Annotated in this window: 41 protein-coding genes (1 of these 41 running past the window's edge); 15 read left to right on the top strand and 26 right to left on the bottom strand. The window is 45.7% G+C overall.

Translation table 11 applies throughout. The annotated features are described in order from the left end of the window. The 7 genes from NO989_RS00205 to glmU all read right to left on the bottom strand — a co-directional run. Window positions 1–693, bottom strand: partial view of an ATP-binding protein gene (locus tag NO989_RS00205; RefSeq protein WP_371341836.1) — the beginning only. The gene continues 954 nt to the left of window position 1, outside the view; only the first 693 of its 1,647 coding nucleotides appear in the window; its start codon is at window positions 691–693; the stop codon falls past the left edge of the window. Beyond that, the gene (locus NO989_RS00200) at window positions 686–2,794 is read right to left on the bottom strand and encodes a Mu transposase C-terminal domain-containing protein (protein ID WP_371341835.1); all 2,109 of its coding nucleotides are present in this window, start codon (window positions 2,792–2,794) and stop codon (window positions 686–688) included. The genes NO989_RS00205 and NO989_RS00200 overlap by 8 nt, the downstream gene beginning before the upstream one ends. After that, a complete protein-coding gene (locus tag NO989_RS00195) occupies window positions 2,781–3,638 on the bottom strand; it encodes a TnsA endonuclease N-terminal domain-containing protein (RefSeq protein WP_371341834.1) in 858 nt (285 codons plus the stop codon). Before NO989_RS00195 ends, NO989_RS00200 begins: the two co-directional genes overlap by 14 nt. Window positions 3,639–3,778: 140 nt before the next feature. Beyond that, window positions 3,779–5,611, bottom strand: coding sequence for a glutamine--fructose-6-phosphate transaminase (isomerizing) (gene glmS / locus NO989_RS00190; RefSeq protein ID WP_371341833.1), 1,833 nt, complete (start codon window positions 5,609–5,611; stop codon window positions 3,779–3,781). 2 nt (window positions 5,612–5,613) lie between these two features. Then, window positions 5,614–6,426 carry a DeoR/GlpR family DNA-binding transcription regulator gene (locus NO989_RS00185; RefSeq protein WP_371341832.1) on the bottom strand — a complete coding sequence of 271 codons (813 nt, stop codon included), beginning with the start codon at window positions 6,424–6,426 and terminating at the stop codon, window positions 5,614–5,616. A 197-nt stretch (window positions 6,427–6,623) separates the two neighbouring features. After that, complete coding sequence (locus NO989_RS00180; protein ID WP_371341831.1) at window positions 6,624–7,664, bottom strand: Gfo/Idh/MocA family oxidoreductase; 1,041 nt, start codon at window positions 7,662–7,664, stop codon at window positions 6,624–6,626. A gap of 289 nt (window positions 7,665–7,953) precedes the next feature. Further along, a complete protein-coding gene (gene glmU, locus NO989_RS00175) occupies window positions 7,954–9,312 on the bottom strand; it encodes a bifunctional UDP-N-acetylglucosamine diphosphorylase/glucosamine-1-phosphate N-acetyltransferase GlmU (RefSeq protein ID WP_371341830.1) in 1,359 nt (452 codons plus the stop codon). Window positions 9,313–9,549: 237 nt separating this feature from the next. Between glmU and NO989_RS00170 the strand changes: the two genes are divergently transcribed. Beyond that, the gene (locus tag NO989_RS00170) at window positions 9,550–10,971 is read left to right on the top strand and encodes a diguanylate cyclase domain-containing protein (RefSeq protein ID WP_014977725.1); all 1,422 of its coding nucleotides are present in this window, start codon (window positions 9,550–9,552) and stop codon (window positions 10,969–10,971) included. Window positions 10,972–10,988: 17 nt separating this feature from the next. Here NO989_RS00170 and NO989_RS00165 read toward each other — a convergent pair whose 3' ends face one another. From NO989_RS00165 to NO989_RS00155, 3 genes are read right to left on the bottom strand one after another with little or no spacing between them, the layout of a single operon-like run. Then, window positions 10,989–11,873: a DMT family transporter gene (locus NO989_RS00165; RefSeq protein WP_014951239.1), complete on the bottom strand. Its 885-nt coding sequence runs from the start codon at window positions 11,871–11,873 to the stop codon at window positions 10,989–10,991. Between the two features lie 33 nt (window positions 11,874–11,906). Beyond that, window positions 11,907–12,455, bottom strand: coding sequence for a methylated-DNA--[protein]-cysteine S-methyltransferase (locus tag NO989_RS00160; protein WP_371341829.1), 549 nt, complete (start codon window positions 12,453–12,455; stop codon window positions 11,907–11,909). 14 nt (window positions 12,456–12,469) lie between these two features. Further along, window positions 12,470–13,912: a DNA-3-methyladenine glycosylase 2 family protein gene (locus tag NO989_RS00155; RefSeq protein ID WP_371341828.1), complete on the bottom strand. Its 1,443-nt coding sequence runs from the start codon at window positions 13,910–13,912 to the stop codon at window positions 12,470–12,472. Between the two features lie 299 nt (window positions 13,913–14,211). Between NO989_RS00155 and NO989_RS00150 the strand changes: the two genes are divergently transcribed. Then, complete coding sequence (locus NO989_RS00150; RefSeq protein WP_371341827.1) at window positions 14,212–15,360, top strand: serine hydrolase domain-containing protein; 1,149 nt, start codon at window positions 14,212–14,214, stop codon at window positions 15,358–15,360. Between the two features lie 43 nt (window positions 15,361–15,403). Here the strand turns inward: NO989_RS00150 and speA are convergent, their stop codons facing one another. The 5 genes from speA to NO989_RS00125 form a co-directional block, all read right to left on the bottom strand. Then, window positions 15,404–17,314, bottom strand: a complete 1,911-nt coding sequence (gene speA, locus NO989_RS00145) for a biosynthetic arginine decarboxylase (RefSeq protein ID WP_014951242.1) — start codon at window positions 17,312–17,314, stop codon at window positions 15,404–15,406. A gap of 158 nt (window positions 17,315–17,472) precedes the next feature. Then, window positions 17,473–17,895, bottom strand: coding sequence for an arginine decarboxylase (locus NO989_RS00140; RefSeq protein WP_371341826.1), 423 nt, complete (start codon window positions 17,893–17,895; stop codon window positions 17,473–17,475). Between the two features lie 185 nt (window positions 17,896–18,080). Continuing rightward, on the bottom strand, window positions 18,081–19,469 hold the full coding sequence (locus NO989_RS00135; protein ID WP_014951244.1) for an NAD(P)(+) transhydrogenase (Re/Si-specific) subunit beta: 1,389 nt from the start codon (window positions 19,467–19,469) through the stop codon (window positions 18,081–18,083). Window positions 19,470–19,480: 11 nt separating this feature from the next. Then, window positions 19,481–19,762 carry an NAD(P) transhydrogenase subunit alpha gene (locus NO989_RS00130; RefSeq protein WP_014951245.1) on the bottom strand — a complete coding sequence of 94 codons (282 nt, stop codon included), beginning with the start codon at window positions 19,760–19,762 and terminating at the stop codon, window positions 19,481–19,483. 2 nt (window positions 19,763–19,764) lie between these two features. Beyond that, window positions 19,765–20,922, bottom strand: a complete 1,158-nt coding sequence (locus tag NO989_RS00125; protein WP_371341825.1) for an NAD(P) transhydrogenase subunit alpha — start codon at window positions 20,920–20,922, stop codon at window positions 19,765–19,767. Window positions 20,923–21,463: 541 nt separating this feature from the next. Here NO989_RS00125 and NO989_RS00120 point away from each other — a divergent pair. From NO989_RS00120 to NO989_RS00105, 4 genes are all read left to right on the top strand, one after another. Continuing rightward, complete coding sequence (locus tag NO989_RS00120) at window positions 21,464–24,370, top strand: TonB-dependent receptor (protein WP_278347235.1); 2,907 nt, start codon at window positions 21,464–21,466, stop codon at window positions 24,368–24,370. Between the two features lie 84 nt (window positions 24,371–24,454). Beyond that, window positions 24,455–26,023, top strand: coding sequence for a tryptophan halogenase family protein (locus NO989_RS00115; protein WP_278347234.1), 1,569 nt, complete (start codon window positions 24,455–24,457; stop codon window positions 26,021–26,023). A 26-nt stretch (window positions 26,024–26,049) separates the two neighbouring features. Further along, complete coding sequence (locus tag NO989_RS00110) at window positions 26,050–26,793, top strand: SapC family protein (protein ID WP_278347233.1); 744 nt, start codon at window positions 26,050–26,052, stop codon at window positions 26,791–26,793. Beyond that, window positions 26,772–27,479, top strand: a complete 708-nt coding sequence (locus tag NO989_RS00105) for a DUF6445 family protein (protein ID WP_371341824.1) — start codon at window positions 26,772–26,774, stop codon at window positions 27,477–27,479. The genes NO989_RS00110 and NO989_RS00105 overlap by 22 nt, the downstream gene beginning before the upstream one ends. Before the next feature lie 104 nt (window positions 27,480–27,583). On the opposite strand, the gene NO989_RS00100 is transcribed toward NO989_RS00105, so the two are convergent. The 3 genes from NO989_RS00100 to NO989_RS00090 are packed head-to-tail and all read right to left on the bottom strand — an operon-like array spanning window position 27,584 to window position 30,754. Continuing rightward, on the bottom strand, window positions 27,584–29,035 hold the full coding sequence (locus tag NO989_RS00100; protein ID WP_371341823.1) for a DUF2271 domain-containing protein: 1,452 nt from the start codon (window positions 29,033–29,035) through the stop codon (window positions 27,584–27,586). Beyond that, window positions 29,035–29,934, bottom strand: a complete 900-nt coding sequence (locus NO989_RS00095) for a calcium-binding protein (RefSeq protein ID WP_371341822.1) — start codon at window positions 29,932–29,934, stop codon at window positions 29,035–29,037. Before NO989_RS00095 ends, NO989_RS00100 begins: the two co-directional genes overlap by 1 nt. A 25-nt stretch (window positions 29,935–29,959) precedes the next feature. Then, on the bottom strand, window positions 29,960–30,754 hold the full coding sequence (locus NO989_RS00090) for a DUF4198 domain-containing protein (protein WP_156087206.1): 795 nt from the start codon (window positions 30,752–30,754) through the stop codon (window positions 29,960–29,962). Window positions 30,755–30,979: 225 nt separating this feature from the next. Between NO989_RS00090 and NO989_RS00085 the strand changes: the two genes are divergently transcribed. After that, window positions 30,980–33,307: a TonB-dependent hemoglobin/transferrin/lactoferrin family receptor gene (locus NO989_RS00085; RefSeq protein ID WP_156087208.1), complete on the top strand. Its 2,328-nt coding sequence runs from the start codon at window positions 30,980–30,982 to the stop codon at window positions 33,305–33,307. A gap of 164 nt (window positions 33,308–33,471) precedes the next feature. Further along, entirely contained in the window at window positions 33,472–33,654 is a 183-nt protein-coding gene (locus NO989_RS00080; protein WP_039229326.1) for a DUF6435 family protein, read from the top strand. Window positions 33,655–33,689: 35 nt separating this feature from the next. Here the strand turns inward: NO989_RS00080 and NO989_RS00075 are convergent, their stop codons facing one another. Beyond that, window positions 33,690–36,854 carry a TonB-dependent receptor gene (locus tag NO989_RS00075; RefSeq protein ID WP_371341821.1) on the bottom strand — a complete coding sequence of 1,055 codons (3,165 nt, stop codon included), beginning with the start codon at window positions 36,852–36,854 and terminating at the stop codon, window positions 33,690–33,692. A 210-nt stretch (window positions 36,855–37,064) separates the two neighbouring features. Here NO989_RS00075 and NO989_RS00070 point away from each other — a divergent pair, with 210 nt between their 5' ends. From NO989_RS00070 to NO989_RS00060, 3 genes are all read left to right on the top strand, one after another. Then, on the top strand, window positions 37,065–37,655 hold the full coding sequence (locus NO989_RS00070; protein WP_014951257.1) for a sigma-70 family RNA polymerase sigma factor: 591 nt from the start codon (window positions 37,065–37,067) through the stop codon (window positions 37,653–37,655). Continuing rightward, window positions 37,648–38,754, top strand: coding sequence for a FecR family protein (locus NO989_RS00065; RefSeq protein ID WP_371341820.1), 1,107 nt, complete (start codon window positions 37,648–37,650; stop codon window positions 38,752–38,754). The genes NO989_RS00070 and NO989_RS00065 overlap by 8 nt, the downstream gene beginning before the upstream one ends. Before the next feature lie 175 nt (window positions 38,755–38,929). Continuing rightward, the gene (locus tag NO989_RS00060; RefSeq protein WP_371341819.1) at window positions 38,930–39,676 is read left to right on the top strand and encodes a hypothetical protein; all 747 of its coding nucleotides are present in this window, start codon (window positions 38,930–38,932) and stop codon (window positions 39,674–39,676) included. 92 nt (window positions 39,677–39,768) lie between these two features. Here NO989_RS00060 and ppiC read toward each other — a convergent pair whose 3' ends face one another. The 7 genes from ppiC to NO989_RS00025 form a co-directional block, all read right to left on the bottom strand. Further along, window positions 39,769–40,050, bottom strand: a complete 282-nt coding sequence (gene ppiC / locus NO989_RS00055; RefSeq protein WP_371341818.1) for a peptidylprolyl isomerase PpiC — start codon at window positions 40,048–40,050, stop codon at window positions 39,769–39,771. 67 nt (window positions 40,051–40,117) lie between these two features. Beyond that, a complete protein-coding gene (cyoE, locus tag NO989_RS00050; protein WP_278343801.1) occupies window positions 40,118–41,014 on the bottom strand; it encodes a heme o synthase in 897 nt (298 codons plus the stop codon). Between the two features lie 184 nt (window positions 41,015–41,198). Continuing rightward, window positions 41,199–41,570 carry a cytochrome o ubiquinol oxidase subunit IV gene (gene cyoD / locus NO989_RS00045; RefSeq protein WP_278343800.1) on the bottom strand — a complete coding sequence of 124 codons (372 nt, stop codon included), beginning with the start codon at window positions 41,568–41,570 and terminating at the stop codon, window positions 41,199–41,201. Continuing rightward, entirely contained in the window at window positions 41,570–42,187 is a 618-nt protein-coding gene (gene cyoC, locus NO989_RS00040; RefSeq protein WP_014977735.1) for a cytochrome o ubiquinol oxidase subunit III, read from the bottom strand. The genes cyoD and cyoC overlap by 1 nt, the downstream gene beginning before the upstream one ends. Continuing rightward, window positions 42,184–44,172, bottom strand: a complete 1,989-nt coding sequence (gene cyoB, locus NO989_RS00035; RefSeq protein WP_371341817.1) for a cytochrome o ubiquinol oxidase subunit I — start codon at window positions 44,170–44,172, stop codon at window positions 42,184–42,186. The genes cyoC and cyoB overlap by 4 nt, the downstream gene beginning before the upstream one ends. Window positions 44,173–44,174: 2 nt before the next feature. Continuing rightward, window positions 44,175–45,116, bottom strand: a complete 942-nt coding sequence (gene cyoA / locus NO989_RS00030) for a ubiquinol oxidase subunit II (RefSeq protein ID WP_014951264.1) — start codon at window positions 45,114–45,116, stop codon at window positions 44,175–44,177. A 150-nt stretch (window positions 45,117–45,266) separates the two neighbouring features. Continuing rightward, on the bottom strand, window positions 45,267–45,674 hold the full coding sequence (locus tag NO989_RS00025; RefSeq protein WP_371341816.1) for a hypothetical protein: 408 nt from the start codon (window positions 45,672–45,674) through the stop codon (window positions 45,267–45,269). Window positions 45,675–46,190: 516 nt separating this feature from the next. Between NO989_RS00025 and NO989_RS00020 the strand changes: the two genes are divergently transcribed. The 4 genes from NO989_RS00020 (at window position 46,191) to NO989_RS00005 (ending at window position 57,573) form a co-directional block, all read left to right on the top strand. Next, a complete protein-coding gene (locus NO989_RS00020) occupies window positions 46,191–46,934 on the top strand; it encodes an IclR family transcriptional regulator (protein WP_283626459.1) in 744 nt (247 codons plus the stop codon). Next, complete coding sequence (locus tag NO989_RS00015) at window positions 46,934–48,256, top strand: polysaccharide lyase family 1 protein (RefSeq protein ID WP_371341815.1); 1,323 nt, start codon at window positions 46,934–46,936, stop codon at window positions 48,254–48,256. The genes NO989_RS00020 and NO989_RS00015 overlap by 1 nt, the downstream gene beginning before the upstream one ends. A 147-nt stretch (window positions 48,257–48,403) precedes the next feature. Next, a complete protein-coding gene (locus NO989_RS00010) occupies window positions 48,404–51,337 on the top strand; it encodes a TonB-dependent receptor (protein WP_239239101.1) in 2,934 nt (977 codons plus the stop codon). Between the two features lie 98 nt (window positions 51,338–51,435). Then, window positions 51,436–57,573: a pectinesterase family protein gene (locus NO989_RS00005; protein WP_371341814.1), complete on the top strand. Its 6,138-nt coding sequence runs from the start codon at window positions 51,436–51,438 to the stop codon at window positions 57,571–57,573. The last annotated feature ends 98 nt before the right edge of the window (window positions 57,574–57,671 follow it).

The following is a 57,671-nucleotide window of genomic DNA, read 5'->3' as shown; positions in this document are numbered from 1 at the left end:
ACCGATGGCATGAATCAAACATAGATTAGCGACATTGGCTATCATTTGACCAATTCTGGGTTTGCCAGATGTATATTTTTTGCGATAGTTAGTATTTAAGCGTTTATCTAGTGCAATGAAAAAGCTTTCGCAAAACTCAGCCAATGAACCATCGTATGGGCAGTCAACCTTTATCCACGGCACTTGTAAAATATGGTATTCATGGTGATACAGTACTCTGTCATAAGTGTTAAGTAGATTGTTTGTAGCTGTTGATTTACCTGCACCTGAAATACCAGATATCGCCATTGATGACGCTGTTGAATCAACAACATCATGTACATATGTCGTTAAGTCTTGATTGGTAATTATATTTTTAACTTCATTAAGCTTTTGTTTAAATGCTGCGTGTTTTGGATTTCTGCCGAGGTAACTTTTTCTTATTAGCTGAGACAGTTTTTGTTCAAGTAGTAGATGAACTGTTTGGGGCACAAAAAAGCTACGAGTCAAACGACTAATGGCGTGAACTCGTATGTGACCGCCCAACTCTATTTCTTCTTTTTTGAAAGTCGGTCTCCGGCTGAGTTGCTGAACAACTTCAATTGGACTCATAATCGGTGGTAATGCCGAGATTAAAGGGTTATCAGCGTATTCTTCTAGCTCAGACTCAATATATACAGCTTCTTTAAATTTCGGACCGTCAAAACTACTCATCTGCATCTTCTCCCTTTAATAAATCTGTTAACTTAGTAGGCAGCTTAAAGCTCTTAGGCTTTGACTCACTAGCTCCTATCTGCGTAACGTTATCTTCCTTACGTTTAAGTTGCTCATTAAACAAAGTTTCTGATTTAGACCTTCTCTCAGCCTGTCGTTCTTTGCGCTTATTATCGTTAATGCCTTTGACTTTTTCGGTTTTAGTCATGGTAGGGTTTTCTGGTTGGTTTGACTTAGAGCGCTTTGATATAACTTCTAGATCAGTAACTAAATTAACAGCGCCTGCACGTGCTTTGAGTTTTGAGGTTGCTGCAACATCTGCCTTGACGTTATTTTTTTCCCACACTTCCCAAACTGTTAAGTCTCGATATGAGCGACTTCTTTCAGTAAGACTCGCTCGGATAAATGAAGAATAAGTGTCATTTGGTCTAAGATAAATTGTATTGGCTGAGTATAAATCATAAGCCACGGTGACTTTCTTCGGTCCTTGATAGTTACCCTCAAACCAGCCCCAATCTAACGCTTCCAGACAAGTATAATAACAGCCAAATAACTTTAATCCATGCTCCGTTACGCTGGCCTGTGTGTGCGGCAATAAGTTTACTTTTACTATATCCACTGGTGGCCTACGTAATCGACCAGTTCTATATTGAATACCCCAATCCCACAGCATTAAAGGGTTATGAGGTAAAGAATCAGGAATATCTTGGTCTGGATCATATGTTGTTAAGGTATGGTCGTTATTATAGAAAAGAACTATCTTAATGATCATTTGAGTAAACTCATACAGTGTATGGACACCGTCTTGTCTATAATCCTTGCCATGCTTTTTTTTGCCTATTGTATTTCCAGTAACATACCCTTCAACAAACGGCTTCATTTTCACTTGGATTGTTCTAAAGTAACGCTCGACAATACCTTTCCAGTCAGCTCGATAAGGAGGTGTATTTTCTATTCCGACATTAAAGCTCTTGCTCAATACTTCAACATGCCTACCTAGCATCTCCCCTCTATCACCAATAATAGATTCTGGTAAACCACTTGTAGGCCACATATCCTCCGTGATCTCGATGCCAAACTCTTTGCAATAAGCTACTTTGTCTAGCATTGAATTTGAAAGAGCCTCCATTGCACTAACCCAAGAAGCATTCTCTAGTCCGATGTACATACCAACTATGGCTCTACTAAACACATCGACAACAAAATACAGAGTAGGTCTGCCAATAATTTTTTCTCTGTCCTGAGCTGAAACCAAATATACATCAGCAATAGTTGCATCAATTTGATATCGGCTTCCCGGCCCTTCAACTTCTGAAGTTGATGTGCCTAATACTGGTCTGTGATCTTTGGCATAATTTATTTCACCTTCTCGTCTTCGAGTAACTTCAATAGATGTAAATTCTTTTTCGTAAAAATACTTAAATTGTCTTTCTGTTGGTACATCAAGCAAATGTTCAGGCTTGCAAGGAATAGGTACACCAAACGCAATCAATACTTGGTTATACGCATAGTCAAATTCGTATTTATTTTTATTTAGTAGGCACTTCTCAATAGCTACCCTAAAAATAGCCTTGATTGAATCATCTGTATTAACACCAACACCATCTGTTCTGGTTCTGGGTGCACCAATTTTCTTGTCACCAAGTTTTTTGGTTTTACCCGGCCCTCCACATAAATTGAACCGACCACTTAATGCGTTTTTACATTTTCCGCCCTGCCAATATCTGCGCAACCATCTGTAGACTGTTTGTTTGGTAGCACCTGAATCACTGAGTACATTGGTAAGTAATTGACCTCGTGTTTTACGTTGATATATTTCTGGCTCTCGCGTGACAATATCCTCAATTGCTTCCCAAGCTCTATTTTGTACTTCCTCGGCTTTAGAACCAGCTACTGGAAAAGTCATCGCAATTTCAATAAACGGATCATCAATCAAAAATAAATCCCCATTTGCCATTTGGTGTTCAAACTCAAGTCGGGAAGAAACAGAAGGCAATGCTTTATCGCTCTCCAACTCAATCCATATGACCGCTTCTCTATTTGACCAAAGGACTCTAATTTTTTTAGATATTAGCTGAAACACATCATTAGGCATGAACATATTCAAACTCCTTGTTTATCCAATGCTCAGACGGGGTCAGATCACTTGTTTTTAATGTTCGATAGCTAACCTCGGCCATGTTCCATGTAAAAGCAGTTTGAGCACAAAGGTGCCTGAAATACGCTAGATAAGTACCTTTTTTACATTGATGCTGTTCATCCAACATCTTCATAACAATAGAAATTTTGTCTTCAGGGTGTATTTGAATCGCGCTGTTGATAATTTCAAAAGTGTTTAGTTGGTCATTGCTATCTAAATCAAAACTGTGGATATGTGGGACAAGCCACTTTATGTTTCGAAGCAAGGTGACAGGAACTTCGTTTTCGGTAAACAAATACCAGTCAACACCTTCTCCCTCCCAAAATCGCTTTTCCAGTTCTTGTTTTTCAATAACACGCTCATCCTCTAATTCTTCTCGGTACTTAACGGAAATAGCTATTGGAACGATTTTTCCTGATTGAAGAGTGTCGATTAGTAAATCAGTTGTCATTACTTGATTTACTCCACGTACAGCAGGGTGTTTGATTCCCAATCGTTGGGCGATATTAAAAGTTTTTTCGGGGTCTAATGGAAATTGTTCACGTATGTCTACAATCGACAAATGCCAGTCGAATAGGAGAAAAGCAGATAACTCAAGATCTGATAGTAGGTGAACAATGCGTCCATGAGTTAATGCCGGTCTTCTATGTACGCGCCCTTTACTTGGAACGTCACGTACAGTTAGAAAGGGTTTATAATCTTTTCCGCTGCCTTGACCGCGCTTTTCCTTTGTTAAACGCTTGATTATTGTTGGTTCTAATAATTCAATAACATCTTTAGAACTAGGAGTAAGAAAATCTTTCATATTGCACCTGAGCTATTCCATTAATTACAGAATAGCTCAAAAATACAAAGTATGATATTTTTTTGTAAAGTATGATACTTTATTGATTAGTATGATACATTATTGTCAATTTACACGAATAAGTGCTTCAGCAGTGTGCTTTATTCCACCGTAACCGACTTTGCCAAGTTCCGCGGCTGGTCAACGTCGGTGCCCTTAATTAGCGCTACGTAGTAGCTCAAAAGCTGTAGTGGCAAGGTATAAATGATAGGTGCGATTGGTTCGTCGCAGTGCGGTACGTCGATAACGCGCATGGTTTCATCACCTTCAAACGCCGCATCCTTATCCGCAAATACGTACATGATGCCGCCACGGGCACGTACTTCTTCAACGTTCGACTTTAGCTTCTCGAGGAGTTCGTTGTTCGGTGCAACCACAATAACGGGCATTTCGTCATCAATAAGCGCAAGTGGGCCGTGTTTCAATTCACCAGACGCATACGCTTCCGCATGAATATAAGAAATCTCTTTAAGCTTAAGCGCTCCTTCCATGGCAATAGGGTATTGGTCGCCACGACCTAGGAACAAGCTGTGGTTCTTATCTGCAAATTCTTCAGCTAAATCTTCAATGCCACCAGTTATCGCTAAGGTCTCTTCAAGCTTTGCAGGTAGACTATGAAGCGCAGAGACAATAGCTTTGCTGTCAGCGTCTGTCATGCCGTTTTCTTTGCCCAGCGCTAGGGTAAGCATTAAGAACGCAGTGAGCTGAGTAGTGAAAGCTTTGGTAGACGCAACGCCAATTTCCGCGCCAGCGCGGGTCATAAATGCAAGGTCTGACTCGCGTACTAATGACGAACCCTGAACGTTACAAATAGTCAAACTAGACATATAGCCCAGCTCTTTTGCTAAGCGAAGGGCAGCTAACGTATCGGCTGTCTCACCTGATTGAGAGATAGTAATCAGCAGGCTGTTCGGGTGCACTACTGACTTGCGGTAACGGAATTCTGATGCAATTTCTACGTTGCACGACACATTTGCATATTGTTCTAACCAATAGCGCGCCGTCATACCCGCATGGTAGCTGGTACCACAGGCAATAATTTGTACATGCTGTACTTTTTTGAATATGTCATCAGCACCTTTACCAAATATATCAGCGGTAAGACCGTTTTCGTCAATACGATCTTTAAGCGCATTACGCACAACGGTTGGCTGCTCGTGAATTTCCTTGAGCATGTAGTGGCGGTAACCCGCTTTGTCACCCGCGTCGTGCTCGATATTCGACTCAATCACTTCGCGTTCAACGGCATTGCCGTCTTTATCGAAGATTTTAACATCGCGACGAGTAATTTCTGCCACATCGCCTTCTTCTAAAAAGATAAAGCGGCGTGTTACCGGCAACAATGCCATTTGATCTGACGCAATGAAGTTTTCGCCAAGCCCCAAACCAATTACAAGCGGGCTGCCCGAACGTGCAACCACTACGCGACTAGGATCTTCTTTGTCCATGATGACGGTGCCATACGCACCGTGGAAGGTTTTAACGGCACTTTGCACAGCGTCTAGTAAAGTCTTACCTGACTTAAGCTCTTCGTGTACGGTGTGAGAAATAGTTTCTGTGTCGGTGTCGCTGGTAAAGGTATAGCCCTGCTCTTTTAACTGTGCTTTTAAGTTAACGTAGTTTTCAATAATACCATTGTGAACAACAGCTACACGTTCAGTTGAAAAGTGTGGGTGCGCATTCGCTTCAGTCACACCACCGTGCGTTGCCCAGCGGGTATGAGCAATTCCAGTTGTACCCAAAGCTTCACCTTCTGCCACCGCATCAGCAAGCTCTTGTACTTTGCCTGTACGGCGAATACGCGTAAGCGTGCCGTCGCCTTGCAATAGCGCTACGCCAGCTGAATCATAGCCGCGATACTCCAGTCTTTTTAAGCCTTCTAATAGGATTTCAACCACGTTACGCTCAGCTACAGCGCCAACTATTCCACACATAATTATTCTCCACTCGGCGCTGCAATAAGTACTGTCACGCCCTGATTTTCAATATTAAGTTTGTCTTGTTCACAAATGCCTTCATCAGTGATCAAAACAGAAATGTTTTTCCAGCTTAGCTCTAGGTTAGGCATTTTATGCGTTAATTTCTTTGAGCTGGCTACTATAACCACCTTACTCGCCGCCACAGCCATGGCGCGGGTTACACCAATAAGCTCGTTAAAGGTGGTGGTGCCTCTGTTGACATCTATGCCCGCGGCACCAATAAACGCAATGTCAAAACTATAGGCACTAACCAACTGTTCAGCCATAGCGCCTTGAAACGACTGAGATTGGGCATCCCATGTGCCCCCTACCATTAACACCGTCGGCTCTTTTTCACTTTGGGTAAGGTAATTGGCGGTTGATAACGTGTTGGTCATTACCACTAAATCATCGAGTTGTGATAAATGGGGTAAGATGGATGCGGTGGTAGACCCGCAGTCTATAACGAGCTTATTGCCCAGTTTGACCAAGCTCGCGGCAAGTTGGCCTATAGCGTTAATTGCTGGGCTAGCAGTTGAGTTCGTGAAAGGGTCATTGGTAATAAACTGAGATGGCCCAGCATTTGAGTTGGTAGATGATGGTACAGGCACTGCGCCACCAAACTGTCGAATCAGCAAACCTTGCTGCGAAAGGGCTGCGAGATCTTTTCTAATGGTGACTTCAGACGTAGCAAAACGCACGGCCAAATCTTCAACTTGTGATTGACCATGCTCTTTCACCCACGCCACTATCTGCTGGCGGCGCTGTTCAACCGATTTACTACTTTTCAATATAACCTCATGCTCTTGCCGCCTTCTCGCTAAACCTTCCTGTACGCGTTGTTCCAATTGAGAACAAGCCATGAAAAGTCTGCAAAACAGTCCGCAAACACACCTTCAACATTTAATCATAACTTTCAAAACGAAAGTTATTAGTTTTAAAGTGAAAGCATCGTAAGTTAAATTGAAACGACGATCAAGGTAATTGTTTAATTAAACGCCAGCGATTTCTTTTGAGCACTCGCTTTTATGGCTAGCTCAATGACTTTGATAACAGGTACGACCGCACTCGCGTCAGCCGGCGAGAATTTACCGTCTTCAATAGCGTGAGCAAGGCGATTGAAAAACGTGAGATATTCACCCTTCAATGTTGTCACCGTCTCTTCAACTAGCTGGCCGCTTTCATTGACCACAGCTAGCACGCCATGCTCGTTATCTTTTGTAATCGCCCAGTGTTCATCATCAAAGGATAGCTCTGCACGCAATTGATCTTCTTGCGGATCTAAATAGAACTTTCGAAAGCTGCCTTTTGTGCCTTGCAAGTCGTAGCGCAATGTCGCGCTGGCCTGAAAAGCTGAACTACCTAGCTTTACAACTTTATCAACATAGTGAAGTGTTACATCGAACGTGTCATCTGACTGTCCATTTTCACGCAAGGCCTGTATGTTTGCCGACACTTCTTCCGGCTCGCCGAAAAGCTGTAGCGCTTGGTCGATTAAGTGGGGACCTAAATCCCAGAAGATACCGCTTCCTGGCCCTGCATTTTCACGCCACCTGTCTCGTGGTACTGGGCGAAATCGATCGAAGCGGCTTTCCAAACGTTTAATGTCGCCAAGTTTTTCATCGTTAATTAGCTGCTTAATCGTAAGAAAATCGCCATCAAAACGTCTGTTGTGATAAACACAAAGCTGTTTATTTTGAGAATGTGCAAGCTCTACTAAAGCTTCTGCTTCTTCACTATCTAATGTAAATGGCTTTTCTACCAATACGTGACAGCTGTGCTCTAATGCCAGTTTCGCCTGTGGCCCATGAAGGTGATTTGGGGTTGTAATAACCACCAAATCTACATCGTGAATTTTAAGCGCTTCTTCCAACGAGCCATACACTTCAGCATGGGGTAAAACTGCGTTAACCACATCAGGTTTTGAAGAGATAACCACATCGACAGAGAACTGCGGTAGATAATTTAGAAATGGCAAATGAAAGGTTGTGGCGGAAAACCCAAAGCCAACCAGAAGTGTAGATATCATCGCATATCCTTGTGTAACGAGAATTAAGAGGTAAGTAAACACACACTATCAGTAATGATAGATAGGGGAAACCTTAGATAGTTCATTATTTAGAAGACAGATAGCTGAATGAGTTGCGTTTACAGCGACACAGTAGACGTTAATTTAAGCCCTCTGATTTTGTCATCTTTCTGACTGGGCGATAGTTTGATGGGACTGAAGAAGAAACTGGGCTAGCTAATCACTATTTGTGTTTGCCAGCCCTATCTCACCATGTAACCCGTTAGCGAACTTTAATAAGGATACGTCTTTATTTTTTTGTCGGGCGCGGCCAATTTGGAATATTGCGCTGCTTACCGCGGGCAACGGCTAGCGCGTCTTCGTCTACGGTTGACGTGATCACGGAACCAGCACCTACGGTAGCCCCTTTGCCAATGCTTACAGGCGCGACAAGCGACGAGTTTGAGCCGATAAAGGCATTGTCGCCGATGACGGTTTTGGACTTGTTCACACCGTCGTAGTTACAGGTAATTGTGCCTGCGCCAATGTTCGCTTTGGCACCCACTTCTGCATCGCCTAGGTAGGTTAAGTGATTCGCTTTGGCGCCCTCGCCTAAAATAGCCTTCTTCATTTCCACGAAGTTACCCACTTTGGCATTTTTCTGCATTACTGCACCAGGGCGTAGTCGAGCGAAAGGCCCGACCGTACAGGCTTCACCTACACTGGCTTCTTCAACAATAGAATTAGCTTCAATTACAGCGTTATCGGCAATAGTACAGTTGCGCAGAATACAGTTTGCACCAATGTTGACGTTGCTACCAAGTGTCACCTTACCTTCAACAATAACGTTAACGTCGATAATTACGTCGTTACCGGTTTCAAGCTGGCCGCGTAAGTCAAAACGAGCGGGATCCAGCAAGGTCACGCCATTAGTCATTAGCTCTTCGGCTTGGCGACGCTGAAGCGCGCGCTCCAGGTTAGCTAACTGCAAACGATTATTAACGCCTTCCACTTCGACCGCAGACTGTGGCTGTGCTGACTGAATTCGCTTGCCTTCGGCCGCTGCCATGGCAATAACGTCGGTAAGGTAATATTCACCTTGCGCGTTATCATTGCTTAACTCGCCCAACCAGCGCTTAAGATCAACGCCAGACATCATCATCATACCGGTGTTAATTTCTTTAATTTCACGCTGGGCATCAGTGGCGTCTTTGTGCTCAACTATCGCGGTAATGTTGTCATTCTCACGAATAATACGGCCCATGCCTGTGGGGTCGTCTAGATTTACGGTGAGCAGTGCTAAATCACAGCTTTCCTTTGCAGCTTTTAACGCACTTAGTGTTTCTTCGCGAATAAGTGGCGCGTCGCCAACCAGAACAAGCACGTCTTCATTGTCTTTAATATGAGGTGCCGCTTGCTGAACAGCGTGGCCTGTCCCTAACTGTTCGGCCTGTAAGCACCAGTTTAGATTATCTTCAACAACCGTTGCCTTTAGTTGGTCGCCGCCATGACCGTAGACCAAATGAATATTGTCAGCACCCAGTGATTTTACTGTGTTGATAATTCGCTGCACCATAGGCACACCACCTACTTTGTGTAACACCTTGGGCAACGACGATTTCATACGAGTACCTTTACCCGCTGCTAAAACAACCACTGAGAAAGCCATATAATTCCTTTAATTCGCGAAGAGAATGAAAATCGGAGCATAGTGTAACCAAGGAAATAGCATATGTCAGCGGTTCATTCGTGATCAAAAGCTATTTGCAGAGTGCGAAAACTAGGTGTTTTCCTTCATTGTTATTTAGTCTAAAGTTAATGATAGTGACCTAGTAGTTCAATATTGCAACAGGTATACTTACCATTATAGGTAAAGTTCAGTCAGGCAAGGGAGCATGCGCAGTCTGTGAACACATTTAGAACACTGCATAGAAGCATTTTAGTGTTATTCGCGGTAGTGGTTATCGCTATCGTTACACTGGTACATTTTAGTATTTCCAAGATTGTTGCCGAGCAGAGTCGCGCGCAACAACAGTCACTTTCGCCCGCAATCTCACTTATTGTGGAGCAACTTTTAAAACCACTCCATATTTCAGAAGCTTTGGGGCATTCCACCGAGTTAGTAGACTTGATGGATGGAGAAACGATTGACCAAGAGGCTGTTTTCAAAACATTGGATCGTCTTGAAAACGAGTTTGGGTTGTCTTTCTTTATTGCCAGCGAGGCAGACAGAAAACAATATAATTCTGATGGCAGCATAATTAACCTGATTGAAGGGGAAGTAAGCTGGTATTTCAAGTACAAGGACTACCCTACCGATGCCGTAGCAGATATCGGCAAATGGGAAGACACCCATTTCTATATTGATATAAAGATCCACGATGAAGACGGCCGCTTCTTGGGATTCTTTGGTGTTGGAAAGAGTCTGCGCAGTTTTATCGAGGTCTTCGATACCTATAAGCAAGAGTACGGCTACGACTTCTTGTTTGTAGATGGTGAGGGTGACATTATGCTGTCTTCTGATCCTAATCTTATTGCGTCTTACTCTGACTTTACCAATTTGTCAGAATTGCCTTGGTATGCAAGCCTTCCCCTTACTATCCAGAACGAGCAGGCACTCAACAATAAATTAGTGACTATCGACCAGAATGATTACCTTATTGCCGAAGTAAAACTTAATCAATTTGGTTGGACGGTGTTTTTACTCAGTCCACTTGAAGAACGCCAGGCTGAAATTTCACAAGCATTTATATTCAGCGTTGTAACACTACTGGTTGTTGTATTCTCGCTGTTTTTGCTTATCTACAATCTGTTGTATTACTTCAGAAAAGACATGCAGCCAGATCTGGTTGTTCGCCATACTAACCGTCTTCCAGAAAAAGAGAATTTACAGCTTATCTACAAAACGTTGCTGGCTGAACATAAGTCACTAAGCGTAATGCTGATTAGCATTGATGAGTTTTCTGACATTGTCGACGCTCACGGCAGAAACGCAGGCGACGACTTATTAGATAAAGTTGTGGCCTACTTGGCTGAGCACTTGCGCGAGCAGGATGTATTGGGACGCTGGAGCAGTGCAGAATTCATTATTCTATTGCCACATACCGGCCCGCATGTGGCTTTTGATATGGCACAAAATCTTCGTCACGGCATCGCTACCTTGCCGCCGCTACAAGAGTTACCAGAACTGCTTATTACAGCGTCTATTGGTATATCTTACACCGCGTCACCGCGCGCTATGCACGAAGTAACCGCGCACGCGGAAGACGCGCTTTATCAAGCCAAGCGCGACGGCAGCAACTTAGTAAGAATGCAGCTAATAGACTAGCCCAGGTTTGATTCAATCTAAGCAGGTTTAACCTTAAGGCGTTTTCTTTTGAGAACGCCTGTGGTTAACGCCACACCGAATAAAATCATTAAACCACCCACAATGGTTTGAATTGATAAGTGCTCTTGCAAGAACAGTACACCCCAAATAATGCCAAATAGTGGTACTAGGTAAGCTACAGTAATGGCTTTGGCTGGGCCGATGTCAGCTATGAGTTTGAAATACAAGATATACGCTATGCCCGTGCCACCGACAGCCAGCGCTACTGCATTTACCCATGCATTAACGCTTGGCATTGTTTCTGGCAAGGTCGCAAGCGCGAATGGTGCTAGCATCACGCTGGCCATAGCCTGACTACCTGTAGCGACAACTAAGGGTTTAACCCCCTGCAACCATTTCTTCATCATACACGCCGCTATGCCGTAGCCAGTGGTGGCCAATAATGCAGTCAAAATAGGAAGAAAACTAATATCGCCCTCGCCGAGCTTTTGCTGACTAATAACGGTTACGCCTACAAAGCCTACAAAAAGCCCCGCTACTGCTGACTTTGTTAGTTTGTCACCTAACCACAGCCAAGCGACAATGGCGCCAAACATGGGAGCCGTGGCATTTAAAATGGCATTCACCCCTGCCTCTAAATGCAGGCTGCTGTAATTAAACAGGACGAAAGGAACCGCCGTGTTAGCCATGCCCACCAGCGCAATGGCCAACCAGTGGCGCTTTATGTCTTTTACCGACCCTCGTATTAACAGCAATGGTAGCAATACCGCTGTAGCAAGCACGGTACGAATAGCTACTAATACATAAATGCCAAATTCTGGTGCGGCAACACGCATGAAAATAAATGAACCGCCCCAGATACCGGCTAACACCAGCAGCGAGATAATGTCTCTTATTGCCATTCTTTTATCACCATTTTCTTATCACCCATTCTTTTATAGCCCCAGCACCCCTTGGGCTCCTTCTAAATTAAGTAAATACTGCTTACGCGGTAAACCACCTGCGTAGCCCGTTAGGGTTTTATTACTTCCGATTATACGATGGCAAGGTACAACAATAGCAATAGGGTTACGACCATTTGCCATACCCACGGCGCGGACAGCTTTTGGGTTGCCAATGACTTTTGCGATATCTAAATAGCTAGCGGTTTCGCCGTATTTAACGTGCTGCAAGGCATCCCACACCTGGTTCTGAAACGCCGTACCTTTAGGGCAAAGCGGTAGGTCAAACTCGCGCAACGTACCGTCAAAGTATGCCTGTAATTGACTGCACGCTGCTTCGGTGATGGCGTTTTTTTGCGAATGAAAGCCGTTGCTTAGCACGCTTTCTTGCGCTGCAGTTTCTCTGCCTATACCACCCTGCTTCGCGTTGGCCGTATTATCTGATTCAGCGGCACTCACGAACTCGATAGCCGTTATGCCTTTATCAGTGGCTTCAACTTTAACAAGCCCCTGTATGCTGTTCACGAAATCTGTATATTTCATACTTACGACTCTCTTTACTGATTGCTTAACTGCCACAATTGAAGGGTTAAATAACTGCGCCAAGGTGCCGCTTTTTCAGGCGCTATGGGGTACTGCAGCGCCATTTTACGAACGATTAAATCACCGCCAAGGTAAATATCAGGGTTTCTCTCCCCCCGCATTTTTAAATAGTCGAGCGTCCACGGGCCCACGCCTTTAATGGCGAGTATGTCTTCATGGCTTGGCATGTTACCGTTTATGAATAAACGAGCAAAATGACGTACGGCATCTTTTCTCGCCTGTGGCATACGTAAGAATTCAAGACTGTTTTCGGCCACGCTTTCAGGCGAGGGAAAGCTGTAGCGTTCACTCGTTATAGATTCAAGACCGTTTGACGGGAGCGCATCAGATACCGTTTCGCCCAGCTGATGTACCAGTAAAGTCACCTGCCCAATAGCCGCTTTTACACTAACTTGCTGGCCTACAATAGCCCGGCAACCGCTTTCAAATACACTCCATGCACTGGGAAGGCGTAGCCCAGGCGTTAACTTGCTCGGCGGTAACCCAGACTGCAATAGGCTTTGTTCAATTAACAGCGGGTCAGCGTGAAGATCTAGTACCTGCTTTATGTTCTCAATTATCGTATGAAGACGACATAAATCAGGCATGTCGATGATAAGTTTGAATCCGTGGCGCGCCTCGTCGTGAATGGCTTTAAAAAAGCCTACACTTTCATTGCATGAAAAGTATCGTTCATAGCTCTGGTCCGTTACTCGTTCCATGCCTTCAATAGCGCGGGTTGCCAAGAAATCTCGTACATAGGGCCAATTGTACGGCGGCCGATATGAAAGAAATAAAGAGATAGCCTTTTGTTGAACCGGCTCTCTTTTTCTAAGCTGGGTAGGAGACGTAGCGCAATATTGCTCTATGGCCCGCTGCAGTTGTCTCAGTGATTGATAGCCTGCCGTAATTGCGATATCTGTCATAGATAAATGAGTTTGTTGAATAAGCTGCTTTGCAAACAAAGTGCGCTGCATATTTTGAAACTGCTTAGGCGGTATGCCCACAGCATTGACGACCAATTTATTTAGATAACGCTCACTAATACCCAACCGCATAGCAATATCCGCAACCCGCTCAATGGGAATAACAGATAGCAGCGACAACGCTCGGTTAATCGTTGCGCCCACGCCTTTCCACGCCGCTGAACGAGGTGCACTGTCGGGCCTGCAGCGAAAACATGGACGATAACCATGTGCCATTGCCTGTGTGGCGTGTTGAAAGTAAGTCACATTCTCTTCTTTAGGAAGTCGCGCTGGACAGATTGGCCTACAGAAAATACCGGTTGTTTTTACCGCCACAAAAAATCGTCCGTCAAAGCGCGGAGCTCTGCTAAGTCTTGCTTTTGAAAGCACTGACTCAGCAGTTGTCGAGTTTTCTGAAACCCTCATGTCTGAGACAAAAAGATTGTCTGGCATTAGAATGCACTTCCCACCTGTCGTTTATCACCTTTATCTAGTGTATCGTGCATTGGCTCTGTTGGTGCGACAAAATCAGAACTCAATAATTACAAATCTTGCTAGTCGAACTTCTCTTCCTTTCTTGCATATTCTTACAACGGTTCGCTTACCGCTAGAATAAATCAAATCATTGAAGAGATAGTGAGCATAATTAGCGACATTTGATCATTGGAGCAGCTAAACGCATAATAATGCGATAATAATAATGAGCGCCTGATGGATGTATCAGAAAACCACAGGCTTAACGAGCTGACTGTATGCTGAACTCTTTGCGCACCTTCAAGCTGCGCCTGTCTAAAATTTGGCTGATAGCGATGCTAATGGTCATTACACAAAGCGCTTTTGCGGATTGGCTTGATGGCTATGCTAGTTACGTTCAAAAGGAAGCCTCAAAATACAACGTGCCTGGTTATGCGTTTGTGTTTTATGAACAGGGCAAAGCGCCAAGGGTTTACGTATATGGAAGTACCCGCAAACGCGGCGGAGAGAAAGTTACAGAGAACACAGTATTCAGGCTAGCTTCTGTTTCAAAAACCTTTACTGCGTTGTTGTCAGCTAAACTTGTAGAAAAAAACCAGCTTAGCTGGGAAACACCGATAACCACCTTATTACCCGACATTCCTTTTAAAGGCAAAGGAATGAATGCGCTGCAACTGCAACATATCGTTGGCCAATCTAGTGGCTTTATGCCCAACGCTTACGACAACCTTATTGAAGCTGACTACTCGCTGGAGCGCGTGCTTAAATCCCTGGGCGAGCTTGAACCACTGTGTGCGCCGGGTGAATGCTATACCTATCAAAATGCACTCTTTGGTGCGCTGGAATACTACTTCAGCAACAATAATACCTCTTACTCACGACAGCTTCAGGCCAACCTGTTTGCACCACTAGGTATGAATACAGCCAGTGTTGGAAAAGGCGGATTGCTTGCATCAGAATCATGGGCTCAACCTCATATTGCTATCGCCAGAAATAAATGGCGCGAAGGAAAGGTAGAAAGCAACTACTACCGGTTCTCTCCAGCTGCTGGCGTTAACGCTAGCATTTCAGATATGACGATTTATCTGCAAGCGCTGCTAGGCGAGTTCCCCACGGTCATATCCGATGAAATGGTGGACTATGTCACTACAGAGCGCGTGAAAACGAAGCGCGAAACCTACCGCAGAGGTTGGCGCGGCATGATTGACGATGCTCACTATGGTTTGGGTTGGCGTATTTACGACTTAAATGGATTACAGCTTAACTATCATGGGGGTTGGGTAAAAGGCTATCGTGCTGACGTGGCGTTTTTGCCTGAACACAAAGTTGGCTATGTGATGCTGATGAATGCAGAGTCGAATATGATTAATTCAACGACAGCCGAGTTTTGGAAGCGTTACTTGAAAAAAGCCGACGCAGATAAGTAATATCGGCATCGGCTTTTCGGTACTTTCATTCAGATATTAAACGCTACTGTTTTAAATAGGTATAACCTGCCAAACAGTTTTCGTAAAAATCAGTCCAGCGAACCCCTTCACGAGGGTTCAATTTTCCGTCCCACACTTGCTTGTCTATCATGCGTTTTACGTCTGATGCCATTGCGCGCGGGTTATACTGCATAACGTTAAGTACATCTTCTACCGATGAGCCCTTCACCACTTCTTCAATGTAAAAGTCTTCAGGATCGTCGTCATAGCTGTAAATATGCACTTCATTTAAGCGACCAAACAAGTTGTGCATGTCGCCCATAACGTCTTGATAAGCGCCCGTTAAGAACAAACCAATGTAGTACGGCTCATCTTTCTTAAGTGGGTGCATTGGCAGTACGTCAGTAATTTCACGGCCAATAGTGAACTGATCAATTTTACCGTCGCTATCACAGGTAATATCCACTAGCGAGCAATTAACCGTTGGCTCTTCATTCATACGAATAAGAGGCACTACCGGCAGCAGCTGGTCGATGGCCCATGTATCAGCAGCCGACTGGAATACAGAGAAGTTACAAAGGTACTGAGACGACAAACTGTAATCTAGCTCTTGAAGCTCTTCTGGAACATATTCTTCATTGCGATACCACTGCTGTAAGCGACCCATAATTTGCCAGTACAGCGTTTCGATTTTGCCCAGCTCTTCAAGTGACAACACGCGTAATTTAAATGCATCTAGCGCTTGCTCTTTATACTGCGACGCATCGTTGTAAATTTCATGCATGTTCGTTTGTTCATCAAACGTGTCTGCAAGTTCGCGCATATTTTTAAGGAAGAAGTGTTCACCCGCTTTTGCTGATGTATCCATTTGCGACGCATTCGACTTAATTTCGCCCACAATTTCCGTGATAACACAGCTGTGATGCGCAGTGATTGCACGTCCACTTTCACTAACCAGATGCGGATGCGGTACGCCTTCAAGGTCGCACATTTCCTTCATGCCATAGACAACGTCAGCCACATACTCTTGCATGCTGTAGTTACGCGACGATTCATTAGTTGAATTACTGCCGTCGTAATCGATACCAAGGCCACCACCTACATCAACATAATCTAGCTCGAAGCCCATTTTGTGAAGGTCTGCGTAAATACGCGCGCCTTCGGTTACCGCTTCTTTAACCGCACGAATGTCTGTTAATTGGCTACCAATATGGAAATGCAGCAGCTTTAAACAGTGCGCCATGCCTTGCTCTTCAAGGTAGCGGGCTGCGTTAATGATCTCAGTAATGGTTAAACCGAATTTCGCACGTTCACCACCAGAGCTTTCCCACTTACCACGACCTTTCACCGTCATTTTTGAGCGCACACCAATGATAGGATCGATATCCAGCTCTTTGGCTATTTTTACCAGAAGAAGAAGCTCGGTGTATTTTTCAACTACTACCACAACGCGGCGACCCAGCTTTCTGCCTAGCAGTGCTAGACGCATAACTTCGTCGTCTTTATAACCATTTAGAATAGTCAGCGACTCTTCGTTGGTATTCATGGCAAGTACAGTAAGAAGCTCGGCTTTTGAGCCTGCTTCTAAGCCATAGTTAAATGGCTTGCCCGCATCGACAATTTCCTCAACGACTTCGCGCATTTGGTTTACTTTTACCGGATACACACCTTGGTACTGGCCTTGGTATTCGGCTTCTTCGATGGAGCTTCTAAATGCTTTGTTCAAGCCTGCAACTTGCGAGCGCAGAATATCGTGGAAACGCACAACAACAGGAAACTGTACGCCTTCTTTGCGGATATCTTCAATTACCGAATTAAAGTCGATTCGAATGCTAGGATCTTCAGGAACAGGGGTAATATGGACGTTGCCGTTTTCACCAATTTGAAAATAGCCGCCACCCCATTGAGACACGCCATAGACGCGCTCCGCTTCTTCGATGCTCCAATCTGACAATTTATTCACCTATTTGTAAGTGGGCTAGGCCAATACCTAGCATAGAAAGTGCGAAAATAAGCAGCGTATTATAGTCAACGTAAGACTGAACGCGATAGTTGTTGCGATATAAAATATCTATTGTCGCGACGAATTTTGTTTATCGAACGCGGGCTTTTTTAGCCTATCCAAGTTCGAACATAATCTATAACAACGTTATCTGCTTTTTCTTCACAAAGGGTTATAAACTCTGAGATGCTTTGAGTACGTTCAAGTTCAAATCCCAGTTTAATTGATGGCGCGCTAAAAAACTTCTCTGCAATGTGATCAGCATCTGTTGATTCGTCTTCTAGCCATGTCTCGCTGAGCTGACTTCGCCGATCTAACTTAATGGGCGCTTTTATTTGATTGAAGGTATCAGAATTGGGGATTTGCCAACTGCGCATGTCTACAAATAAGTGAAAGGGTCGGCCTTTACGGGTTTTCAAGCAATCAGAAAGCTTAGCAAGGTACTGAATGTTCGTGGACATATCCCACTTACCGCGAAGCGTGACCAAAATACAATTTCTAAACGGCTCAATATGAAAAGGGGTCGTAGACATTTACTCGTACATCTCTATGCGACTATATGAATAGCTAACTCAACATCTATAGCATTCACATACTAGAGCTGATAAGCATCAACTACAACTATAGTTGAGTACTTTATAATTAAGTTTAATACCCAATAAAAAGGCCTGTGTTTAAACAGGCCTTAAAAGAAGATGTATCAAAGAGGTACGCTGTATTAGTCGTCTCCGAACTCGCGAATAATGCTGTTAATGGTGTCTTTAGCGTCACCCAGAACCATGCGCGTGTTGTCTTTGAAAAACAGCGGGTTGTCTACACCGGCAAAACCGGCATTCGCAGAACGCTTAAGTACAAAGACCGTTTTCGCACGATGTGCTTCGATAACTGGCATTCCGTAAATAGGGCTGCCTTTCATTTCTTTGGCTGCTGGGTTAACTACATCGTTTGCACCGATAACAATAACCACGTCATAGTTTTCCATACGAGGGTTAACGTCATCCATCTCGTATAGTTGATCATAAGGCACGTCAGCTTCTGCCAATAACACATTCATGTGACCCGGCATACGCCCCGCTACAGCGTGAATGGCGTAATCAACCGTACAGCCATTTTCCTCTAGCAACGACTGAAGTTCACGTACCGCATGCTGCGCTTGCGCAACCGCCATACCATAACCAGGCACCACCAGTACTGCTTGCGCTGCTTCTAATACATAAAATGCATCTTGCGCCGACAGTACTTTAATCTCGCCTTCTATTTTTTCGCCGGCCTCGACTGGCTTGGCAAAGCCAGACAACAACACATTCATCAATGAACGGTTCATGGCCTTACACATAATATTGGTAAGAATTAAGCCTGAAGCGCCTACTAGTAAACCGGTAACAATCAATATTGTGTTACCTGTAGCAAGACCTGCCGCCGACGCTGCTACACCTGAGTAGCTATTTAAAAGCGCAATAACCACCGGCATATCTGCACCACCAATTGAAATGGTAGCCCACAAGCCGAAGCTTAGTGACAACGCAATAGCACAGTAAATCCAAAGTGGGTTGCTTGGGTCGGTAGTAAAGAAATAACCTATCACCACCATGCCAATTAGATGCAAGATGCTTAGCTCGCGAAGCCCTGTGAAAATAACGGCTTTAGAGCTCATTTTTCCTGACAACTTACCCCAGGCTACCACCGAGCCAGAGAACGTAATGCCCCCAACTAAAATTGTGAAAAACAGGGTAATAAAAGTAAACGCACTTTCAGTTTTAAGAGTAATCAGGCTCATTCCGGCTAATGTTGCCCAACCCAGAAGCAATGACGCTGCGCCACCAAAGCCATTAAATAACGACACCATTTCTGGCATTGCCGTCATTTCAACGGTCTTAGCTTTCCACGCACCAAAGGCGCCACCAATAACAAAACCTAGCAGGATGTAATGATAGCTAATAATCTGCTGGTCAAGCAGGGTGACGACGACAGCAACCAGCATACCAATGGCAGAAATAAAGTTACCTTTTTTCGCGGTATCTGGATGGCTAAGTAACTTAAGTCCTAGTATAAATAGTGCCGCAGCAACTACGTACGCAAGGTTTATTACGGTTACGATATCACTCACTTGCGTACTCCTTATTTATCTTTTTTCTTGAACATGCCAAGCATGCGATCAGTAACGAGATAACCACCCACCACGTTGATGCTGGCCAGCGCCACCGCTGCGGTACCAAGAATGGTCGTTAGCAAGTTGTTGTCGCTACCCGAGGCTACCAATGCTCCCACTAACGTAATACCCGATATCGCGTTAGAGCCTGACATTAAGGGTGTATGTAAGGTTGCTGGGACTTTTCGAATTAACTCAAAACCCAAAAAAGCAGCCAGTAGCACGATGAAAAGTAGGTAAATGATTTCCATGATTAGGCTCCTTTGTATGCGTTGTTAAGCATGTCGTTGGTGATGCTACCGTCGTGGGTAATAACACAGCCGGCCAGAATGTCGTCTTCTAAATTAAGCCCAAAGGTTTTGGTTTCATCGTCAAAGAACTCATCCACAAGGTTGTAGATGTTATTGGCGTACATGTCGGTGGCGGCTTTAGCCACATACTGGCTCCAGTTACCATTACCAATTACCTTTACACCGTTAACTTCAACGGTTTCGCCAGCAACCGAACCTTCAACATTACCACCTGATGTTGCGGCCATATCTACAACCACACTACCCGGCTTCATGAGTGCTAATGTATCTTTTGAGATAAGCACCGGTGGTTTGCGACCAAATAACTGCGCTGTCGTAATAACAATGTCAGAGTCGGCAATCGCGTCGCGTTGCGCTTCTTGCTGCTTCGCTTTTTGTTCATCGGTCAGTTCTTTTGCATAACCGTCCTTCGTTTGGCCTGTTTCCCCAATGTCGATCTTAAGGAATTTGCCACCTAGCGATTCTACTTGCTCAGCCACCACAGGGCGGGTGTCATAAGCAAGTACGTTTGCGCCTAAGCGTTTCGCGGTTGCTATAGCTTGAAGACCCGCTACGCCAGCTCCAATAATAAATACCTTTGCTGGTTTTATTGTTCCTGACGGTGTCATCATCATAGGTAATATTGATGGCAACTGATTCGCCGCCTGCATCACCATTACGTAACCCGCAAGACTCGCTTGCGAGCTCAATGCGTCCATTTTTTGTGCACGAGAAGAACGAGGGATCATCTCTACAGAAATAGCGGTTAGCCCCTTTTCTGCAATAGACTCAACAAGCGATTGCTGAAAGAAAGGGTCGAGATGGCCTACCACAATGGCCCCTTTTTTCATCAACGCTAGCTGTGCATCGGTGGGTTTGTTCACCGCCACCAGCATATCTGCTGTTGATAATGCATCATTCACATCATCGATGACAGTTACGCCTACATCTTCGTATTCTTTATCTGAATACCCTGAGTGTACGCCCGCCCCCGCTTCTAGCAGCAAGGTCGCCCCTTTTTTCACCAGACGCTGTGCACTACTAGGTGTAGCCGCACATCGCTTCTCCACATTATTTAGCGGATCTGGCGCTTTTGACTCATTTAATATTATGATTTTCACACGCTTCTCCTCACATTCCGGCTATCCGAGAATGACACCCTTTAAACAGTACTAAGCCATTTTATTCACTTATGCCTAGCATTCTCTAGCGAAATCAAAAACAGAACAGGCAATTTCTGTATTTATTTTGCTTCGAATAGCACCTCTTATTCCGCTTATTTTTCAAGCGAAACTGCGGCAAAGCTACGCTATATGGGCATACATCACTAGTATCATTTACTTACGAGTCATAACTAATATTTATATAGGAATGGCATACAGGCGATAAATGAAGTAGATGAATAAGCATTTATTCTGTGAATACATTAATAATTGTGCATTTTTTAAACATACGTAAAGGTGGATTACGCTAATCGATGTCGAAGAAATCACGCCTTTTAAATAAAGTGATTCAATTAATTTAAAAAATTGTTAAATAAATTTGGGGGATTTTACAAACCGTGTCGTCTTGATGAATTAACAGCGAAATGCTGTGAGAAAAAGCCAAGTGGGGTGCACACCATAAGGCGCATTAAAATTAACGATTAGGACACACACCATCATGTATAGGAAAACTAAGCTTGCATGCTCAGTGGCAGCAGTTTTAGCGTCGGCTATTTCTGCGAATAGTGCATTTGCCCAAGAGGCGCAACCCAATAATGACGTAGAAGTGATTGAGGTAAGTGGTATCCGCTCATCGGTTGCAAAATCGATGGATGTTAAACGTAGCTCTGCTGGCGTAGTCGACGCCATTAGCGCAGAAGACATCGGTGATTTTCCCGATACCAACTTAGCTGAATCACTACAGCGTATTACCGGCGTATCTATCGACCGTTCAGGCGGTGAAGGCCAGCTAATTACCGTACGTGGTTTTGGACCACAGTTTAACACCGTGTTGGTGAACGGTCGTCAAATGGCGTCTGAAAACGATTCGCGTGCGTTCAGTTTCGACACGATTGCTTCTGAGTTAGTAAGCAGCCTTGATGTGCATAAAACGTCAACGGCCACAATGCAGTCTGGTGGTGTAGGCTCTACCATTAATATTAATACCGCGCGCCCGTTCGCATTAAACGGTTTTAAAATGGCGGGCTCGGTAAAAGGTGTGTACGACGAAAATAGCGAAGAAGCTACGCCGCAATTTTCTGGCCTTATTAGCAACACGTTCAATGACGACACGTTCGGTGTATTACTTGCCGTTTCACACCAAGAGCGTGAGACTCGCCTTAACCAGGCTCAGATGGACGGTTGGCTAGAAAACGTTGGCGTGCCAAACCCTGTTACCCAATCAGGCGACGCTTGGACAGGCAATGTATTTTCACCGCGAAACTACGATCACAAAGTGACCTTTGAAGAGCGTACCCGTACTAACGCTAATCTTGTATTCCAATATGCACCTAACGACAAGCTGGTTGTAACTGCTGACGCACTGTATTCAGATTTTGACGTAGAGTCTGAAGCAACGTCGTACGGCCACTGGTTTACCGCGCCTAACATTCAGGGTGTAGGTGATGACGGCAGCCTGTTTGATGAAAACGGCAATCGCCGTAGCCCAACGGTTGATGCAAACGGTACTATTGTCGATTTATACCAAGAGGTAGGTTTGGCGACAGATATGCACGCCAAAACTTTCGACCGTTTAACTGATACCTATGCCATAGGCCTTAACTTTGATTACCAATACTCTGATAATCTGAATTTATCGTTTGACTTAAGTCATTCAGAAGCCGAACGCGAAGCCAATAACGGTGGCGGCGATCAGCTTTCACTTATCGGTTATGCCAACCGTGTACGATTCCAGGTAGATGACAATATTTTACCTGTTGCCAGCATGTTTGCTTCGCCTAATGACAATATTTATAGCGGACAACAAGAATTAGATGGCGCGATTGTTACAGGTCCTGACGGTTTCCCTATATACAACCCGGCACTTACACCTGATGGAGTAAGCAATCACTTAGATGAAGCTAACAGCCGAGCTCACGTAATGCTGCGTCGAGGCTGGGCGGTAGAAGATGAAGTGAGCCAGCTGCGCTTTGACGGCGAATACGTAACAGATGGCAGCGGCCTAACTGAAATTCGCTTTGGCGCACAGTACAGCAGCGAAACCAAATCACTTACCCGTTGGGACAATGAAGGTGTAGGGATTCACTGTACCTACTGTGGTTACCCCGACTTACCTGAGATCCCTGCAGGCAGCCAATACGTTTTTGACGCAGGTAGCGATTTTCTTTCTGACGTAAGTGGTAGCGGTCGCATGCCCACCTCTTGGCTTGCCCACGATGGCGAAGCCAACTTTGCGTTTTTAGAGTCTTACTATCAAAGCGTCAACGGTGATTCGATTAGTTTTGATGCGGTGCGTCGTAATAACAGCTTTGAAGTTGAAGAAGATATTATCTCTACCTATATGGAATTCGACTTTGAAGGCGAAGTTGCAGACATGTTCTTAAGCGCAACCGCAGGTGTGCGTTATGAAATGACGGATGTGACGGTTAACGGAACGCAAGCGCCAATAACAGGCTTAACGATTCTGGATCAGACCGAAATGCTGGCTGGTTTTGGCGATGCGCAAAGTATTGCCACTGAGTCTGATTACGACGTGCTATTGCCAAACTTCAGCGTACGTTTAGAAATTACCGACGATTTAATTGCGCGCTTTGCGGCGAGCTCTACCATTACTCGCCCTACGCTTAACAGCATGTCGCCGGTGACAGTAATTACAACCACCCGCCAAGGTGGTGATTTAACGTCTACCAGTGGTAACCCTGCACTAGAGCCATTCAAATCGGACAACTTGGACTTGTCGCTTGAGTACTACTACGACGAAGCAAGTTATGCATCAATTGGTTACTTCAGAAAGTTGGTATCGAACTTTATTGTTAATAGCCAAGAAGACAAAACCTTCGAGCTTGCTGACGGCAGCCTGCTAACAGACCCCTCTACAGGCGCTAACGCTAGCGCGCCAGATGCGAGTGACGGCGTTGCCGTGTTTACCAATACTCTGCCCAATAACGGTGAAGACGCGACGGTAGACGGCTTCGAGCTTGCGCTTCAGCACACTTTCGATAATGGCTTTGGGGTGCTTGCCAACGGAACTATCGTTGACAGCGACGCCGAACTCGATCCATTCGATATTAATCAGGTATTTGCACTAACCGGGTTAAGCGATTCTTACAACTTGGTGGCATTTTATGAAACTGACGATTATCAAATTCGTCTTGCCTATAACTGGCGTGATGAGTTTGTTCAGTCGTTAACACAAGGGCAGGGTGACGGCCCAACCATTGTTGAGTCTTATCAACAGCTTGACATTAGCGGTAGCTACAGCGTGACAGACAATGTAGAAATCTTCTTTGAAGGTATTAACCTTACAGAAGAGTTTGTACATAAACGCGGTCGCTTCTCTAATCACTTGCTGTTGGTTGAAGACAGCGGCAGACGTTGGGCCTTCGGTGTGCGCGGAAACTTTTAGTTTCGCGTAATTGGGGCCGGCGTTTGTTGGTCCCACATTCGTGGCTACCATTTGGTAGCCACAGTTTTTATTCAGGAAATCAGTATGACAACAGCAACTCCCATAACGCACATTGTAGTAGTTGGTGGCGGTAGCGCAGGGTGGCTAACGGCTGGTCGTATTGCAGCGCAACATCAATGCGCTACCCGCAAAGACATTAAAGTAACCTTAATAGAAAGCCCCAATGTGCCTATTATTGGCGTGGGCGAAGGCACCTGGCCAACCATGCGCTCAACACTAATTGCATTGGGTATTAGCGAAACCACTTTCATCAAAGAATGCGACGCCACATTCAAGCAAGGAGCAAAGTTTGCTAAGTGGACCACTGGTGAAGAGCACGATTTTTACTACCACCCTCTCATGCTGCCCCAAGGGTTTTCGCAAACAAATTTAGGCCCTTACTGGCAGACTGTAGCACCAGAATTAAACGAGTCTTTTTCCCATGCAGTATGTGTTCAGGAAGCTATATGCGAAGCAGGTTGTGCACCTAAAAGCATACGCCACGCAGAGTTTGCAGGCACCGCAAACTATGCTTATCACCTTGATGCAGGAAAATTTACCGCCTTTTTAACCAAACACTGCACTGAAAAACTAGGTGTAAACCATGTGTTAGCCGACGTTAACCGCGTCGAAAGCAGCAATAACGGCGATATTAAAGCCCTTCATACCGAGCAAGGGGTAACAGTAGAAGGCGACCTCTTTGTTGACTGTACCGGCTTCAAATCTATGCTGCTCGGCGAACACTACAAGGTGCCGTTTGTTCCCTGTGACGATGTACTTTTTATCGACCGAGCATTAGCAGTACACGTGCCTTATGACACCCCGCAAAGTCCTATTGCATCCCACACTATCTCCACCGCACAAGACGCCGGTTGGACTTGGGATATCGGTTTGCAGTCACGCCGAGGTGTAGGCCACGTCTATTCCAGTAGGCATCAGAGTAAAGATGACGCCTATGCTCGCTTAGACACATACGTTCGCCAAACCAGCACGTTAAACGGCATAGATGGGATAAACGTAAAAGACATTACTATTCAAAGCGGACACAGGCAGCGCTTTTGGCAAAATAACTGCGTGGCTGTTGGGCTAGCGGCGGGCTTTCTAGAGCCGTTAGAAGCCTCAGCGCTTGTACTGGTGGAGCTGTCTGCCTCAATGATCGCCGAACAGTTGCCAGCAAACCGAGCCGTAATGGATATTGTGGCGAAGCGCTTTAATGACACCTTTTCCTACCGTTGGCAGCGAATTATCGACTTCCTAAAGCTGCATTACATGTTGAGTAAGCGAGAAGACAGCGCATTTTGGCGGGACAATCGCGATAGTCATACTATTCCGGATTCATTAAAAGAATTACTCGCACTGTGGCAATACCACCCACCTAGTGACAAAGACTTTACCAGCAACAACGAGGTATTCCCCGCGGCAAGCTATCAGTATGTCCTGTACGGTATGGGGTTTACCTCAGATTTAGGCGCACATCAGCAATGGGTGAACGCCGACTTTGCTAAGCAACAGTTGATGCAGAACAGAAAAGCTCGCGGCATGGCGGTGGAGAAACTGCCTAAACATCGCGAACTTATTAATAAAATTCACCAATTCGGCCTGCAGGCCGTTTAACGTAAATCAATAAGCAGGGCCTACGTATGACTCACATGGTTGCCATTAATAATAAACAACATGCAGATTTGAAAGTAACCGACGATGCATTGTCACTCAGTGCCAATCAGCACCTTGTTCCTGTGGTGGTCTCTGAACTCAACAAGCTTGTGGTACATTACCCCGTGGTGATCACCAAGTTTGACGATTCTGGACAATTTGGCTTATCTGCCTTGCTAGGTTTTGAAGAAAAAGAAAACCTATTTTGGCAACAAGGTGAATGGGAGGCGGTTTATATTCCCGCACAGTTTGAACGCCTGCCTTTTTATGTAGGAACGGAAGCGCAAAGCGCTGACAGCAGTAACCGGGTGCTGTGCATTGATATGGATAACGCTTCAGTAAGCGAAGAAAAAGGTACACCGCTTTTTGATAACACGGGAGAGCCCAGTAACTACCTGTTAGAAAAGAAGCAGATCCTTGCTCAGCTTCTTGACGGTGAAACGCAAAATCAACGTTTTATTGCCGCGCTGCAACAGCATAACCTTATCACACCATTCACCCTAGATATTACCTTTGAAAACGAAAGCAAAACGTCTATAACAGGGTTATATACCATTGATGAAGATAAGCTTGCGGCGCTTAGTGCTGACGCGATTGCTGATTTGCATGCACAACACATTCTGCAAAGCATTTACACGCTCATAGCGTCAAACGCACAAATCTATGCCCTTATCGACAAAAAGAACAAGGCGAATAAAAACGCAGACGCATGGTTTCAAACTACGAATTGATTAAGGTTGGTGAGCAAGCCACACCGATTGTTGTTATCGATGGTTTCATACCAGACCCGCTGAGTTTGGTAGAAACAATTGCTCAACACCACCCATTTACAAAACAAGATGGCGACTTTTATCCGGGGGTGAGAAGTCACCCGCCCCAGGAGTATGTCGAACACCTACATACCTCGCTTCCACTGCTGTTTAGCCAACTTGCTTCGCATAATGGGCTACAAGATTTTGGCGTGGAAAAGCCGCTTCAAATACCCCTAGTGCAACTTTCCATAGCCAATCAAGAGCCGAAAAATTTGTCGCCCATTCAATGTATTCCACACATCGATACGCAAAAGGATAATGAATGGGCATTGGTACACTATCTGTTTAGCGCACCTTTGGGCGGTACTGCATTCTATCGACATATTGAAACGGGGTTAGAGCGGGTTAATGCAGCGCAATACGAAGGCTATTTTAAAACCTTAAAACGTCAAGCCACCAGCGTAGGGCTACCACCTAAAGCGTACATAAACGGTGATACCGCCATGTTCATCCAAATCGCCCGCATTGAGCCTATGTTTAATCGCGCCGTGTTGTATCCAGCCAACTTGCTGCACAGCGGCTGTTTACCTAACGATATTTCGGATTCTGTTGATGTGAAAGAAGGCAGGCTAACCGCAAACGCCAGTATCACGTTTAAAGGGTAAAACGCTCAGCCCTAATAATGAGGACTATGAAAACTTCAGATAGCGATTTGCGATAGCTGCCTTTGGTAGTGCTCGTTACGTTACTGCAATTTTAAGATTGACGACTAATTCATTAGTGAAAGTGTAATAGACGCGATTTCATCCGTGCCCGTTACGGTTATTGGTGAAGTCAGGCTATCAAAGGTAAATGGAATTTTCTCATAGCTTCGACCGCCGTGCTCTCTAGCCACTTCAACGTGAAGTATTAACGACGAAGAGTTTGCGCTTTGTCCAAAATCATCCAATCCATCCCACTCTATGTGCAAGGGCGCGTTTTTCTTTGTAGCCCCGGCAAACCCATCGACTAAACCTTCATTTTTCCGACCCACTCTTCGCCACCATGTGCGCAGCTCGCCTAGCCATCTTTCGCTGGTGCCGCGAAGCGCCAAGCTTTTTACTAGCCGGTTCTTTTCGTCGCTTATCCACACGCTTACGTAAGGACCGCGATAATCTGCAATGTCAAATAGCGGTAAGGTGATATCAATTGAGATGGCGTGGCCATTTTTTTCAGCCTTGTTTTTACCCGAGCTGTCACCCGACGTGCGAGCCGTATAGGTGTTGCTGGTAAACACCCTGCCATTTTCATCAATTAACTTCAGCGCTAGTGATGGGTTGGCATTAACTAACTCCATGGCTTGCTGCGCAGTTTTGGTTGCCGAAAAGTGTGCTAACAACATTGCTTCAAATGCGTTGTCCGCCACTGATATGGCTTGAAACTTGGCGCTAGGCCAACCATCACTGTGGCTTAACACGCCTTTTTCTAAAGACGCCAGCTTTGAAGTAGAAAGTACTGGGCGTTGCCACGGCCTGATGTATGCAATGGTACTTGGATTACTAACAGCGTCCGTTGTGCGGCTAGTTTGGGTTACCGCCTCTTGCGCCACGGTCCCCTGCCAACTAAAACCTTGGTTCGACGCGTGGGTTTCTAGCTCTTGCGCACTAATGTGGTAAGAGCGAATATTAAGTGATATCAGGTAGTTAGCAATACGTTCTACGGCAAGAGAAGCTGCGAACTCAGACAAATCCCACTGGATAGGTGACGCAAACGCCACGCTGTTATCGTCATTAAAATTGACCTCAGCAATGCGCGCCACACGAGCAAGACGTCTCACTTCGCTACGTGAAAGGTCATGCTTACTCTGAATATATTCTTCCCAATAGTCGTACAGCTCACCGTTACGGCAGCTTATGTTTCCTTCAGTTCGGTTAAACCAAGCTTCACACCGCTTAATGGCACTGTACAGCCATGCCGGAAGTGTACCTTCGAAACGTCGATTAATTTCGCTAAGCGCACTCGTTGTGTTTGATTTGTCTAACGTTTGATAGGTGTCTTTAATCAGTAGATCAATATTCTTTTGCTCAATGGCGCTAAGAGTCTGCTCTTCGTACAGTGTTATTTCTGTGTTAAGCGTGTGGGTGGTTGCTTCTGGTGATGGTGCGGGAAACACATACAACTCGGCCTTAACGGCATAGCTGGCGGTGAACACCGCCAGATATAAGAGGAAACGCCCAACCATTATTCGCTGACTTGTGCAGTGGTGGTGTCACTTTGCTCCTGCTGACGTGGCGCAGGCGCTGGATCAGCTAACGTTAAGTAGCCATCACCATTAGTGTCGTAGCGATGAAAAGCATTAAACCCAGACACCATGTACTCTGAAAATGTCATTTTGCCGTTCTCGTCTGTATCTAGAACTTCAAAGCGAACGTAAGTTTGCTTAATTTGTCCTTCATGAGTTTTCTCAATCTGTGCATCCAGTCTGTCTTCAAACTCAAGTACATATTCTTGCTCTGTGAGTTTGTCGTCACTGTTTTCGTCTGTGCGCTGGAACTGCGCTTTGCGAACGGCGTGAAACTCCTCCTTTGTTACCTTTTCGTCACCGTTCTGGTCGTACAAGGTGACAAAGCCTTCAATATTGTGAGTGGTCGGCATGCGCAACATAGGGCGCTGTACTAGCTCAGGTTTGTCATCTTTTTCCTGTGACGCCGAGCGACGGGGCGCTGGTTCAGGGTCGCCCAGTGCAACTACACCATCATTATCACTGTCCATACGCGAGAAACTTCGCTCACCCACCGCATTGACTTCATCAATAGTAATGAACTCGTCATCGTTGCTGTCAACAGCATGGAAACGTATGTGAGTTTGTTTTACCGATGCTTTTCTGTCTTCAGCTAACCGTTTTTCTACTTTGCCTTCCCACTCATAAACATATTCACTTTCATCAAGTACACCGTCTTTGTTGGTATCAGACGCATTGAAGCGAGCACGTCTGGCATCAACGAACTCTTCTAATGGAAGTGACTCGTCTTTGTTTAAGTCATAGGTCAATATAATGCCGCTGGCGCTATGTGGTGCAGCTACTGCCGAAGCGCTAATACAAAGCGCAGATACAACGGCTAAACTTACTGTTTTAAACATAATTATCTCCTTGTACCCTTGTTAATTAGTAGGCTTCGAACGAAAGTGTGGTGGTGTAACTATAGGTAGGCACGTCTACACCCTCAGGCGCATCGGTACGCAGTCTTACTTGCATCAAATAGACATCTTGTGCTGAAGGAGTGAATGATGCTTGCCCTTTAGCATTTGTCGTTATTTTTTCTACATCAGATTCTTCGGCGAACTGATCTTTTCCTTGGTACACCGAGACTTCATGATCGGTAACAGGCTTACCGTTAAACAGAACTTTGAAATTAAAACTCTCGTTGGCAAACAAACTGTTAGGGTGATTAACTGCCACGATCTCTAAGCCGTCATTTCTTGGCGCTAACGCCTGTTCACTTGGCCCTTTCTTCGTTACGTACGTCGTTGCAGACGTAACTGATTGAAAGTGCTCTTTTAGTATCGCACCTTCAGGTAGAGGCTTTTCATTACCTCGCATAGAGCCACGCTCACCGTCCTTTTCATACACGCGAAAAATTGCCCCCATGCGTTTTCCGGTTGAAAACTGGTAAGTCCCTTCTTCCTCTAAAGTGTGCTCAAGAACATTACGGGTAGAAAGATCGACAACCTTCTCCACACTCACTAGCTTGCCGCTAGGGGTTACCACTTCAAACGATGCATTCGTAATTGCCGCTTCTGGTACAAAAAATTGTTCTGCAAAAGATGCATCCAGCGTGACTTTACCGCCTCTAACCGGTTCAAACTGAAGCGGTTTTAGGTAAGCCACGTGGGCTAGAGCAGCGCTACTGAAGCAGCTTGCAATAAGCAAGGGTAAACTGATGAGCGTGTGTTTTTTCATGGTTTTTTATTTTCTAGTTGTGTAAAAGTGAAATCATACTATTGCAAATGATAATTGTTATCAATAGTATTACGATCGATTTTTGACGCACGAAGTGTCAAGAAATCGCTTTGACAGGCGCGATTTAAGAAAAATAAAAATGATATCAACCGACGCAAACAGGAGGCTTAGCGTTGATACGAAATACTAATTATTTGCACTTTTATTAAAAATTGGAAAAGAACAATGAAATTTAAACGCTCAACGGTAGCTATTTCGCTTGGCTGTGCGCTAACACTTCCTGCCCTAGCTCAACAATCAGAATTGGCAGTTACAAAGGCCAAAAGTGAAGAAACCCTGACAACGACTGTCGAAAGCGTGCTGGATGCACAAACTCTGTCAAAGCGCTCAATTACAAATATTGAAGATACCGCTCGCTATATCCCAGGGGTACAAACTAATGATACGGGTAACCGTTTCGGTAACGATGGCTTCAACATTCGCGGCTTGGAAGGAGACGCTGTAGCAGTAACTGTAGATGGCGTCGGTCAAGGCGAAACGCTAAACCCAAGCTCATTTGCCGCTTATGGAATGTATGGATCGAGCCGCGGAGAAATTGAATTGGAACACGTAAAAGCCGTCAACATCACTAAAGGCCCAAGCGCTGTCGCGCAAGGACCAGGCTCCCTTGCTGGCTCAGTTACCTACGTGACCAATGAAGCGAGCGACTTTTTACCTGCCACAGGTGATGCCACAGGCGTTAGATTGAAAACCGGTTTTGATGCACGCTCTGACGAATGGCTAGTACACGGCACCGTCGCTAACAGAACGGGTAACTTCGACTCGCTATTACAATACACAATGCGCGACAGTAGTGAAACAGAAGCCCACAGCCATGGTGAGAATATCTCTGGCTCAGCACGTGGTCAGGCTGACCCGATGGATAATCAAGTCGATGCAGTTTTACTTAAACTTGCTTATAACTTTTCCGAGCACCAGCAACTAGGCTTTGTTTACGAAAAAACGGACAGAGAAACGAACGGCGTACCTCTTTCTCGCCAAAGTGACTCTTATTTCGACTTCACCTCAGCGGATGAAAATAACCGCGAGCGAATTGGGCTTTTCTTTAACAACGAAAACCTGGGCCTAGCGTTTGCTGACAGCATAGATGTGACATTGAACTATCAAGAGCTGTTTTCATCGGGTGTAACCAGCTTTCTTTACGGCAGTGCAGACGGCGACGCTATATTGCGTACCGAAGACCGCAATTTCAGCCAGGACTCATTGAGTTTCAATGTTGATTTGGCCAAATCAATCACCGGAGAATTTAACCATGAGATTATTTATGGTTTTAGTTTTCAACAGGTGGACGCTGAAGCGGTGATGTTTGACCGCAGGTTCGCTGGACAAACCGCGGACTCGCCTATATTAGACGGCTACCCTATTCGCGACCAAAGCTTCGTTCCAGAAACCGAAAAAACGTTAATTACAGCCTACCTAGCTGACACGGTTGAACTTAGCGAGCAATTAAGCGTAAACCTTGGACTTCGCTACGATTCTACGGAATATACGCCTACTGTAGACAGCACATTTTCAGACCCCACAGGGTTAAGTATCACAGACAGCGAGTTTAGTGCGGTGGTAGGAGAGATTGGTGCTACCTACGAATTCGTAAAAGGCCACTCTATAAATGCCCGAATTGCTCAGGGCTACCAAGCGCCTACGCTCCAAAGCTTGTATTTTGGTACAAACTCAGGCGATGAAGTCAGCGATATCATAACTGGTAACACGTTTATTGACCTTGATCGTATTGCCAACAGTGAACTCGATGCTCAGGAATCGACTAACTTTGAACTCACCTATATTGGTGATTTCGAGAACGGAAATGTCAGCGTGTCGGTGTTTAGAACTGAATACACTAACATGATTCAAGACGAGACTTATTCAACGCCTTATGGCACTGAAGTAACTACCGTGCAGTGCGGTCGCTTCGGTTGTGAAACCGTAGTCAATACTGATGATGTATTCACGCAGCCACAAAATACGGGCGAACTGACTGTTGACGGTTTTGAAGTTACTGCTAATTACAATTTTACAGATAACATTGCGGGTCGTTTTGCTTATACGGCATTGGAGGGTACCTACGACACCGCGTCTGCTTTTAACAATGCGGGGGACGACTTAGAAACCGTATCGCCAGATACCGCAACAGTTGGACTAGGCTACGTATCTGATGAAGGTGATTGGGGCGCAGAACTTGTCGCAATTTTGAGTAAAGGGGTAGAAGAAAGTACTCAACTTAGCTACACCTCGTTGAACAACGGTGCAGGTCCATCGCATACGCCTGCAGGCTATGCTGTTTTCGACCTGCTCGCCTACTACGACATTACTGAAAACCTGCGCTTTACCACGGCGATCTACAACCTTACAGACAAAGAGTATTACCGCTGGGAAGTACTTAATAGCGTAAGAGACGGTACTGGTGGTTTCTTTGGCGGTGTGAGCGGTAATGGATACCAGCGCTACTCAGAGCCAGGCAGAAGTATTAGTGCCTACGTCACTTACCAGTTCTAATGTAACCAAAGTGCAGGCCATACTTAGCTCAACTTAGCCAAGTGGCCTGCTATTCACTCAAGTATTCTCCCATGAATGTTTATGAAAGTTTGTTCACGAAAATGGGTGATCGAAAGTTCCTGTTCAAACGTTTTCTCGCTATCTCTCTTTTTAGGACTTTCACTATGTTTGGACTTTTTAAAAGCAATCCAACCAAAAAGATGCGGAAGCAGTATGACGCCCTTCTTGAAAAAGCCATGCACGCGCAAAGAAACGGTGACATAAAGACTTATTCATTGCTTACCGCCCAATCAGAAAAACTGTGGAAAGAAATAGAAACACTGGAGAAGAATACACAAGGAACATAAATGCTAGGCGCTTGCACATTGCGTGTGACCGAATACTAATACGTGATGTTTACACCTAAGGCGTAGCGCGCCCCCGCGTCTTGCACAAGCAAGAGATGATTGCTGAATCGGCCGCGCTTATGCACGGTTTCGTTAGTAATATTGATACCTTCAAAAAATACAGAAACCCTCGGGCTAAATTGGTATGAAAGGCTCATATCCCACTGCTTGTAGGGGCTAACAAAGGTAGGCTCGGTGCTTTGGGTTTGGTTCAGCGATTGCAAGAACCCTTCTCGCTGGTTCCAGGCCACCCGCCATTGCAGCGCGTTTTTTTCATAAAACAGCACCATGTTTTTGGCACCCGACAACCCTGTAAGTGCGAAGGTTGAACGGATATTGGCGGTGTCTAATTCAGCGTTGCTGTCTACAAAGCTCGCATTGGCCTGAATTCCCCACCCTGACTCGCCAAACAAATGCTGTACTGCTACCTCTACCCCTTCAACCGTTGCAGACTCACCGTTGCTAGGAGATATTACGGAAAACTGCGCTAATGCATCAGCATCATCAACCGCGTTTGGATCTGTGCCGGTGCTAGGGTCAGTCACGTTATTAAAGGTTTGTGTACTGCTTTCATTAACAATGAAATTATCTACCGTTTTTCTAAAGTAACCTGCCGATATATAGCTATTTTCCTGGTAGTAATGCTCAATGGCCAAATCAATGTTTTTTGCCTCAAAGGGCAATAGCTGTGCGTTTCCGATACGCGCCCGCAGATCACCACCTTGTCGCGTGGTGGTGTAAGTTACGCCCGGCGCCATCTGTTCTAAGGTTGGGCGGGTGATACTGTGATTATAAGCCGCGCGAAATACCCAGCTATCTAACCAGCTGGCTTTAAAACTTACGCTAGGTAAAACATTGGTGTAGTTTGACGATTCATCAATGCTTACCGAGGCGCCAAATTCTTGCCCCAGTTCGGTTTGGTCTAAAATAACTAACGCCGACAACTGTTCGTCGACACCACTTACTTTTACGTCAGTATACTCAGCCCGTAGCCCTGCATGCACATCAATAAACCAAGGCGCAAAATCCTTTTCAATAGCGGCTTGAACATACCCCGCATACACGGTTTCCTTAACCGCGAAAGAACTCCCCCGAGTTTCAGCGGCTAAACTGACATCACCGGCGTTCTCCAAGTAACGAAATAATGTATCGCCGTCGTGACGCAGCCACTGATGAGGTATGTTCTCATGCCCACTAATTGACCCAAGAAAATCGTCGCCAGCGTCAAATATGGTTTGGAAGCTATCGGGAATATCAGGTGCATCAAAATAGCCACAAAAACTGCAGTGTCTTGCGTCGGCTTCGTTGTCTCTTCTTTCGTTGGCTTTTTCTCGCTGAGTTAATGCTCCGCCAACGTCAATTTTGCTAAACCAGTTATCGTCGCCAAGCACGCTTACATTGATTTTTGCTTGCCCTATATCGTCATCAATACTCCACCCTCTGCGCAACATCACGTGGGAACGGCCGTTGGCTGGATCTAAGTAATGGGACACGCCAACCGGCTCCCCCAAGGCATTTACCTGACGGGGGTTGGCTTGTTCAAAGCCCGATATTGCGGGCAATATATTCGACTGACGATGATCGAATGAAGAGCGATTTAGATAACCGATAAGCGAGAGAGAATTCCCCTCTCCATTGTTGTCATCGACATTGGCCATTGAGTAAGACAGATCAGCATCAACAATTACGCTATCGCTTGCGATGTAGTTCGCTGCAAAACCGAAGCTTCTCAAGGTCGATGAACGGTTAAATGTGCGCGCGTGAAAGTCGGTGGCATGCCCGCTATTTTGTGAAAAAGCCACCGCCGTGCCGTTTTCATCCACCGTAACATCTTCAAGGTTACTCGATGTAAACCAATGTCCCATTGAGGTTGCCGAGGTTTCAACATCAAATGTTGACCCCAGATAATCAGCCGTAAGCTCGAGCTTGTTATTAGGTCGATATTGTAAAACGAGCGCAGACCCCGTACGTGTTCTATCGTCAAAGCGCACTCTTTGATCGTAATTCCTGGGCACATATAGCGTAGAAACGTCATCAGAAAGCTCACTTTCAGGTACGTTAGTATTTACCAACCAACCATCAATTTGCGCTTCTTCTAGTCGCGCTTGACGCTTGTGTTGAGTAAAAGAGGCTAGAATGCCAAACGAGTTGTTCAAATAAGTGTTGCTGAACATAGCAGAGGTAGAAGGCGCATATTGTTGCGAGTTAGTATCGTACTGCATTTTGATGCTGCCAGCCGCCCGCATTCCCTTGAAAGAAAGAGGTTTAGCGGTGTGAACATCGATCGTAGCGCCGATGCCACCTGACTGCATAGTCGCCTGGCTTTGTTTGTGCACGGTAACACTGCTGACAATCTCAGAGGCCAGTGTATCAAAGCTGAATTCGCGCCCGAGCTTATCGGTTGCCATAGGCCTGCCGTTTAATAACACCCGATTAAATTCCGGCCCAAACCCCCTCACTGTAACAAGTTGACCTTCACCTTCTGCGCGGTCGATAGATACGCCAGAGACACGCTGCAGCGCTTCTGCGAGGTTTTGATCGGGAAACTTGCCCATATCCACCGACTGAATAGTATCAATGATGACGTTCGCGTTGCGTTTGATCCCCACCGATTGAGCAACACGCGCTCGTAATCCCCTTACTTCAATGTATTCAATATCGTAACTGCCTTGCTCGTCAGGTACGGTTACCAAGCTATCGTCTTGTGCGGTAATGGCGTTAAAAAGACGACCAAGCAAGTGATTGTTTTCATCACTATCGCTAGCAGGCACTATTTTTATTCGGTTGTTGTCGACAATATCAGCACTCAGGCCTGTACCAGCCAAAAGCTTTTCTATTGCTACTTGTGGCGTATAGTTACCACTTACTTCATTTGCAAAAATATGCCTGACTTTGTTGAAGGGGAAGACCACAGTCAGCTCGGCTTGATTGGCAAACGCGATGATTGCCTCGTCTGCACTTTGTGCAGGAATAGCGAAATTTATTGCGGAGAGCGGCGATGTATTCTGTGTAATCACTTCTGCTTGTTGGTGGGGCAGCACTGACTGTGCAATAACAGTGTGACTTGCGCCGAACGACATCATGCACAGTGCAACCGTTAAAGCTTTAGGCTTAAAAGGCAGCATGATTATTGTGTCGAATGGTTCATTTGCCACAGGCATATTCGGTTTTACGCTATTGTTATTATTGATTATTAGAGTGTGTGATGCGTATGCGTCACCCTACACGTTATTATTGGTGTTGTTTTAAACTAGCGTCGCATTATATACAACCCATTAACAAATTTAATTTTTGAGCGATAATGTTGAAAATACTGGGGGAAAATAGCGTGGCTGTCGTCTTAGTAAGTAATAACGATAAAAAATAACAATATGCCCATAGAAACAGCCATACATAATGCCTATATGTCGGCGCGCGGCTCGATGGCCAAAATGCTATCGCGCCTTGTGCCGCCTAAAGAAGTGGATGACATACTGCAGGATACGTATGTTCGCTTGTGTCAGGCGAAATCTACCGAGCATATTAAAGAGCCCAAGTCGTTTTTGTTTAAAACCGCAAAAAACTTGGCCTACGATCACTTGAAGCGTGCAGAAACACGCATGGTAGACGACAGCATAGAGGTTGCGGCAGCACTGGAAAGCGCAATTAGCGGTGTTGAAGATGAAACATTTCACAACAACGCCACCCAGCAAGAGTTTAAGTTATTTTGTGACGCAGTGCGCGCCCTTCCCAAGCAATGCAGGCGCGCATTTGTATTGAAGAAAGTGTATGGATACTCTCTTAAAGAGATTGCCCAAGAATTAGAGATAAGCGAAAAAACCGTGGAAAAGCATATTGCTGAAGGAATAAAAAGATGCACTTTGTTTATGCGACGACAAACGACGTCGCATACACGGCCGAATGCTTATCAAAGTGGTGGGCAACACAGTACGGCGGATGTAAAGAGAGACGCCCATGAATAGTTCAACAAACGAAACAAAAAACGCTAAGTCAGGCACCAATAGCAACGTTGTACAGTTTAATAGAGATGAGCGTGTGCTTGATGCCGCCAGCGAATGGCTTGTGAAACTCGACGAGGGGCTTGATGCCGAAGAAATGCAAGCGTTAAAAACATGGCTTGCAACGCCTTTGCATCGAGACACTTTCCTAGAGATGGTAGCGTTATGGGACAAGATGTCGGTGCTTAGCGAACTGGCTGAGATCGTACCTCATACACCTGAGCCTAGCGTCAAACACAAAGCAAACAACACCGTCACTTGGAAGCGCCCGCTGGCCATTGCTGCCTCGTTTTTAATGATTGGGCTGTTAAGTTATCAGGGGCTAAATTTATTCTCGCCGTCTAATCAAACCGAACCTGTTGCTCAAATGGCAAGCTACTCGTTACAAGCCTCGACCAAACCGGGCGAGCACAAGAGTATTAGCTTAGAGGACGGCAGTACACTATGGCTTAATACCAACTCTCAAGTGAACATCGCTTTTACTGAAACCTCACGGATTATTCAGCTTGTCAAAGGTGAGCTTCATATCGAAGTGGCGAAAGACAAATCCCGCCCGCTCAATGTACTTGCAGCCGGTAAAGCCATACAGGCGGTTGGTACTGCTTTTAATGTGCAATATCACCGCGGCGACCTTGAACTGGTAGTTACCGAAGGCGTAGTAGAAGTCGCCAGCTATACGCTTAATAAAGCGAATAGCGAAAGCATTATTGATCCAATTATTAAACCGCAGGCTCAGCCACTGACGTTAGTTCAAGGTGAAAAATCGCTTTTATCTTTGCCTAACAGCACCGTTGAGACCGTGTCAGATGAAGATATCGCGAATGATTTAAGCTGGCGTGAAGGCAAGATTGTATTTCGCGGCGAGCCATTAATTGACGTGATTGAAGAAGTAAGCCGATATACGGATAAAACGGTTGTTTTAGGTGATGCTGCGCTTGCCAACATGCAAGTAGCAGGGCTATTCAACACCAATGATGTAGACGCGCTTATTGCCGCCCTTGCCGACAATTTACAGATATCTACAGACTACTCTAGCGACACTATTGTCCTTCGCCCCCGTTAATGGTGGGTTTGCTCATAAGTTCTTACTTAGCTTTATTGAGCTACAAACTAAGCGTAAAGCGCGTTCTAAAGCTTAACTCGCGCTTTTACCCACTCCCCCTTACAATGACGCCTTATACCAGTCGGCAAGCATTGGTATTATATATAAATGCATCAAACAATAAGGCGTCTTTGATATGCAACTAGGCAGTACTTTAACGGCAATTAAGCAGCTCACGTCCAGGCTACTATTTCTGGTAACCTGCGCGGTGCTATCTAATACAGCTTTCGCCATTGAAGCTGGCCAATATTATTATTTCATTTCTGACAAGTGCGTGGCTAAAGGCCCTCAAACGCCCGAAGAGCGAGGCGCCGTAACCCCAGATGTTATGCTATTTGAAGTGGTACCTGCGGGGATCAGCGACTACTACATAAACATGAATACAAGCGCACTGGTTCACTATGCAGAGGAAGGGCAAGCGCATCTTTCTTCATTGGAAACAGAGCAGGCCTATACTGCTGGCAAAGCACCGTCGAAAGACAGCCTTAGAAAAGATGGCAATGCCATCCAGCACGACTTCATGCTGCAGCGCGAAGCAATAGATTTAAAAACCCTGATAAACACGTTAAATGGTTTTTCCCAGCTGCAGTCTGATAAAGGCTACTTTTTTAAGAAAATCGTAGGCCTTTCTAACCCCGACGCTAAATTTAAAGCCATTACCCGGGTTCGCTTAAGCGATATGGGTTACGACAATCGCATGATGCTAACAAGCTACTCCAGCGACTACTTTATGCTGGATGAACAAGGTAAGGCCTCTGACACAGCTTTTATTACGGTAGATCACGGCGCAGCGCTACGCAATTCACTGCACGACACCAACAGCCCGTACGCCATATTTACCAAAAATTCAGTATGCGGTGAAAAGTGGGAGCCGGGCAATTAACAAGGTAATTTGCTAGGACATACTTTAAACGCTTGTTGAATGGATCGGGCTTACTTCGGCTTTAGCGGCTTTGGTTTTAAAAGGCTCTGGTTTTAATTACTACGATAAAGCGTTTTAATAAGGTGGTAGCCGAAACGGGACTTCACCGGCCCGTGTACTTTTAGCACGTCTTTTTTAAATACCACATCGTCGAAGGCTTTTACCATTTGGCCTCTACGGAATTCACCAAGATCGCCGCCACGCTTGCCCGACGGACATTTAGAATGACGCTTTGCTAACGTCGCAAAATCCTTACCCTTTTTAAGCTGCTCTAAAATAGAAAGCGCTTCTTTCTCTGTTTTAACCAAAATGTGAAGTGCGGATGCCGTTGCCATGAAAATTCTCTGCCTTACGAAATAATTAGTGCCAATTATACCTCAGCACTAAAGGCTATTCGCAATTTTACAGTGTAATCGCAAACAGACTCGTTACTGACGTATGATAGTCCAGTGACATAGCGACGGATAACAGCGTTATATTCACAATGGAGAAACCAAAAACACGTTTTGCCCAGCCTTCTACGTTGATATCGGGTCTGTATCCGCGCAGCGCCATCAACAGCCACCAAAGGCTTGTTGCAAAAGCGACTGTCAAAAAGCCAATACCCGTATAACCGCTAAGTGGAAGCAGCATTACCACTAAAGCAAATAACGCAATATGAAGGACGATATGGCGTTTTGCTTTCGCAATACCTTGCGATACAGGTAATACGGGAATGCCAGCCGCCTTATAGTCGTTATATCTAAAGATAGCGATGGCATAGGAATGGGGCATTTGCCAAATGCTGAACATACTTAGCAAAATAGCCGCAGCCATATCAAACTGACCGCTCGCCGCGCAATAACCGACTACGGGCGGAACGGCCCCCGACAAACTGCCAACGAAGGTGCCATACACCGAATTTCGCTTCATATACAAGCTGTAAACACCCACATAAATGACGTAGCCAAAAGCGGCAAAAAATACCGCGGTAAGGTTGGTGTAAGCTGCTAACAAGCCGAACCCCGAAATGCCTAGCACAGCACCGTGCAACATCGCAGTAAGTAATGGCAACTCGCCTGTTACCGTAACCCGGTTGGCCGTGCGCTGCATTTTGCCGTCGATATCTCGGTCAATGCAGTTATTAATGACACAACCTGAAGCCACCACCAGCGATAAACCGATGAGCGCAGCGAGCAGCAGCCAGTAATCTATATCGCCACGGGACGCGAGCAAGAAACCGCCCGTTACCGAAATAGCATTGCCCATAATAATGCCGGGCTTGGTGACTGACAGGTAACGTTTATAAGTAGAGGTCATGGGTAAAATCCAAATTTAGAACGCGCCCATTTAGACACGTATCAAGGTGTACTGAGAAGCCCCAATGTTGCCCCAACAATAGGTTGCACCAATAGAAGGGCTTATCGTACTGACCGCGATGAAGTAATCACATTGAAAAGCCTGACATGATCGTCAGGCTAGACCACGCATATACAGAGATTTGCTAATACATCATCATGGCGTTTGATTCGTAGATGATCCAAACGGATAAACCAACCACCATGAAAATAATAAGCGCACTGAATAAGAATGAAAACGTATTGGCTCTGCCTTCTTCAGTAACAAAGTTAAGGTGCAAAAAGTATTTAAGGTGCACCCAAATTTGAACCAAGCCCAAAGTTACCACGCTCCAAATCGTGGTAACTTTAGATAGGTCGCCATTCATCACTAGAGTGAACGGAATAGCGGTAAGTACCACAGATAGAATGAAGCCAATAATATAAGACTTCACATCGCCATGTGCGCCATCACTATTGTGGGTCGATGAAGCGTGACCGTCCGTATTTGAAGCTAATTTTGCATCGTGTAACGCCATTACATTGCCCCCATTAAATACACTACGGTAAATACACATATCCATACGATATCGAGGAAGTGCCAAAACAGACTTAAGCAACTAAGTCGAGTAACGGTTTGCTCACCTAGACCTCGGCGGGTTACTTCAATAAACATGATTGTCATCCAAATAAGGCCCGCTGTAACGTGCAGTCCGTGCAGTCCCACTAACGAGAAAAACGCCGTTAGAAACGCACTTTGCTGCGGCCCGTTGCCATGCTCAATAAGGTGATGAAATTCGTACACCTCCATACCAATAAAACACGCACCCAGTGCCCATGTCACCGCCAGCCAAGCAAGGGCGCCTGACTTGTTTTGTCGGTGAGCACATATCATGGCAAAGCCAAAGGTAATGCTGCTTAAAAGCAGAGCGGCTGTTTCAACTGCAACAAAGTTGAGCTCGAAAATATCTTTGCCAGACACACCGCCCGCCGTATTCATAAACAGCACGGCATAGGTGGCAAAGAAAGAAGCAAACAACAAACAGTCGGTCATTAAGTACAACCAGAAACCAAACACGGTGTTGTTTTCATGATGTTCTTCGTGTGCGTGTTCATGCGGCATTGATGCGGCGCTTGATGTTGCAATAGTACTCATGAGCGACCTCCCACTGTATTGGCACTTAAGTGCGTAGCTTCAACTCGTTCAACCTCATCTACCTGCACGTAGTAATCAACATCCGAGGTATAGCAACGCTTAATAAATACTCCTATTCCTGCCACTAAACCGACAACAGCAAGCCACCAAATATGCCAGATAAGCGCAAAGCCCATCAGGGTAAAGCTCATGCTCATGAAAACTCCGGCTGAAGTATTTTTTGGCATATGAATAGGTGTGTATTTTTCAGGGCGTTGATACGAATCGCCGCGCTCCTTCATATCCGTCCATGCATCAATGTCTTTGATGTGAGGAATCTTGGCAAAATTGTAAAATTGAGGCGGTGACGCCGTTGACCACTCTAGCGTGTGACCATTCCACGGATCGCCCGTTGTATCGTTAAGCTTCTCTTTGTTTTTGAAGCTTACAAACAGCTGAAGTAGCTGGAAGAAAATACCAATTGCTATAACAAACGCACCAAATGCAGCAATGTATAACCAGATATTCCAGTCAGGGTTGTCCGTGTGATTTAAGCGGCGTGTCATACCCAAAAAGCCAAGCACATATAGGGGCATGAACGCCAAAAGGAAACCAATTTGCCAGCACCAAAAGGCTGCTTTTCCTGTTTTTTCGTCAAGCTTAAAGCCCATGGCTTTCGGGAACCAAAAAGCAAAGCCAGCCAGATAGCCAAATACCGCACCACCAATAATGGTGTTGTGAAAGTGCGCAATGAGAAACAAGCTATTATGAAGTACGTAGTCAGCACCTGGAATAGCAAGTAACACCCCTGTCATGCCGCCAATGGTGAAGGTCACCATAAAGCCTAACGTCCACAGTACAGGCACACTCAATATTAAGCGACCGCGATACATGGTGAATAGCCAGTTAAACAGTTTCACGCCCGTGGGTACGGCAATAACCATGGTCATAATGCCGAAGAAGGCATTCACATTGGCGCTCGACCCCATGGTAAAGAAGTGGTGCAGCCAAACAATAAAACCAAGAATGGCAATGGCACCCGACGCATACACCATCGACTTGTAGCCAAACAGGCGCTTAGCGGTAAACGTAGATATAACTTCTGAAAAAATACCGAATGCAGGCAGTACTAGAATATAAACCTCAGGGTGTCCCCACGCCCAGAACAGGTTGATATACATCATAGAGTTACCACCAGCTTCATTCGTGAAGAAGTGGAAATCCATATAACGGTCTAGCGTCAGCATGGCTAACACAGCCGTCAGAATTGGGAACGAAGCAGCAATCAGAATGTTTGCCCACGTACAGGTCCATGTAAAAATAGGCATTTGCATTAACTTCATACCGGGCGCCCGCATTTTGAACACGGTAACTAGGAAGTTTACGGCGGTTAGCAGTGTACCGAGCCCGGATATCTGCAGGGCCCATATATAATAGTCGACGCCAACCCCGGGACTAAACTCCAACCCGGCTAGCGGCGGATAAGCAACCCACCCTGTTTTTGCGAATTCACCTAACCCCAAAGACACATTTACTAGAATTGCGCCACCTGCGGTCAGCCAAAAACTCAAATTATTTAAAAAAGGAAACGCCACATCGCGAGCACCAATTTGTAGTGGCAAAATGATATTCATCAACCCAATCATAAACGGCATCGCCATGAAGATAATCATGATAACGCCATGGGCTGTGAAGATTTGGTCGTAGTGCTCTGGCGGTAGATACCCGGGCGCACCATTGGTTGCCATTGCAAGCTGAGTACGCATCATAATGGCGTCGGCGAAGCCACGCAGCAGCATGATCATAGCCAACACAATGTACATAATACCAAGACGTTTGTGGTCGACAGACGTTATCCAATCACACCACAGGGTTCCCCACTGTTTGTGCTTGGTGATAAGCATGGCAATGACCACACCCACCACTGCCACAACAGCAAGTGTCACCATAATAATCGGCTCGTGATAGGGCACGGCCTCAATAGATAATTTACCTAATAAAGACATGGTTATTGTGCATCCTCTTGGTGATGGCTGTGTTGCATTTCAGGCATGGCGTGATGTTCGCCCATGGCGGCATTTTCCGGCTTGTTGTAGAAATCCATAGAGCCGTGATCTTTCATGTATTTCATAACAATGTTATGAAACAAACCGTCATCGACTTTGCTGAAATAGGTCACCGGATTGTTTTCGCTTGGCTCAGCAAGCTGCTCGTAGGCACCTGACGTTAACGACGTTTGCGACTGCTTAACGCTGGCAACCCACGCCTCGAAGTCATCCTCGGTAGGTGTGGCAATAGCGTTAAACTTCATGCCAGTGAATCCCGCACCGCTGTAATTTGAAGAAATGCCTTTGTACGTACCTGGCTCGTCGGCAATAAGATGAAGCTTGGTCTCCATTCCCGCCATGGAATAAATCTGGCTCCCTAGCTGAGGAATAAAAAACGAGTTCATGGTGCTTTCAGAAGTAATCTTAAACGCAACGGGTTTATTGGCAGGAAACACCAATTCATTGACCGTTGCTATACCTTGTTCAGGATAAATAAACAGCCACTTCCAGTTGAGCGAGACTACTTCAACAGTAAGATGCTCTCCTTGACCTTCTAGCGGCGCATAAGGGTCGAGTGCGTGAGTAGAGCGCCAGGTGATCACACTCAACGACACGACAATGAGAATTGGAATGGACCACACCACCGCTTCAATTTTGGTTGAGTGTGCCCACTTAGGGGTATAAATTTCGAAATCGCGACTAGCGCGATACTTCCACGCAAAGTAAAGCGTAAGAAAAATAACGGGAACAACAACAATCAGCATTAGGATGGTGCAAAGAATAATCAGATTCTTTTCATCCATGCCTACTTGCCCTTTAGGGTCAAGCACGCCACCGCTGCAGCCGGCCAACGTCAGCCCTGCACCAGCAACAATTAGAGTAAAAAGGTTACGAATAGACAAAACAAGTTCCTATAACCTACAAGTTAAACGGCGATGACTGGGCCGCTTAATAGAGAATGGCAGCGTTACAGCATCGAAAAGCACACCGGTAAAGCTTTGTCACACATACTGCGCGACGCTTTCGGCGTTAGATAATCAAATCGGAGACGTTTAACTAAAAAGTGGGGGCGCTCTACTGCCAACCGTCTGAACAAAAGGCTGGGGAAATGTAGGGCAAAGGTAAGGAATAGGTCGGCGCTGTTTTGTTATTTGCGCCTTTGCTATAGCCGTGGCTTTTACCAAGAGACCAACTAATACTAATGCAATAGTGGGAACAATAAATTGCGAAAGCGTGTGATTGGCCAGTGCAATGAAAAAAGGCTCTACAACCAAACTTTCATTAAACGCACTGACAAATTCTGCCGAGTCAGCCAAGGTACCACTGATAACTAGCGCAATGTTCAGCAGTAACACCAGATTAGCCAACCACAGCATAGCGCCTACACCACTGGTGTAGTTTATTGCGGGTCTAATCGAAGAATTCAGTTCGTCTAAAAAAACGAAAGAACGTGGTGTCATATAGAATGTAATGCCTTACAAGAACGATGCTCTAAGTTTAACGCTGCTTCAAATGAGAATGAGAAAGCAGGCGTGGCAGAGTAATCTCAAATAAGGGCAAGTACAAGCCACCTATCGACGGGCTAAAAAGACCTAGTAATTAAAGCACCAGACACAAATGACTATTTTATTAACATTCAAAAGGTAAGACTCTGCTTCCACAAATTTATCGTCGCCCTTAGCATAGATGTCACGCATTCGTTCACTTTTTCGCTCGCTGAGTCTTCAACTTGCACCTCGGCAGCACCTACACATGTTAATTTTTTGTTTTAAATATACAAAATTAAACCGCTTACCGGACGCGGTTGATAAAGCGTTAACCTTCTTATAGATGCGATGAGTTGCACGACAGTTTTCTCTCTTTTCTCAATGTAATTGATTTAAAAATCATCAATAATTTAAAATGCCACCGGTAGCATTTTGTTTGATTCGTGTTAATATCGAGCAGTATTATCTTGATTTCGGGACCGCAAAAAGATGGAAAGGTATGTAATTCCCAGTGTTATGCAGGCGCTGCAGCTATGTCAAGCCATCGCCGAGTCTCGCTCGGGGTTAAGTGCCTCTGAAATTGAGTCAGCGCTTAAACTTCCCCGCACATCAGTATTTAGGTTACTTAGAACATTAACCAGCGAACGGGTAGTCGAAAAGCGTGGTACAAAATACTTCTATGGCACACGCATTTACGAAATTAGCGCCGCTAACTCGCGCAGCAGATACGTTCAGAGAATCACTGCCCCTGCGCTTTCGAAACTTATAGCTGCAACCAACGCTAGCGCAATCATCTGCACATTAGGCGACTACTGCGCGTTTGTAATTGACGTTTTAGATGCCAGAGAAAAGCAAATAACAACAATAAGGCCAGGGACAAAACTGCCCTTATTTGAATCTGCTGCGGGTCATGTCATGTTGGCCTACCATCCCAAGTATCAAAACATGAACGACAGCTCACACCCCGCAAACTTTGATGAACAACAAGCCGCGAAATTACGAGCAACAACTTGTACCAGAGGCTATGCCGTCAGCCACTTCGCACCACGCAACGTAACGCTTGTTGCCGTGCCAGTCTTCATGCGAGATGGAGAGCTTGTATCAATTTTAGCAATAGAACTAGAGGGTATGATCCACGACGTTAAGGTACTCCAAGCATGGAGCGCTAAACTCAAAGACATCGCCCGCCTACCAACCACCGGTGCCCACCCTTACGAGCAGGACATGCAGTAATGAAACATATTCCAATTCAACTGATTGTCGCTTTCGTCGCGTTTCTCGCCTTGTCTAACTGTCACGCACAATCACTGGCGTTTGAAGGTGCGCTGGGGTTCGGAAAATACACACAAGGTGGAAACCAAGGAAAAGTGTTAGTTGTTAGCTCTTTGTCTGATAATGCCAAAAGCCCACAAGAGGGAACATTGCGATGGGCTATTGCGCAAGACTATCCCAGACTGATTGTCTTTAATGTGTCTGGCGTGATAGCGCTAGAAAAGGATTTAGAAATAAAACATGGCAACGTCACCATTGCAGGACAGACATCTCCCCACGGAATTGTAATTTCTGGCGCATCAACAAGCGTTGAAGCTAACCAGGTTATTATTCGTCACATGCGTTTTAGGCCAGGGAAAGACAGTAAAGAAGGCGACGCGGTCACTGTAAGAAACACTACTGACGTCATCATCGATCACTGCTCGCTCAGTTGGTCAAAAGACGAGGTAGGTTCGTTCTACAATAATCAGCGCTTTACACTGCAATACAGCATATTATCAGAGAGTTTAAACAACGCGGGCCATCACAAAGGTAGCCATGGCTATGGCGGCATTTGGGGTGGCAGTAATGCTAGCTTTTTGCGCAATATATTGGCCAATCATACCAGTAGAAACCCGCGCATTAACGGATGGCGACTGAACCCGCCTTACCCACAGCAGCAAGAATTCGTTGATATCAAAAATAACGTTATTGCCAACTGGCAAAAAAACTCAGCTTATGGCGGCGAAAACGGCACCGCAAATCTGGTTGGGAATATTTATGCCCCAGGCCCCGCTACGAAAAAGCTATGGTTTTTCCAATTATGGGACGATAAGGAATCACTCACTCGACTGTATGTTGCTGAAAACGTGATGAAGGGCTATGGCGACATGTCTGAGGACAACAGTAAAGGCATAGATGTTAAGAGCGCCAAAACCGGTTCAAAGAAAGAAAAAGACGTAATCACTCGTTCCCTTTCAACGTCGCCTTTTCATCAGAATGAAATAGATAAATTAGGCGATGCGCAACTTACTGCACAGCAAACATGGACAAGCTTGATTGAAAACCAAGACGTAGGTGCTAATCTCACCCGCACAGGTAAAGATCTAGACCCTGTAGACTCGCGCATACTTAAGCAAATACAAAGCAATCAGTACACAAGCAAAAATGGGATAATTGATAGTGAATTAGATGTGGTTGACTGGTCAATTTACAGCAGCTACTTTACTGCCAACCCCGCGCCCTCTCTTACTTTTCATGAAGAAAACTCATGGAGGGTACTCGCAGGAATCTCAACACTGTGATCACTAAATATTCATATATTAATAATTTGTGAAATAAACGTTAAATATTAGTGCATTCCTATCTGACAAGATCGATACTGCCACCGGTGGCATAGCAAAATACAAATACTACAGCTATGTCGATTTTGGAATTTAGGAGTTCAAAACATGAAAGTGTTTCAATGGACAGCCCTCGCTCTAGCCGTGTCCACGGCGTTTTCAAGCATGGCGCAAACAGCACCCGCTCAGGAAAATACCGAGCAAACTGAAACAAATGAGACCCCTAGCGAAATTGAAGTAGTTGAAGTAAAGGGTGTTAAACAGGCAGACCTTAAAGCGCGTGACTTAGAACGCATGAAAAGCGGCTTTAGCTCTGTTATTTCTACCGATGATTTAGGCAATTTTGTTGATCAGAACGTGGCGGAGTCCCTTCGACGACTGCCGGGTGTTACGCTACAGCGCTCTGAAGGCGAAGGTAAGTTTGTCACCGTAAGGGGCTTAGGGCCCGGCTTCGTATCCATAAATATGAACGGCGCACAAATGTCTGGTGCAGGCGAAGAACGGAAAGTGGGATTAGACGCACTTCCTGCTGACCTTCTCGGTACCATTGAAGTGCTGAAAACACTCACCCCAGACCAAAACCTAAATTCCATTGGCGGTACGGTCAACGTTAAAGCAATTTCAGCTTTCGATCGCGGCAAAAATACATTAAAAATGCGTGTTCAAGACGCATATTCAGAAGCGCGCGAAAAGCACTCTCCGAAATTTAGCTTAGACGGCACCCAGTTTTTCCTCGACAACACCTTTGGTATTGGCTTTGCCATCTCTCACGAAGACCGCAAAACCCAGATAGACGAAACGCGCCACCACAGCACCAACGAAATGAAGTTTTACACCGCCGACTTGGGTAAAACAGAAGAAGAAATTGCCCAGGGTGACGAAATTCTTGCGCCTTCTCAGTTAGAAGTTCGTCGCGAAATTGCAGGAAGAACTCGTCAAGCTGCAGCACTAAACCTTGAATACAAGCCCTCTGCAGACGCTTACTATTATGCCAAAGGCACGTTCACTCAGTTTGAAGATGATGATCGCGCACAGCGAGAATTTTACGATTTTCAAGATGCAGGCTCTGTCGGAAACGATGAAATTGTATACGTAAACGGCGCTACGAAAGAGTTTATTCTTAGCGATATAGACGTATTCCACCAGCATTTCCTACAAGAAAGTAAGAACAAAACCATAACGTTCAGCTTAGGGGGCGAAAACCGTATTGCTGAACGCTTCGTGTTTGACTACGAATACGCTCAATCTCGCTCTGAAGAAGACTCCACTGGTGACCGCCGCGTTCAATTCCGTGAACGAGACCTGATTGTTTATGGTCAAGGCGGTCGCGACAACATTAACGCCCGCATTTTAAGCCCACAGGAAGCTGCTGAAATCGCAGGTCTAACCTACGACCCGGAAAACAGTATTTTTGGAACGTCGGGTAGTGGCGATGGTTCTGACCTTTCAAATTATCAATTCGATAACCTGTTTTTAGAAGGCGGAACGCGAATTGATGAAATTAAGACAGTGAACCTTAACTTGCGAACCGACATTTTTAATGACTGGTTAAACACCATTAAATTTGGTGTGCAGGTGAGCGAGCGCGATCACGTGCGTGACAAGGACCGCTGGAGTTTCGACCCTTCTGCCGGCGACTGTAGCGACGACGCATGTATTGCCGCAGTGAATTCTACCCTTGCCGACTATGACACCCAGATTCCTTCAAACAGCGCATTCCAGTTGCCGTTTGAAAGCCGCGCAGTTGTCGACCAAATTGTTGATGCCACTCGTCAAACGGTTGAGCCTGCCACAAATGGCGAAGTGTCGATAGAAAGCACTAAGGGCGACTACAGCATTACCGAAGATACGCAGGCCGTATACGCAATGGCAGAGTTGCCATTAGGCGCAGATGCCACACTAACAACCGGCGTTCGCTGGACACAAACCGAGTTCTCTTCTACCGGCTTTTTGTCTTTAGAAAACGATGACTTTGAGTTTAATGGCGCAGGGGCTGGTGCATTGGATATTGCTATCCCTCTTCCAGAAGCGTCTATTAAATACAGTGAGTTTTTCCCTAGTGCACACATTAAATGGGAGCCGAGTGAAAACTTCCTAGTGCGTGCCGCAGCATGGACGAGTTTTACTCGCCCGTCGTTTAAACAAGCCCGTGCATTTGCTGTGTTTGACAGCGATATTGAGCTTTGTCCTCCTGGTTCTGACGATTGTGATGACAGTCAAGATGGCGCATCGCTTCAACAGTTAAGCCAGTACGTGTTGGGTTCTGATAATGCACTAGATGTGGGTAACCCTAACCTCGTTGCAATGACATCTATTAACTACGATGCGTCAATTGGCTGGTATCCAAGCGAAAACCTCTTTATGGAAGCGGCAGTTTTCTATAAAGACATCGACAACTTTATCGTAGATGTAAACGGAATTGGCATGGCGCTTAACGACCTGCCGCTAACGCTTCCGGTAAATCAAGTCACTGAGTTTGTTATTCCGCAAGACTTATACCTTAACGAGATAAACATTACCGTTAACGGCAACAAAGCCTCGGTTATCGGGTTAGAGCTTAGCTACAACCAGTACTTTGAAAATGGTCTATTCATTCAAAGTAATGCCACCATCCTAGATAGTGAGGCCACGCTGGATAGCAGTATTCGTCAAGGCAAAGTAGCACTGCCCGACCAAGCTGATACCACCTTCAACCTTGTATTTGGTTGGGAGAGCGAAACGTTCTCAGCTCGCTTAATTGGTAACGTGCGTTCTGAAGTTCTTGAACAAATTGGCTCTTGCCCAATTACTGCCGATCTTAACGACCCGAAAGGCTGCAAGATTTGGGGCGACCAATATCAAGATTCGGTTAAAAGCTTAGACTTTAAACTTCAGTACGACATTACCGAGTACGCACAACTGTACTTTGACGCCATCAACCTCACCGAGGAGTCTGACCTTCGCTACTTCCAAGGTAATGCGTTAAGCGGCGGCAACATTCTGTACCAAAAAGAAGAATACGGCCGCAGCTACCAGCTGGGTGTAAACATTAAGTTCTACTAATTGTCTGCGCCGGGGAAACCCGGCCTTTTCCACATAATAAAGCTGGAGCGGACATGTAGTGCGGTAGTACGCCCAGTAAAATATGGAGATTGAGTACCATGAAACTCACGAAAATTGCTGCCCTTATGGGCGGCGTTATTCTCGTTGCCGCCTGTGGCGAGAAAAGCTCTACCAATGTAACCCTCCCCCCCGACCCAGCACTTACTGGCGTATTTGTTGATAGCCCCGTTGAAGGAATCAATTATTCCTCTGCTTCTGTGGAAAACGGTACCACTAATGCGCAGGGTGAATACTCTTACTTCAGAGGCGAGCAGCTCGCTTTCAGCATAGGTCAGCTGACGTTTCCAGAAACACCGGCATCAAGCGTTATCTCTCCTCTTGACCTGTTCGCAACTGACAACCCTTTTAACCAGTCGGTCGTAAACACGCTTCGACTTTTACAATCTCTTGATACCGATGGCGACCCAAGTAACGGTATATCGCTAAGCGCCAGTGCTGGCGGTGTGGCGGTAGCTACGCTAGACGAAGGGCAAACCATTGAAGACTTCTTTAATCAATCTGATGCAGATTTTGCAGCCGATGTAGAGGTGTGGCTTGGTTCCGCTGGCGGAGCCAGTGCTACGCTTGTGGATAAAGCACAGGCTATCAGCCATTTCGTAAATTATCTTGAAGCCGAATTAGGTACGCTGTTCCCTAACACCTTTGATGTAACCCGTTTCACAGGCGACATTTACGCACCAACACTGGAAGGCAGAAGTGTATCGCAAGCCACATACACCTTTACGCCAGACGACGAAACGAACTTGTCAGGTACATTCGTAAGAGTGCACGGTGAGGAAAGCACAACGGGTAACTATGAATTCTCTTTTGGACGAAAAGTCATAGCCCTTAGCTACGGTGAGCAAACTGAGTATCTTATTTCCCGTGCTTTCAACACGGTTAACGAGGTATACAGCCTGTGCGTGGTATCCCCAGATAACGCTCAGTCTATGCCGCTAGTGCTGCATGTTGAAAATTGCCTTGCCAATGAAGACCCGCAAAACTACCTGTTTGCATTTACCCAAGAACAAGCAGATGTTGAACTGGCAAAGTTAGAGGAAGCAGCGAATTCTATCCAGGCAGCGCTTGAAGAGAATTTCGATACCGACACCGATACGTTTTTCTCATCGTCGTACAAGCGCTTAAGTGAAGAGCCAGATGCTGGCGCGCTTTATTATGTAACAGGTGGCAGCCCGCTAGTCGACGCCACCACAGGTCAGCTTACCCTTGAAGGCGATCGATTCAGTATTGGTAACGCTGCAGCCAACCCAGGTGCTAATACGTCGGCATCAGATACGGTAGGCATGGGTATTTATAACCTTAGCGAAGGTTTTACCATCAGCTTCGACGTTATTTCTCACAATGGCGGCGGTACATTTAGCCTTTATGTAGATAACAACACCACAGGGCAAGATAACTCTGTACACGGTGCTGCTTCTAAGTTCGTGAGCATAGGATTAGCGGACGGCACAATGGTACCCGGCACGCGATTTACCTATACCTATGAGCCAGGTGACGATATTGGTGGCGGCGATCCTAGTGCACCTGACGCTAAAATTCTCGATAGCTCGGTAACTAATAGCTTCTTCCAATTGCGCACAGACTCTAGTGCCACTATCACTATCGATAACTTAAAAATTGAGACGGTAGCTGACGCAGTTGACCCAGTGCCTCCGGTTGAGCCTGAGCCTACCGAGCCTGAAGAGCCCGAAGTTATTCCAAGTGTACCGCTGCCGCTTTCCTATACCTTTGCAGGCGAAAGCGAGGATATTTTCTCGACAAACTTTGCCGCGATTGAAAATGCAGCGGGTGAGCAAATCGCCATGTTTACCATTACCGGTGGCTCGGTAACGCAAATTGACACTGGTATTCAGCTTGACGGCGGACGCTTTACCCTTGGTAATACTGAACCTGATACCCAAAGCTCGTCTGACGATACATCATCAACCGGTGCACTGGATTTGAGCCGACCTTACAATGTTATCTTTGATGTTATTTCTGCCGAAGATTCCGAAGGCGACAACAAATTCCAGATTTACGTGGATAACAATACTTCTGGCAGCGCCAACTCACACCTAGGTTCAGATTCCCGCTTCTTTAATGAGCCTGTGCTCGATTTAGTACCGGGAACCACCATGACAGTAGAAGGACAGATAGCAACGCCTAACTCGTACCTTCAATTTAGAACGGAAAGTGGCTCTATTGTGGTCATCGACAATATTCGCATTGAATATATTGATGAAAACACCCTGTTAGAGGAGACGTTTGAAACAGACGCTGACACCTTCTTCAGCCCTGAATACAGGTCGACCGATGGTGGTGCGACACCGTTTTATAGCGTAACGGGCGGCGGCTCAGGTTTAGTGATCTCCGAAGGCCAACTAGCCATCGACAGTGCACGCTTTACCATGGGCAACAGTACCCCAGATACGGACACAACCGCCGATGACACTACAACGACGGGTATATTAGATTTAAGCCGTGAATATACCATTAGTATGGACATCATTGCGGTTGAAGACAGTGAAGGCGACAACAACTTCCAGATTTATGTAGATAACAACACCAGCAGTAGCAGCAAATCGATACATGGTGGCGACTCTAAATTCTACAGCGAACTGGTTAATAACCTTGTGCCAGGGCAACGCTTAACTATCGATGGATTTATTGGTACACCCACCTCGTTTTTACAGCTTCGTACTGAAAGTGGCGGCAAAGTGGTTATCGATAACTTTGTTATATCGTATGTGGGTGAAGCGCCAGATGACAGCAAGTTTAGCTGTGAAAATGAACCACAGCTTTACTTCTGTGACGACTTTGCATCGGGCTCTTTAGATAACTTCACGCTTATTTCAGACGACGCAGGCTCAAACGGCCCACAAGGCACGTTTGATGTTGTAGAAGATGACGGCAACAAAGTGATGCGCTACACCGCTGGCGGTGAAGGTGGTGAAATTTTCTTGGTTAAAGAGTCGGCGCTAAGCAACCTGCCAGAAAATGGAAATTACTTTGTTGAAGCGCGCATTCGTCCAAGACAAAACAGCACCACGCGAAACAAACAGATCTTCCTTCTAGGTCGTTATGATAGCGCTGGAAACTGGTACGGCGGAGGTTTGAATGTACAAAACTCGTCAAGCAGTACACAAGTGGAAGTAGCGGTAAGTACCGAAGGTAGTATTTCTCGCCCTGTCCAAGCTAAGTCACCTATTCTACTGGGTGAAAAAGACGGTACAGACGGCACGTGGTATCGCGTACGTTTTGAAATGGAAAACGAGAAACTCACCGTTTATTTAGACGGCGAGAACATGGGTACAGCAGAAGATACAACCTATAGCGCTGCGGGACTTATTGGCCTTTTCACTAATAACCGTTCGTTCGAGCTGGACGATTTAAAAGTGGGTGACCCCGCTGTTAAACCTGTTCAACTTACTCTAGATTTCAAAGAAACAGAGTGGGAAACCACCACCAGTAGCGATCCGTTATTCGTTTACGTTACCGCAGTACAAAACGACGGTATAACTGAAGACACGTTTACCGTAACCAGCAGTGATGCGAGTGTGGTCAGCGTAGAGCAGCAAGGCCCACAAGTTACCATTACCCCTCGCGCTGCCGGCAGCGCAATGGTAACTTTTACTTCTGGCTCTGACCCTACGTTAAGCAAACACATTGCCGTTAATGTTGGCGAAGGCTTTACCATGCCTACCACCACCTATGGCGACTTATTCCCTGATACCACACCGTATTCGGGCAATAACAATGCGTATACCGATACCCTACTCTCGTTAACCTTCGACAGCGAACCCACCTTAGGAAGTAGCGGTGAAGTGCGCATTTACAATGCGACAGACGACACCCTGGTAGACGTTATCAATATTGCAGCTGATGAAGACTTTATTGGCTTTGAAGGCCAAGACAGGCAGCGCAAAGTGGCTTACCGCCCAGCATCAGTTGTAGGCAATAAATTAATGATTAAGCCTCATACAAATGCCCTTCAATATGGTCAGTCATATTACGTGGCCATTAGCGATGGTGCGGTAACCGGCGCAACGCTAAATGGTGAAAGCTTTAGTGGTATTGGCAAGAGTGCGAACTGGCGCTTTGCAACAAGATCTGCCGCACCTTCTGGCGCGAATGTTACCGTAGATGATGACGGCGAAGCGGATTTCCGCACTGTGCAAGGTGCGCTTAATTACGTGATGCAAAACGTAAGCAGCGATACGCCATCTCGCATTACGATTCGTGACGGCGAATATCAAGAAATGCTGTTCCTTCGCGGTAACAACAATGTCACGCTTCAAGGCGAGAGCCGAGACAATACCGTGGTGTACTACGATAACTTTGAAAGCTTTAACAGCGGTAGCGGCAAGAGCGAAGCACCTGCGGCGGGCACGCCATCTGGCGGAAGAAGCGTGTTTTTAGTGGAAGGCGTAGATAACCTGACGCTAACGAACTTCACTTTGAAAAACTCACACATCAGAAGCAACGACTACTCTAACCAAGCTGAGACGATTTACTTCAACAGTGATTCAGGTCGTCTAACTGCTGTTGATATGAACTTTGCGAGTGAACAAGATACGCTGCTGTTAAAAGGCTTCAGTTGGTTCTACAACTCATTGATTGCCGGCAACGTTGATTTCATTTGGGGTTACGTAAATACCGCACTGTTTGAAAACAGCGAAATTCGCACCATTGGCGACTCTAAAAATGGCAACCCTGACGAAGACACAGCGGGCGGCTACATTCTACAAGCTCGCGTACCTGATATTTCTTATAAAGGGTTTATCTTCTTAAACAGCAGCTTCACCAATGGCCCGGGCCCTATTGGTAACGGTGTACTCGACGACTCTACGTATATTGCAAGAAGTGGCGGCAGCGCGAGCTACTTCGACAATATCACACTTATTAATAACCGTTTCGACACACACATTGCCACTATCGGCTGGGCGGGTGAAGGAGTACGCGACCAACCTGCACCAAACCCTAGCCCTGCAACCGCAGCAGCAGGATGGCGTGAGTACGGCAGCATGGATATGCAGGGTAACCCGCTTGATCTTTCAAGCCGTCAGTTTGCCCACATTCTTGCCGACAGCGAAGTGACTGAACTTACCAGCAGAACGGCGATATTCTCTCACTTTAATAACGGCGAAGGCTGGGTGCCAAGCGAGCCTAACTTACCGAATGTAGCACCTGCTCCAACGCTTGATGCTTACGGTTTTGCGCAATACAACTATGCATTAACCGGCGGTGCTGGCGGTACAGTAGTCACCGTAGATAACGGTGCTGACCTGCAGGCGGCGCTAGATAGCGCAGCGAACAGCAACACCCCAGTAACGGTTTATGTAGATGGCACCATTACCGACGCAAACAATGGCGGTACGGGCTCACCGATTGAAATAAAAGACATGAACGATGTGTCAATTATCGGGGTTGCAGACAGGGGCGAATTCGACGGCATTGGCATCTTAATCAGACGCGCAAATAACGTGATTATTCAAAACCTGAAAATCCACCACGTGCTTACTGATGGTAAAGACGCTATCTCTATTGAAGGTGATAACGACGGCTCTACCACCAGCAACATTTGGATTGACCACAATGAGCTTTACAGCACATTGTCTGTGGACAAGGATTTCTACGACGGGTTAGTAGATAGTAAACGCGGCGCGAAAAACATCACTATCTCTTACAACTATCTTCATGATCATTGGAAAGCCTCGTTACACGGCCACACTGAGAATGATGTAGACAGTGACAATACCGAGCGTTTAATTACCTTCCACCACAACCGCTTTGAGAATATCGAGTCACGTTTACCGTTATTCCGATACGGTCACGGTCACTTGTATAACAACTACTACAATCAAATATCCTCTACGGCAATCAATTCAAGAATTGGTGCAGAGCTACAGGTAGAAAACAATGTGTTTGAGAATACGCAAAACCCAATTGTTTCTTTCTACTCAGACGTTATTGGATACTGGAACACATCAGGCAACCTGTTTGGCGAAGGCGTAACCTGGACAACGCCAGCTGATGGTGACGTTGTAGCAGGACCTGATGCCACGCCAACATCCAGCTACGAAGTGCCTTACGACTACGTACTAGATGATGCCGACGTGGTTAAGCAGCGAGTTATCAACTACTCGGGCGTAGGTAAAATTAACCAGAATGCCGATGACATTCCTCCGTTAAACTAACTCCCAAAAGAGTTAGCTCAAACATCGAGTAGGGTGAGGCGTCACCGCCTCATCCCTCTCACAGAACCGTACATACGGGCCTCGTATACGGCTCATGT

It is taken from the genome of Alteromonas sp. DY56-G5 (assembly GCF_041414725.1).
GTDB lineage: Bacteria > Pseudomonadota > Gammaproteobacteria > Enterobacterales > Alteromonadaceae > Alteromonas > Alteromonas macleodii.
The sequence above is the reverse complement of the archived record's forward strand: the minus strand, read 5'-3'. Positions and strand labels throughout refer to the sequence as shown.

What these genes read in the sequence shown, in the direction of transcription:
- NO989_RS00200 (WP_371341835.1), bottom strand. Translation starts at nt 2,794, where the DNA reads ATGTTCATGCCTAATGATGTGTTTCAGCTAATATCTAAAAAAATTAGA.
- NO989_RS00195 (WP_371341834.1), bottom strand. Translation starts at nt 3,638, where the DNA reads ATGAAAGATTTTCTTACTCCTAGTTCTAAAGATGTTATTGAATTATTA.
- glmS (WP_371341833.1), bottom strand. Translation starts at nt 5,611, where the DNA reads ATGTGTGGAATAGTTGGCGCTGTAGCTGAGCGTAACGTGGTTGAAATC.
- NO989_RS00180 (WP_371341831.1), bottom strand. Translation starts at nt 7,664, where the DNA reads ATGATATCTACACTTCTGGTTGGCTTTGGGTTTTCCGCCACAACCTTT.
- glmU (WP_371341830.1), bottom strand. Translation starts at nt 9,312, where the DNA reads ATGGCTTTCTCAGTGGTTGTTTTAGCAGCGGGTAAAGGTACTCGTATG.
- NO989_RS00165 (WP_014951239.1), bottom strand. Translation starts at nt 11,873, where the DNA reads ATGGCAATAAGAGACATTATCTCGCTGCTGGTGTTAGCCGGTATCTGG.
- NO989_RS00160 (WP_371341829.1), bottom strand. Translation starts at nt 12,455, where the DNA reads ATGAAATATACAGATTTCGTGAACAGCATACAGGGGCTTGTTAAAGTT.
- NO989_RS00155 (WP_371341828.1), bottom strand. Translation starts at nt 13,912, where the DNA reads ATGCCAGACAATCTTTTTGTCTCAGACATGAGGGTTTCAGAAAACTCG.
- NO989_RS00150 (WP_371341827.1), top strand. Translation starts at nt 14,212, where the DNA reads ATGCTGAACTCTTTGCGCACCTTCAAGCTGCGCCTGTCTAAAATTTGG.
- NO989_RS00140 (WP_371341826.1), bottom strand. Translation starts at nt 17,895, where the DNA reads ATGTCTACGACCCCTTTTCATATTGAGCCGTTTAGAAATTGTATTTTG.
- NO989_RS00130 (WP_014951245.1), bottom strand. Translation starts at nt 19,762, where the DNA reads ATGGAAATCATTTACCTACTTTTCATCGTGCTACTGGCTGCTTTTTTG.
- NO989_RS00120 (WP_278347235.1), top strand. Translation starts at nt 21,464, where the DNA reads ATGTATAGGAAAACTAAGCTTGCATGCTCAGTGGCAGCAGTTTTAGCG.
- NO989_RS00115 (WP_278347234.1), top strand. Translation starts at nt 24,455, where the DNA reads ATGACAACAGCAACTCCCATAACGCACATTGTAGTAGTTGGTGGCGGT.
- NO989_RS00110 (WP_278347233.1), top strand. Translation starts at nt 26,050, where the DNA reads ATGACTCACATGGTTGCCATTAATAATAAACAACATGCAGATTTGAAA.
- NO989_RS00105 (WP_371341824.1), top strand. Translation starts at nt 26,772, where the DNA reads ATGGTTTCAAACTACGAATTGATTAAGGTTGGTGAGCAAGCCACACCG.
- NO989_RS00100 (WP_371341823.1), bottom strand. Translation starts at nt 29,035, where the DNA reads ATGGTTGGGCGTTTCCTCTTATATCTGGCGGTGTTCACCGCCAGCTAT.
- NO989_RS00095 (WP_371341822.1), bottom strand. Translation starts at nt 29,934, where the DNA reads ATGTTTAAAACAGTAAGTTTAGCCGTTGTATCTGCGCTTTGTATTAGC.
- NO989_RS00090 (WP_156087206.1), bottom strand. Translation starts at nt 30,754, where the DNA reads ATGAAAAAACACACGCTCATCAGTTTACCCTTGCTTATTGCAAGCTGC.
- NO989_RS00085 (WP_156087208.1), top strand. Translation starts at nt 30,980, where the DNA reads ATGAAATTTAAACGCTCAACGGTAGCTATTTCGCTTGGCTGTGCGCTA.
- NO989_RS00080 (WP_039229326.1), top strand. Translation starts at nt 33,472, where the DNA reads ATGTTTGGACTTTTTAAAAGCAATCCAACCAAAAAGATGCGGAAGCAG.
- NO989_RS00075 (WP_371341821.1), bottom strand. Translation starts at nt 36,854, where the DNA reads ATGCCTGTGGCAAATGAACCATTCGACACAATAATCATGCTGCCTTTT.
- NO989_RS00070 (WP_014951257.1), top strand. Translation starts at nt 37,065, where the DNA reads ATGCCCATAGAAACAGCCATACATAATGCCTATATGTCGGCGCGCGGC.
- NO989_RS00065 (WP_371341820.1), top strand. Translation starts at nt 37,648, where the DNA reads ATGAATAGTTCAACAAACGAAACAAAAAACGCTAAGTCAGGCACCAAT.
- NO989_RS00060 (WP_371341819.1), top strand. Translation starts at nt 38,930, where the DNA reads ATGCAACTAGGCAGTACTTTAACGGCAATTAAGCAGCTCACGTCCAGG.
- ppiC (WP_371341818.1), bottom strand. Translation starts at nt 40,050, where the DNA reads ATGGCAACGGCATCCGCACTTCACATTTTGGTTAAAACAGAGAAAGAA.
- cyoE (WP_278343801.1), bottom strand. Translation starts at nt 41,014, where the DNA reads ATGACCTCTACTTATAAACGTTACCTGTCAGTCACCAAGCCCGGCATT.
- cyoD (WP_278343800.1), bottom strand. Translation starts at nt 41,570, where the DNA reads ATGGCGTTACACGATGCAAAATTAGCTTCAAATACGGACGGTCACGCT.
- cyoC (WP_014977735.1), bottom strand. Translation starts at nt 42,187, where the DNA reads ATGAGTACTATTGCAACATCAAGCGCCGCATCAATGCCGCATGAACAC.
- cyoB (WP_371341817.1), bottom strand. Translation starts at nt 44,172, where the DNA reads ATGTCTTTATTAGGTAAATTATCTATTGAGGCCGTGCCCTATCACGAG.
- NO989_RS00025 (WP_371341816.1), bottom strand. Translation starts at nt 45,674, where the DNA reads ATGACACCACGTTCTTTCGTTTTTTTAGACGAACTGAATTCTTCGATT.
- NO989_RS00020 (WP_283626459.1), top strand. Translation starts at nt 46,191, where the DNA reads ATGGAAAGGTATGTAATTCCCAGTGTTATGCAGGCGCTGCAGCTATGT.
- NO989_RS00015 (WP_371341815.1), top strand. Translation starts at nt 46,934, where the DNA reads ATGAAACATATTCCAATTCAACTGATTGTCGCTTTCGTCGCGTTTCTC.
- NO989_RS00010 (WP_239239101.1), top strand. Translation starts at nt 48,404, where the DNA reads ATGAAAGTGTTTCAATGGACAGCCCTCGCTCTAGCCGTGTCCACGGCG.
- NO989_RS00005 (WP_371341814.1), top strand. Translation starts at nt 51,436, where the DNA reads ATGAAACTCACGAAAATTGCTGCCCTTATGGGCGGCGTTATTCTCGTT.